The sequence below is a fragment of the Mesorhizobium sp. M0244 genome, from assembly GCF_040321795.1.
Classification (GTDB): domain Bacteria; phylum Pseudomonadota; class Alphaproteobacteria; order Rhizobiales; family Rhizobiaceae; genus Mesorhizobium.
The window spans coordinates 1-47,712 of the sequence record NZ_JAMYSE010000051.1; the positions used below are offsets into that span (position 1 = coordinate 1).

43 protein-coding genes and 1 pseudogene are annotated in these 47,712 nt (G+C 63.9%); 8 read left to right on the forward strand and 36 right to left on the reverse strand.

Annotated elements, in window-relative coordinates:
- Positions 1-139: 139 nt before the first annotated feature.
- From NKJ08_RS24955 to NKJ08_RS24965, 3 genes are all read right to left on the reverse strand, one after another.
- Positions 140-1,153, reverse strand: a complete 1,014-nt coding sequence (locus NKJ08_RS24955; protein ID WP_352783824.1) for a substrate-binding domain-containing protein — start codon at positions 1,151-1,153, stop codon at positions 140-142.
- A gap of 103 nt (positions 1,154-1,256) precedes the next feature.
- A complete protein-coding gene (locus tag NKJ08_RS24960; RefSeq protein ID WP_352783882.1) occupies positions 1,257-2,162 on the reverse strand; it encodes a sugar phosphate isomerase/epimerase family protein in 906 nt (301 codons plus the stop codon).
- Entirely contained in the window at positions 2,162-3,196 is a 1,035-nt protein-coding gene (locus NKJ08_RS24965) for a Gfo/Idh/MocA family protein (RefSeq protein ID WP_352783827.1), read from the reverse strand. The genes NKJ08_RS24960 and NKJ08_RS24965 overlap by 1 nt, the downstream gene beginning before the upstream one ends.
- A gap of 196 nt (positions 3,197-3,392) precedes the next feature.
- On the opposite strand from NKJ08_RS24965, the gene NKJ08_RS24970 reads away from it, so the two are divergent.
- A complete protein-coding gene (locus NKJ08_RS24970) occupies positions 3,393-4,418 on the forward strand; it encodes a LacI family DNA-binding transcriptional regulator (RefSeq protein WP_352783829.1) in 1,026 nt (341 codons plus the stop codon).
- 10 nt (positions 4,419-4,428) lie between these two features.
- Here NKJ08_RS24970 and NKJ08_RS24975 read toward each other — a convergent pair whose 3' ends face one another.
- Genes NKJ08_RS24975 through NKJ08_RS25000 form a run of 6 tightly spaced genes read right to left on the reverse strand, consistent with a single transcriptional unit; the run spans position 4,429 to position 10,889 of the window.
- A complete protein-coding gene (locus tag NKJ08_RS24975) occupies positions 4,429-5,346 on the reverse strand; it encodes a ribokinase (RefSeq protein ID WP_352783831.1) in 918 nt (305 codons plus the stop codon).
- Positions 5,343-6,218 (reverse strand): MurR/RpiR family transcriptional regulator, encoded by an 876-nt coding sequence (locus NKJ08_RS24980; RefSeq protein ID WP_023676730.1) that lies wholly within the window; start codon positions 6,216-6,218, stop codon positions 5,343-5,345. Before NKJ08_RS24980 ends, NKJ08_RS24975 begins: the two co-directional genes overlap by 4 nt.
- On the reverse strand, positions 6,215-7,192 hold the full coding sequence (locus tag NKJ08_RS24985; RefSeq protein ID WP_352783834.1) for an ABC transporter permease: 978 nt from the start codon (positions 7,190-7,192) through the stop codon (positions 6,215-6,217). The genes NKJ08_RS24980 and NKJ08_RS24985 overlap by 4 nt, the downstream gene beginning before the upstream one ends.
- 16 nt (positions 7,193-7,208) lie before the next feature.
- On the reverse strand, positions 7,209-8,741 hold the full coding sequence (locus NKJ08_RS24990; protein WP_352783836.1) for a sugar ABC transporter ATP-binding protein: 1,533 nt from the start codon (positions 8,739-8,741) through the stop codon (positions 7,209-7,211).
- 57 nt (positions 8,742-8,798) lie between these two features.
- Complete coding sequence (locus tag NKJ08_RS24995) at positions 8,799-9,860, reverse strand: sugar ABC transporter substrate-binding protein (protein ID WP_352783838.1); 1,062 nt, start codon at positions 9,858-9,860, stop codon at positions 8,799-8,801.
- A 39-nt stretch (positions 9,861-9,899) separates the two neighbouring features.
- Positions 9,900-10,889 (reverse strand): TIM barrel protein, encoded by a 990-nt coding sequence (locus NKJ08_RS25000; protein ID WP_352783840.1) that lies wholly within the window; start codon positions 10,887-10,889, stop codon positions 9,900-9,902.
- Between the two features lie 248 nt (positions 10,890-11,137).
- On the opposite strand from NKJ08_RS25000, the gene NKJ08_RS25005 reads away from it, so the two are divergent.
- A complete protein-coding gene (locus tag NKJ08_RS25005) occupies positions 11,138-12,616 on the forward strand; it encodes an esterase-like activity of phytase family protein (protein WP_352524321.1) in 1,479 nt (492 codons plus the stop codon).
- A 56-nt stretch (positions 12,617-12,672) separates the two neighbouring features.
- Here the strand turns inward: NKJ08_RS25005 and NKJ08_RS25010 are convergent, their stop codons facing one another.
- Positions 12,673-13,461: a L,D-transpeptidase gene (locus NKJ08_RS25010; RefSeq protein WP_352783842.1), complete on the reverse strand. Its 789-nt coding sequence runs from the start codon at positions 13,459-13,461 to the stop codon at positions 12,673-12,675.
- A gap of 199 nt (positions 13,462-13,660) precedes the next feature.
- On the opposite strand from NKJ08_RS25010, the gene NKJ08_RS25015 reads away from it, so the two are divergent.
- Positions 13,661-15,133, forward strand: coding sequence for an MATE family efflux transporter (locus tag NKJ08_RS25015; protein WP_352783844.1), 1,473 nt, complete (start codon positions 13,661-13,663; stop codon positions 15,131-15,133).
- 9 nt (positions 15,134-15,142) lie between these two features.
- Here NKJ08_RS25015 and NKJ08_RS25020 read toward each other — a convergent pair whose 3' ends face one another.
- A complete protein-coding gene (locus tag NKJ08_RS25020; protein ID WP_352783846.1) occupies positions 15,143-16,351 on the reverse strand; it encodes an MFS transporter in 1,209 nt (402 codons plus the stop codon).
- A gap of 157 nt (positions 16,352-16,508) precedes the next feature.
- On the opposite strand from NKJ08_RS25020, the gene NKJ08_RS25025 reads away from it, so the two are divergent.
- Positions 16,509-17,084: a TMEM175 family protein gene (locus NKJ08_RS25025; protein WP_352524315.1), complete on the forward strand. Its 576-nt coding sequence runs from the start codon at positions 16,509-16,511 to the stop codon at positions 17,082-17,084.
- 7 nt (positions 17,085-17,091) lie between these two features.
- Here the strand turns inward: NKJ08_RS25025 and NKJ08_RS25030 are convergent, their stop codons facing one another.
- Positions 17,092-17,373, reverse strand: coding sequence for a hypothetical protein (locus NKJ08_RS25030; RefSeq protein WP_352524313.1), 282 nt, complete (start codon positions 17,371-17,373; stop codon positions 17,092-17,094).
- A 130-nt stretch (positions 17,374-17,503) separates the two neighbouring features.
- Here NKJ08_RS25030 and NKJ08_RS25035 point away from each other — a divergent pair, with 130 nt between their 5' ends.
- Positions 17,504-18,376: an SDR family NAD(P)-dependent oxidoreductase gene (locus NKJ08_RS25035; protein WP_352783850.1), complete on the forward strand. Its 873-nt coding sequence runs from the start codon at positions 17,504-17,506 to the stop codon at positions 18,374-18,376.
- 69 nt (positions 18,377-18,445) lie between these two features.
- On the opposite strand, the gene NKJ08_RS25040 is transcribed toward NKJ08_RS25035, so the two are convergent.
- The 3 genes from NKJ08_RS25040 to NKJ08_RS25050 all read right to left on the reverse strand — a co-directional run bounded on the left by NKJ08_RS25040 (position 18,446) and on the right by NKJ08_RS25050 (position 20,304).
- Complete coding sequence (locus tag NKJ08_RS25040) at positions 18,446-18,877, reverse strand: low affinity iron permease family protein (RefSeq protein ID WP_352783852.1); 432 nt, start codon at positions 18,875-18,877, stop codon at positions 18,446-18,448.
- Positions 18,878-19,046: 169 nt separating this feature from the next.
- Entirely contained in the window at positions 19,047-19,688 is a 642-nt protein-coding gene (locus NKJ08_RS25045; RefSeq protein ID WP_352776579.1) for a DapH/DapD/GlmU-related protein, read from the reverse strand.
- A gap of 127 nt (positions 19,689-19,815) precedes the next feature.
- Complete coding sequence (locus tag NKJ08_RS25050; protein ID WP_352783855.1) at positions 19,816-20,304, reverse strand: CreA family protein; 489 nt, start codon at positions 20,302-20,304, stop codon at positions 19,816-19,818.
- A 206-nt stretch (positions 20,305-20,510) separates the two neighbouring features.
- Here NKJ08_RS25050 and NKJ08_RS25055 point away from each other — a divergent pair, with 206 nt between their 5' ends.
- Entirely contained in the window at positions 20,511-21,089 is a 579-nt protein-coding gene (locus tag NKJ08_RS25055) for an SCO family protein (RefSeq protein WP_352783858.1), read from the forward strand.
- 11 nt (positions 21,090-21,100) lie between these two features.
- On the forward strand, positions 21,101-21,973 hold the full coding sequence (locus tag NKJ08_RS25060; RefSeq protein WP_352524303.1) for a 50S ribosomal protein L11 methyltransferase: 873 nt from the start codon (positions 21,101-21,103) through the stop codon (positions 21,971-21,973).
- Positions 21,974-22,012: 39 nt separating this feature from the next.
- Here the strand turns inward: NKJ08_RS25060 and NKJ08_RS25065 are convergent, their stop codons facing one another.
- The gene (locus NKJ08_RS25065; protein ID WP_352783861.1) at positions 22,013-22,192 is read right to left on the reverse strand and encodes a hypothetical protein; all 180 of its coding nucleotides are present in this window, start codon (positions 22,190-22,192) and stop codon (positions 22,013-22,015) included.
- 200 nt (positions 22,193-22,392) lie between these two features.
- On the opposite strand from NKJ08_RS25065, the gene NKJ08_RS25070 reads away from it, so the two are divergent.
- Positions 22,393-24,237: an aminopeptidase P family protein gene (locus NKJ08_RS25070; protein WP_352783863.1), complete on the forward strand. Its 1,845-nt coding sequence runs from the start codon at positions 22,393-22,395 to the stop codon at positions 24,235-24,237.
- Here the strand turns inward: NKJ08_RS25070 and NKJ08_RS25075 are convergent.
- The 20 genes and pseudogenes from NKJ08_RS25075 to NKJ08_RS25170 all read right to left on the reverse strand — a co-directional run.
- Positions 24,227-25,117, reverse strand: a complete 891-nt coding sequence (locus NKJ08_RS25075; protein WP_352776575.1) for a LysR family transcriptional regulator — start codon at positions 25,115-25,117, stop codon at positions 24,227-24,229. The genes NKJ08_RS25070 and NKJ08_RS25075 overlap by 11 nt on opposite strands.
- 370 nt (positions 25,118-25,487) lie before the next feature.
- Positions 25,488-25,784 (reverse strand): AzlD family protein, encoded by a 297-nt coding sequence (locus tag NKJ08_RS25080; protein WP_352524294.1) that lies wholly within the window; start codon positions 25,782-25,784, stop codon positions 25,488-25,490.
- On the reverse strand, positions 25,781-26,509 hold the full coding sequence (locus tag NKJ08_RS25085; protein WP_352524292.1) for an AzlC family ABC transporter permease: 729 nt from the start codon (positions 26,507-26,509) through the stop codon (positions 25,781-25,783). Before NKJ08_RS25085 ends, NKJ08_RS25080 begins: the two co-directional genes overlap by 4 nt.
- A 122-nt stretch (positions 26,510-26,631) precedes the next feature.
- Positions 26,632-27,324: a DUF2461 domain-containing protein gene (locus NKJ08_RS25090; RefSeq protein ID WP_352524290.1), complete on the reverse strand. Its 693-nt coding sequence runs from the start codon at positions 27,322-27,324 to the stop codon at positions 26,632-26,634.
- Positions 27,324-29,531: an NAD-dependent DNA ligase LigA gene (gene ligA / locus NKJ08_RS25095; RefSeq protein ID WP_352783866.1), complete on the reverse strand. Its 2,208-nt coding sequence runs from the start codon at positions 29,529-29,531 to the stop codon at positions 27,324-27,326. Before ligA ends, NKJ08_RS25090 begins: the two co-directional genes overlap by 1 nt.
- Positions 29,532-29,670: 139 nt before the next feature.
- Positions 29,671-31,344 (reverse strand): DNA repair protein RecN, encoded by a 1,674-nt coding sequence (recN, locus tag NKJ08_RS25100; protein ID WP_352783868.1) that lies wholly within the window; start codon positions 31,342-31,344, stop codon positions 29,671-29,673.
- 13 nt (positions 31,345-31,357) lie between these two features.
- Positions 31,358-32,227, reverse strand: coding sequence for an outer membrane protein assembly factor BamD (locus NKJ08_RS25105; protein WP_352524287.1), 870 nt, complete (start codon positions 32,225-32,227; stop codon positions 31,358-31,360).
- 204 nt (positions 32,228-32,431) lie between these two features.
- Entirely contained in the window at positions 32,432-33,379 is a 948-nt protein-coding gene (gene lpxC, locus NKJ08_RS25110; RefSeq protein WP_352524286.1) for a UDP-3-O-acyl-N-acetylglucosamine deacetylase, read from the reverse strand.
- A 280-nt stretch (positions 33,380-33,659) separates the two neighbouring features.
- Positions 33,660-35,330, reverse strand: a complete 1,671-nt coding sequence (gene ftsZ / locus NKJ08_RS25115; protein WP_352524284.1) for a cell division protein FtsZ — start codon at positions 35,328-35,330, stop codon at positions 33,660-33,662.
- Between the two features lie 67 nt (positions 35,331-35,397).
- Positions 35,398-36,705 (reverse strand): cell division protein FtsA, encoded by a 1,308-nt coding sequence (gene ftsA, locus NKJ08_RS25120; protein ID WP_352783871.1) that lies wholly within the window; start codon positions 36,703-36,705, stop codon positions 35,398-35,400.
- Positions 36,702-37,643: a cell division protein FtsQ/DivIB gene (locus NKJ08_RS25125; protein WP_352524281.1), complete on the reverse strand. Its 942-nt coding sequence runs from the start codon at positions 37,641-37,643 to the stop codon at positions 36,702-36,704. Before NKJ08_RS25125 ends, ftsA begins: the two co-directional genes overlap by 4 nt.
- A complete protein-coding gene (locus NKJ08_RS25130; RefSeq protein ID WP_352783873.1) occupies positions 37,631-38,557 on the reverse strand; it encodes a D-alanine--D-alanine ligase in 927 nt (308 codons plus the stop codon). The genes NKJ08_RS25125 and NKJ08_RS25130 overlap by 13 nt, the downstream gene beginning before the upstream one ends.
- Positions 38,558-38,872: 315 nt before the next feature.
- A complete protein-coding gene (murB, locus tag NKJ08_RS25135; protein ID WP_352783875.1) occupies positions 38,873-39,838 on the reverse strand; it encodes a UDP-N-acetylmuramate dehydrogenase in 966 nt (321 codons plus the stop codon).
- A complete protein-coding gene (gene murC / locus NKJ08_RS25140; RefSeq protein WP_352524277.1) occupies positions 39,835-41,241 on the reverse strand; it encodes a UDP-N-acetylmuramate--L-alanine ligase in 1,407 nt (468 codons plus the stop codon). Before murC ends, murB begins: the two co-directional genes overlap by 4 nt.
- Positions 41,238-42,365, reverse strand: a complete 1,128-nt coding sequence (gene murG / locus NKJ08_RS25145; protein ID WP_352783879.1) for an undecaprenyldiphospho-muramoylpentapeptide beta-N-acetylglucosaminyltransferase — start codon at positions 42,363-42,365, stop codon at positions 41,238-41,240. Before murG ends, murC begins: the two co-directional genes overlap by 4 nt.
- Before the next feature lies 1 nt (position 42,366).
- Entirely contained in the window at positions 42,367-43,518 is a 1,152-nt protein-coding gene (gene ftsW, locus NKJ08_RS25150; protein WP_023676765.1) for a putative lipid II flippase FtsW, read from the reverse strand.
- A complete protein-coding gene (murD, locus tag NKJ08_RS25155) occupies positions 43,518-44,918 on the reverse strand; it encodes a UDP-N-acetylmuramoyl-L-alanine--D-glutamate ligase (RefSeq protein WP_352524274.1) in 1,401 nt (466 codons plus the stop codon). The genes ftsW and murD overlap by 1 nt, the downstream gene beginning before the upstream one ends.
- An 8-nt stretch (positions 44,919-44,926) precedes the next feature.
- Positions 44,927-46,009 carry a phospho-N-acetylmuramoyl-pentapeptide-transferase gene (gene mraY, locus NKJ08_RS25160; protein WP_352524273.1) on the reverse strand — a complete coding sequence of 361 codons (1,083 nt, stop codon included), beginning with the start codon at positions 46,007-46,009 and terminating at the stop codon, positions 44,927-44,929.
- 24 nt (positions 46,010-46,033) lie between these two features.
- On the reverse strand, positions 46,034-47,467 hold the full coding sequence (locus tag NKJ08_RS25165) for a UDP-N-acetylmuramoylalanyl-D-glutamyl-2,6-diaminopimelate--D-alanyl-D-alanine ligase (protein ID WP_352524271.1): 1,434 nt from the start codon (positions 47,465-47,467) through the stop codon (positions 46,034-46,036).
- Positions 47,464-47,712 (reverse strand): annotated as a pseudogene (locus tag NKJ08_RS25170) (hypothetical protein); the annotation flags it as partial. The gene NKJ08_RS25165 and the pseudogene NKJ08_RS25170, both read right to left, overlap by 4 nt.

Consider the following 47,712-nt stretch of genomic DNA (forward strand, 5'->3'; position numbering starts at 1 on the left):
ACCCCCCCCCCCCCCCCCCCCCCCTGCGCCTGTTGGCTGGGGGGCTCGGAGAGGTCTATACGACCCAGATGGGCGCGTGCCGGCTTTTGCGCCGGGGGGCCCGCCGGCGGGGCGCGACCCCGGCCGACGGCTTGGGAGGTCAGCGCAGCGCCTGCTTGGCGAGCTCGGCGACGATCTCGTAATTCTGTGGCGTGACGAAGCCGGCGCCGGTGTCGACATTCATCGGCGCAAGGCCGAGCACCACCTGCTGGCAGAGACTGAGGACCGGCAGATAGCCTTGCAGGAACGGCTGCTGGTCGGCCGTCAGCTGGACCCAGCCGCCCTTGAAGCCCTCGACGATCTGCGGGCTGGTGTCGAAGCCGAAGTTGAAGATATCGCCCGGCTTCCTGCCCGCCGCCTGCATGTAAGTGGCGACGTTGCCGAGCATCTGTCCACCGGGATAGCCAACCGCCTTGACGTCGGGATTGTTGAGCAGTGCCGCGGTGATCACCGGAATGGCGAGATTGGGGTCGGAAGCCCATTCGCCGCTTGGCGGCGAGGAGAGCTGTATGACCTCGACGCCCGCTTCCTTGAGGGCAGCGACAGTGCCGCGCTCGCGCGCGCCGCGGCTTTCGTTCTCGAACGGGCCGATCATGATCGTCTTGTCGCCGGCCTTGAGCCCGGCCAGCTTGACCGCCTCGGCGCCAAGCGCGCGGCCCTGCTGCTCTTGCTGGGCGCCGACATAGCCGCCGCCGAACGCCGCCGTGACCTTCGGCACCGGCACATTCTGGTACATCATCTTGATGCCGTCCTTGTGCGCCTGTTCGGCCAGCGGCATGATCGAAGCGTCGCCCGGGTGGCCCATCATGGCGATGCCGCCGGGCTTGACCGCGACAGCCTCGCGCAGCTGCTGCACCATCTTCTCGACATCCCACTGGGAAAAGATGTAGTCGACCTTGGGTCCGAGATCGGCTGCCGCCTGCTTGGCGCCATTGTAGACGATGGTGCCGAAGGCATCGCCCTCGGCGCCGCCGACGAAGAAGCGGATATGGACGTCCTTGCACCACTGGGCATCGAGCGCCTGCGCCGGCAAGGTCGAGAGTGCGGCGGCGAACGCCGTGACGGCCGCCGCGACGGTCGAGCGCAGAACTGTCCTTCTCATCGTAATGCTCATGCACGTTCCTCCCTTTGTTCCCTCGCTAGCCGAGGGGTTTCGACGATCGCTTCGGCAACGCGCCGCAATCTTTCGCTGGCCGGCACCTCCCGCCGGCCGATCCTCAAGCCGGGTTCGGCAGATAGGTCGCGCCTCCCCGGCATTGCTTGAGATAGTCCAGCGCCCGAGCCTGCCCTGTAATCTCGAGGTCGCCGCGATAGACCGGGTCGTGCCAGCCTTCGATATCGATGGCGCCCTTATAGCCGGCGAGCCGCAATTCGCTGATCACCCGCGTCCAGTCGCTGTCGCCGAAGCCCGGCGTGCGCATCTGCACGAACGGCAGGCGACCGAACACGCCATGTTCGCGGATCACGTCCCAGCGCACCGTCGCGTCCTTGCCATGGACGTGGAAGATGCGCGGCGCCCATTTGCGGATCTGCGGGATCGGGTCGATCAGGTAGACCAGCTGATGACAGGGCTCCCACTCCAGGCCGAGATTGTCGTCCGGCAACTCGTTGAACATCAGCTCCCAGGCGTCCGGATTATGGGCGATGTTCCAGTCGCCGCTCGCCCAGTTGCCGTCCATGGCGCAGTTCTCGAAAGCAATGCGCACGCCCTTGTCGGCGGCCCGCTTTGCCAGCTTCCCCCAGACCTCGCGGAAGCGCGGCAGGCTGTCGGGCAGTGGCTTGCCGCGGACGCGGCCGGTGAAGCCGCTGACCATGCTGGTGCCGAACAGATGCGCGTTGTCGATGATCGTTTCCCAGGCCTGAAGGACGCCGCGATCGACTTCGCCGCTCTCCAGCGGATTGCCGAACACGCCGATCGACGAAATGACGACATCGGCATCGCCGATCGCCTCGCGGATCTCGCCTGCCAGCCGTGGAATGTCCTTGCCGCCCAGCGTCTGCCAGAAGAACGGCTGGATGCTCTCGAAGCCGAGCGGCAGAATCTGCCTGATATAGGCGGCCGGGTCGTCGAGATTGGCCCTCACCATTGTGCCGATCCTGATGTCGAGCAGCGGGTTTGGCATCATGATCCTTCCTGTGCAGTGATAGCGACCCGGCGCCCGGTTTCGGCGCTCTCGATTGCAGCGAAAACCATGGCCAGGCTCTTGATATTATCGGCGCCGCGCGTCTCCGGCGCGGTGCCGGTTTCAATGGCGCGGACGAAATCCTGGATAATGCCGAGATGGCCGCCGACGCGATCGGCCGGGTCGAGCGGCGGCACGGCTATCGGTTCGGTGCGGTCGAACAGGCCTTCACGGACCGGCTGCACGACTTCCGCCTTCAGCCCGTCCTCGCCGTCCCAGACAATGCTGCCGCGCTCGGCGACGATCCGCCATGTACTGTCCCAACTGGTGCGGAAGCCGGCCGCGCACCAGCTGCCGGCATAGGTGAACAGCTTGCCGCCGCCGAGGTCGAAGCTTGCAGTTGCCGACGACCCTTGCCGATACCAGGAATTGGTCGGCTCCCACTCCTGGCAATAGACGCCGGCCGGTTCGCCGGCCACCATGTAGCGGGCCGCGTCGAATGTGTGGATCGCCATGTCGAGCAGCAGCACATGGCGCATCTCTTCGCGAAAACCGCCGAAATGCGGCGCGACGAAGAAATCGGCGTGGATGCTGGTTGGCGCACCAATTGCGCCGGAGTCGAGCAAGCGCCGGATGCGTCTGACATTGGCGACATAGCGGCGGTTCTGCACGACGGCATGGATACGCCCAGCGCTGCCGGCGGCCTCGACAATGGCACGCGCATTGTCCGGGCTGTCGGCGAGTGGCTTTTCGGTCAGCAGGTGGCAATGATGGGCAAAGGCGGAAAGCGCAACCTCGCGGCGGGCGGCGGGAACCACCACGTCGAACACCGCGTCTGGCGTGGTCTGGTCGAGCACGGCGTCGAGGTCGGTTCCGATGACGGCGCTCGAAAGCTCGTATTCGCGTGCCCTTGCCCGCGCCCTTTCGGCGTCGATATCGACCAGACCGACAATGGCGAGCCCGTCGATCTGCCTGGCCGCATCGAGCCAGGCCTTGCTCATCGCTCCGCAGCCGACCAGGACGACATTGATCATCCAGTGCTCCTCCCTCTCGGCCCCTCCAGACCGATCCTCACGGCGTTCACGGCAGGGCCGTGAAACGTTTTCCGTAAACGTTTACGAGAACACACCCGGTGGCGTAGAATGTCAATTGGCCGGCTGCGAAAAATCGTGGTGTCGGCTTGGCCCGGAGAGCAGCCGGTGCTAGCCAAGCAAGGGGGAGAACTGTCCTTTGGCGTCCAGCATTCACGACCTTGCGCGTCACCTGAACATTTCGATCGGCACGGTGTCGCGCGCGCTCAACGGCCGCGCCGACGTCAACGCCAATACACGCCAGCGCGTGCTCGATGCGGCCAAGAAGCTGAATTATTCGCCGAACCAGTCCGGCCGCAGCCTGCGGCGCGGCGCCACCCATTCGATCGCCTTCATGCTGCAGCCTCATCCGGGCGACCAGGAATATGGCGAGCCGTTCTTCATTCCGTTCCTGACCGGGTTGCAGGCCAAGCTCGCCGAAAGCGGCCTCGACCTGATCGTGGTGATGGGCGCGCCGGGCGACTATCAGCAGGAGCGCCTGCGCCGTGTCGTCGAGACGCGGCGGGCCGATGCGGTGGTGCTGGCCTGGACGCGGCGCGAGGACGAGCGCATCGACTATTTGACCCAGGCCGGTTTCCCGTTCGCGACGCTCGGCCGCAGCCGCTCCGGCGGCGATTCCTATCCCTCGCTCGACCTCGATTTCGAAAAAGCCGGGGCTGACGCGGTGGATCGTCTCGTCGCGCGCGGTCACCGCCGCATCGCCGCCATCCGCCCGTCGCTCGACCTCAATTTCGGCTATCTGTTCCTCGCCGGCTATCGCAAGGCGTTGCGGCGGCACGGCATCGAATTCGACCCCGAGTTGATCGCCGACGGCTTCATCAACGAGGCCGGCGGCTACGCGGTGACGCCGAAGGTCATGCGCTCCAAGGACCCGCCGACCGCCATCATCTTCAACAACGACGCGATGGCGCTTGGCGGCTGCAAGGCTTTGGCCGAGGCGGGCATCAAGCCCGGCCACGACATCGCGGTGATCGTCATCGTCGACACTCCGCTCTGCCGCTATTTTTCGCCGGCGCTGACCGGCTTCCGCCCGGCGCTTGAGCCGATGGGCGAGCGGTTGGCCGAAATGCTGCTGGCATCGATCCCGGCTTACGCCGGCGCCGAAGGCGCACGCATCATCCGTGAAGTCTGGCCGCTGGAACTGATCGCGCGCGACAGCGATTGAATCGCGGCGGTCACTGAGCAGGCTCAGATTGATCAAGACCCCCGCGCTCGCGCTCCGGCGTTGCGACCAGCGAGGCAGCGGCGGCATTGGCGGCGGCAAGTGCCGCCTCGACGGGCTCTCCACGCGCAAGCCACGCCGCAAAGGCGGCGACGAATTCATCACCGGCACCGTGGGTGCTGACCACCTCCACCGGCATCGCCGGCAAGGCGAATGCCTGGCCGTCGCGGTCGCAATAGGCAACGCCCTCGCCGCCGGCCGTGACGATTGCAGCCGGATAGAAACCGACGAGCATGCCGGCCGCCTTCGCAGCACCCTCGAGCGTGTCGACGACCGAAACGCCGGCCAGGAACTCCGCCTCGATGGCGTTGACGATGACGATGTCGGTCAGCGCGATCAGTTCGGCTGTCAGCTTTCGCGCCGGCGCCGCATTGAGAACGACGCGGCCGCCATGCGCCTTCACCGCTCGCGCCGCGGCAATGTTGGCGGCTTCCGGTACCTCGTTTTGCAGCAGCAGAACCGCCGTTTGCGCGATCAGCTCGGCCGCCTCAGTAATGTCCTTTTCGCCGAGAGTGAGATTGCTGCCCGAGACGATCACCGCGCCATAGTCGCCGCTGTCGTCGAAAATCGCTACGCTCATGCCCGAGCCGGCGCCCGAAGCCACTCCCACGAAGCGCTGGTCGACGCCCTTGCGATCGAGATTGTCGAGAAGCGCGCGGCCGAAATCGTCGTCGCCGACAGCTCCGATCATTGCCGCACGCACGCCGGCCCGCGCTGCCGACACCGCCTGGTTGCCGCCCTTGCCGCCGCATTTTGGATGCCAGGTATGGCCGGTCACCGTTTCGCCCTTGCGCGGGCGATCGGGGGCTTCGACCATGATGTCGTAATGCAGGCTGCCGAATACGGTCACCAGCGGCGGGGAAGCCGTCATGTGCCCTTATCTTTCCGTTTCGACGTCACCGCAGACATGGTGCGGCCGAGATTGCGCTCCGCCGCCTGGTAGTCGCGTTGCGCGACCGCCACGAACAGCGCGTCGAGAATGTTGAGCTGGGCAATGCGCGCCGCTGCGTTCTCACCCATCAACGGCGAGCCTTGGGCGGTCGAGCAAAGCACGATGTCGGCGACGGCTGCCAATGGCGAGTTGTCATAGTTGGTGATGGCCAGCGTGCGCGCGCCGCTTTTGCGCGCAAGTTGGATGGCGTCGATGACGGCGCTGGTGTTGCCGGAATGCGAGAAGCCGACGGCGATGTCGTCCGCGCCGAGCAGCGAGGCCGACATCAGCATCATGTGCGAATCGTCGTAAACGGAGGTGCGGATGCCGATGCGCAGGAATTTATGCGAGACGTCGCGTGCGATCTGCGCCGAGCCGCCGACGCCGTAGAAATCGCGATTCCTGGCGCGGTAAAGCAGATCGGCGGCACGGTCGAAATCGTCCATGTCGAGGATGGCGAGCGTCTCCTCCAGCGCCTGGATAGAGGTGCGGAACACCTTCTGCACGATCTCGGCCGAACTGTCGTCCACCGACAGCTCCTGATGCATCTCGGCGGTCGGCAGGCGGCTGTATTCATAGACCGCCGTGCGAAAGTCGCGATAGCCGGAAAAACCCAGCTTCTTGGCGATCTTGACCACCATCGCCTCCGAGACACCGGCCTCCTCGGCGATCTGCTTGAGCGGTATGGTCTCGTCGAAGCCGCGCCGTCCGAAGACGGTTTCAACCACCTTCGCCTCGAGCGGCGTCAGATGCGGCATCATCATGCGAATGCGCGGTCCTACTGCTTTCAGGTCCAGCCCGGTCAAGGTCATCCACGTCCCCTCGTCACGCGATCGATAAGCATCGCGGCGAGGATTATAAGGCCAGTTGCCAGCAGCTGATAGAAGGACTGGACATTCATCAGCGTCAGGCCGTTGCGCATAGCGCCGAGGATGACGGCACCCAGAATGGTGCCGACCACGCTGCCCTTGCCGCCCATCAGCGAGGCGCCGCCGATGGCCGCCGCGGCGATCGCGTCGAGCTCCCAGAGGTTGCCGAGAATCGGCTCTGCGGCACCCAGTCGGCCGATCAGGATCTGCGCGGCAAGAGCTGCCAGCAGGCCCGAGATCATATAGGCGGCGATCTTGGTGCGGGCGATCGGCACGCCGGCTATGTAGGCCGCCTCCTCATTGCCGCCGACGGCGAGCAGATATTCGCCGAACGGCGTCTTCTTGAGGATGATCCAGGCAACCAGCGCGACCACGGCCACGATGACGACCGCCAACGGCAATCCGAACAGCGAGCCATTGAAGATGGCGCGAAAGCCGGCAGGCAGGCCGAGCACCGGATTGCCGCCGGTATAGATCAGCGCCAGCGCCCGGTAGGTGCTGAGCGTTCCCAGCGTGACGATGAAGGGCTGCAGCCCGACATAGGCGACCAGCACGCCGTTGAGCAGGCCGCAGGCGAGGCCGATGGCGAAGCCGGCGGTGATGGCCAGCGGAAACGGCACGCCGGCAACCAGCATCGAGGCCGAGATGACGGCCGAAAGAGCTGCCGTCGGCCCGACGGACAGATCGATGCCGCCCGAGATGATTACCAGCGTCATGCCCAACGCCAGGCAGGCATTGATGCTCGATTGCTGCAGGATGTTGATCAGGTTGCGCTCGGCAAAGAAGCCCGGGACCAGCGCCCCGAAGACGGCGAGGATAACCACCAGTCCGATCAGCGTGCCGGCGTCGCGCAAGGAAAACCGGTGCAGGAAATCAAATCTTGGGCGCGCTGCTGTGTGTTCGGTTATGTCGGTCATCCGCTGGTCCTGTCCGTTATGCACCGGCCCGACGGCGTTGCGCCTTGCCGGCCTGAGTCTCCGTTTGGGGTATGGCGTGCGCGGCGATCGCCTGTTCGCTGAGACTTGCGCGGCCCAGTTCGGCGGCGACCGTGCCGTCGCGCATGACCAGCACGCGGTCGGCGAGCCGGATCACCTCGGGCAACTCGGACGAAACGACGACGACCGAATGGCCTTCGGCGGCGAGCTCCTCGATCAGGTGGTAGATCTCCGCCTTGGAGCCGACATCGATGCCGCGCGTCGGCTCGTCGAACAGAAGGATCCGCGTTCCCGCCGCCAGCCAGCGGCCGATGATCGCCTTCTGCTGGTTGCCGCCGCTGAATAGGCGGATCGGCCGGTCGAGCAGGAACGGTCTGAGATTGACGCGTTTCATCTTCTCGGCTGCCACGCGCTTCAGCCGGCGGTGGTCGATGAGGCCGCGCGGCGCGAACACGCTCATCGAGGCCAGCGCCATGTTGCTGTAGATTGACCGCAACGGCACGATGCCTTCGCGCTTGCGCTCCTCCGGCACCAGGCCGATGCCGGCCGCGATGGCGTCGCGCGGACTGGAAAGTTTTGTCGCCTTGCCGTCGATCTCTATTGTGCCTGATGAGACGCGGTCGGCACCGGCCAGCAGCCGCAGCAGTTCGGTGCGGCCCGAGCCGACCAGGCCGGCAATGCCCAGCACCTCGCCGCGATGCAGGTCGAACGAAACGTCGTGGACCTTGGTCGCCGAGGCGAGGCCACGCACGCGCAGCCTGATCTCGCCGGAAGCATGCGGGCGGTGCTGTTCCTGGGCAAGCTCGCGGCCGACCATCATCGAAACGACGGCCTTTTCCGACACCTGCGCGAGATCAACGGTTTCGACCACGACACCGTCGCGCATGATGGTGGCGCGCTGGCAGATGCCGAACACCTCGTCCAGCTTGTGCGAGACATAGACGACCGCGACACCGTCGCGCGCCAGACCGGCAATCACCTCGGCCAGCCGTTCGAACTCGCTTGGCGTCAGGCTGGATGTCGGCTCGTCCATCGCCACGATCCTGGCGCGGTCGAGCAGCGCCCGGGCGATCTCGACGATTTGCCGCTGCGCGACCTTCAGGCTGCCAAGCGGGGCTGCCGGATCGATGGTCGGGTCGATGGCGGCGAGAGCTTCCGCAGCGCGGCGTTCCTGCTCGCGCCGGTCGACGAAGACGCCGCCGCGCGTCAGCGGACGGCCGAGGAACATGTTCTGGGCGACGCTTAGGCGCGGCACCTGCTGCAATTCCTGATGGATCATGGCCACGCCCGCGGCGCGTGCCGCGACCGGGTTGTTCAGCGTCACCGGCTTGCCGTCGATCAGCACGCTTCCCGCTGTCGGCCGGTAGACGCCCGACAGGATGCGCAGCAGCGTCGACTTGCCGGCACCGTTCTCGCCAAGCAGGCCATGGATTTCGCCGGCGCCGACCGAAAAGGACACATCGCTCAGCGCCCGCACGGCCGGAAACACCTTGGAAATGCCCTCGAATTGCAGCCGCGGGATGACTGACATTGCTTCAGTTCTCCAGGCAAGGATGCCGACCCAAGGCCGGCACCCGCCGCCCCTGCTCTACTGGCCCGCTGCCGCGTCCTCGAGCAGCGCCTTGCGCACGGCATCGCCGCCGCCGGAGTAACGGTCGGCATTGTCCTTGGTGATCAGCGCCTGCGGCGTGGCAACGACGCGCGGCAGCTTCTGCCCGGCCACCAGTCGCAGCGCCGATTCCAGAGCCACCTCGCCGGTCAGCACCGGGAAGCTGTCGACGGTACCGGTCAGCTCGCCGGCGCGGATCGAAGCGTAGGCGTCGGAAATGCCGTCGGTGCCGAAGACGGCGACCTTGTCCTGCAGGCCGGCGGCCTTGACCGCTTCGACGATGCCGAGCGCCATGCCGTCGTTGTTGGCATAGAAGCCGATCAGGTCGGGGTGCTGCTGCAGGATGTTGGTGGCCGCGTCGTAGGAGGTCTGGCGATCCCAGTTGCCGGGGACGCTGGCAACAACCTCGAACTTGCCGGCTTCAGTGATCGTGGTCTTGAAGCCGTCGGTGCGCTGGACGGCGGCGTAGACGCCGGCCTGGCCTTCGACGATGGCGACCTTGCCCCCATCCGGCCGGTTCTTGATGAACCATTTGGCGACGCGCACGCCATTGTCGCGCTGGACGTTGCCGACATAGTACTCGGCCTGCGGGATGACTGCGTCATTGACGTTGACCACCGGCACGTTGGCGGCCTTGGCCTGTTCCATGATCGGCTGCAAGTTGGAGTCGGTCTGCGGCGAGACGAGAAGCACGTTGTAGCCTTGCGTGACCAGGCCTTCGGCGATGGTGAGCTGGCCGAGCTGGTCGCCCTCGCTCTGCGCCGCCTGGTAGACGATGGGCACACCGATACGGTCGCCGAACGACTTGTAGCCCTCACCCAGCGAGCGCCAGTATTCGTTGGTCAGCGTCTTGGAGACCGCACCCGCCTTGGTGCCCTCGGGCAGCTTGGGGAAAGCCCCGAACTTGGCCTCGAGCTGCGACCAGTCGATGCGATCCTTCTCGGTGTCGGAATTGAGTGGCGCGAGGTCCGCGGAAAAGGCCGAGCCGATGGACAGCGCCATCAGGCCAGCGGCGGTGGCGGTGGCAAGCAGAAATTTCATGGTCTTTCCTCCCTTGTTGAAACGGTAATGGCGCGAGCCTCAGCTGTCCGGCCCGAGCATGGCTTCCTGGATGATGGCCTGCGACGCGACCGCGTCCTGACGGTCGACGGCGGTGGAAAGGCGGTTGTCCTTTTCCAGCCGATCGACGACGCGCAACATGCGCTTGACGGTCGCGATGTTGACTTCGCATTCGTGGACCGGATCGAGCCCGGTCATGTCGGGGAACGTGTCGAAATAGATGGCGCCGGCGTAGCCGTCGCGGCGGATCTGCCTGAGCAGCTCGATCGTCTGAACCGTATGCACCGCGCCGACCATCAAGCCGTCGTCGCGCTTGGCGTAGCCATCGTTGAGGTGCACGCCGAGCAGGTTGCTGTGCCGTGCCACGAGTGCGGCGGCGAAAGCCGGCTGCTCGTCGGCATAGAGCACATGGGCGAAATCGAGCGTCACGCCGAGATTGGGCAGGCCGATCTCGCGGATCGCCAGCAATGTCGTGGCCGCATCGGGCATCAGGCTGTAGGAGCGCGGCTCGTTGGGTTTGTATTCAAGGCTGATCCGGCAGTCCGGATCATGCGTCGCAACTTCACGAATACCATCGATTTCGTGTTGCCAGAGCGCTGCGTAGTCAGCCTGGAAGGCATAGTCGAAGCCATCCTGCCCGAGCCACAAGGTCATCAGGCTGGCGCCGGCCTCCCGAACAGCGTCGATGCCGGCCTTGGTCAGGTCGATGGCCTCGCGGCGAACGGAAGGATCCGGGTTGGTGAAGGCGCCGAGCTTGAAGGCCGGATTAGAGTAGTAGCGCATGGCGAAACCATTGATGGAAAGCCCGAGATCGCCAAGTTTCCGCGCCATTTCCGCAGGCTTTTCATCGACATGGTCGGGAAAGTTGAGGTCGAGATCGGTCAACTCTGCAACCTTCGCTGCACGCGCCGCCATCTGCAGCATGGACGGTTTGCCGACAAGATCAGGCCACTCGGCCTGCGGCCGCGAGGCAAAGGAATTGAGGCGGGTGGCGAAACGATAGACTGTCATCGGTGACCTTTCATTGTCATAACTTCACATAAGAATGATTATTTGTAAAGTTGTTAATTGCCCTCTCGGCGGCGACGAGTTCGCCAGACCCAGGCCAGTTGCAACCGCATGGGGACAAGCAAGCGCGGCACTGTCACGCAAATATCATGTTCGCGTCCTAGATCGCTTCTCCGAAGGCTTTCGCGGCATCGTCGATGCGGCGCGGCGCTTTTTCAGGTCCGGCACCTTTGTTACCAAAGAGGATATCCATGAAAAACCCGCACCGAACCGCGTCCCTCGCCGTCGCGCTGGCGATGTTCACCGCCTCGACTCCGGCCTTGGCCGACAACTCCGCGACCGTCGGTGGCGTCAGCTTCGTCAACAAGGGGCTGGTCGGCGTCGGCCGTATCCCGGCCAGCCAGAAGGACAAGTTCGGCGAGACGTTTGGCTCCGGCTCCGGCATGGCGATCGACGCTGCCGGCTGGACGCATGGCGCGGACGGCTACAAGGGGTCGCTATGGCTGTTGCCGGATCGCGGCTACAATGTCGTCGGCACCACCGATTACCGGCCGCGCCTCAACACGATTGCCATCGAGTTCGCCCCGATCGCGCCGGGTGCAGTACCAGCCGCCGGCCAGGAACAGTCGGGCGTCAAGGCGACGCTTGCCGACACCATGCTTTTGACCGACGACAAGGGCGCCGATGCGACCGGCCTCGATCCGCTCAACGGCGTGCGTGCGGCGACCGACGACATGCCGATCCTGCCCGAAGCCAACGGCAAGCTCGCGCTCGACGACGAGGCGATCGTGCGGCTGTCCGACGGCACCATGTTCATCTCGGACGAATACGGCCCGAACATCTACCGCTTCTCCGCCGACGGCCATCTGATGTCGGCAACGCGGCCGCCGGCAGCCCTTGTCCCGATGCGTCATGGAACGCCGAATTTCGCGTCCGACAATCCTGGGCCTGGTGCGGCGGAGCCCGATCCGAAGGATCCCGAGACCGGGCGCCAGAACAACCAGGGCCTCGAAGGCATGGCGCTGACGCCGGATGGCAAGTTCCTGATCGCCGTGTTGCAATCGGCCCCGCGGCAGGATGGTGGCGATTCCGCCTCGACGCGCCAGAACACGCGCGCGCTGGTCTACGATGCCTCGGATCCCGCCCAGCTCAAGCTCGCGCATGAATATATCGTGCCGCTGCCGGTGTTCACCGATGCCAAGGGCAAGACCAAGATTGCCGCGCAGAGCGAGATCGTGGCGCTGTCGGACAAGACCTTTCTGATGCTGGCGCGCGACAGCGGCAACGGCCAGGGGCTGAAGGGCGACACTTCGCTCCATCGCGAGATCAGCATCGTCGATGTGTCGGCGGCAACCGACATCGCCGGCAGCGAGTTCGACAAAGACAAGCCAGTGGCGCCCAAGGGTGAGCTCGATCCATCGGTGACGCCGGCCAAGCTGACGCCGTTCATCGACATCAACGACAAGAGCGAACTCGGCCGCTTCGGACTGCACAATGGCGCGCCCAACGACCGCAACAACCTTTCAGAGAAGTGGGAGGCGATGTCGGTGGTGAGCGTCCTCGATCCGAAGCTGCCCGACGACTATTTCCTGTTCGTTGCCAATGACAACGACTTCCTCACCCAGGACGGCTTCCAGGTCGGCGCGCCCTACAAGGCCGAGGACGGCGCCGATGTCGACACCATGTTCCTGGTCTATCAGGTCACGATTCCCGGCTTGGCCGGGAAGTAGCGACACCCATGCAGGCGGACGCGCCGACCGCATCCGCCTAGAGATCGTGAAGGCACTTACCTCAACATCTCTGCGTCCTTTGGCACACCCGCATCGATCGGCTCGGCCGTCCTGTTCGACACGGCGGTGGTCTTCGCGGCGGCCGACAGGTTCGGGCGCACGAAGACCGGCGCGACGCCGTTGACGCGGCTGTAGAGGTCGATAATGTCCTGATTCATGAAGCGCACACAGCCGGACGAGGCGTTCTTCCCAATGGAATCCCACTCCGGCGTGCCGTGCAGCCGGTACATCGTGTCCTTGCCGTCGCGGAAGAGATACAGCGCGCGGGCGCCTAGCGGGCTCTGCGGGCCGGGCGGCATGCCGTCCTTGTATTTCGCCAGTTCCGGCCGGCGCTGGATCATTTCCGGCGGCGGCGTCCAGACCGGCCACTTCTTCCTCGCCTGAACCACGGCGCTGCCGGTCCATCCGAAGCCGGCCTTGCCGAGGCTGACGCCATAGCGAATTGCCTTGCCGCCGTCGCGCACCAGATAGAGGAAGTGCTCGGAGGTATCGACGACGATCGTGCCGGGTTTTTCTCCGGTCGGGTCGGACACGATCTGGCGCACGAACTTCGGATCGATCTTGGCTACCGGGATTGCCGGCAGTTGATAGCCCTCGTCGACGCGCGCGGCATACATGCTTGCGACATCGCCGAAAGCCGGTTCGCTTGGCGCCACTGTCAGTGGCGGCGTCACCACGTCCGTCGTGGTGCACGCCGAAAGAGCCACGGATGCCGCGCCCAAAGCGGATGCACCGAGAAACGCGCGCCGGTTCAGGCGCTCAAAAAACAACGGAATATCGGACATGCCCCCCCGCTTACCCATAGGATTTAGTAAGGAATGCGGCCCCCCGCATCCAGGATCAATATCCGATTCCGGAAGCTTTGAGAACATGATTAGATCAAGGCGCGCTAGACGGAATTTGCAACGCCGCATCGACCTGTCCCGTTAAATCGGCAATCATTGCGGACCGGAACCCAAATAAGCCGTCGCCGAGTTGCCTGCCATGGACGATAAGATGCCCGCGCGCCGGCGGACCGGCGATCTCACCAGTGGCCCCATCCCTCGCACGTTGCTGCTTTTCGCCCTGCCGGTGCTCGGCTCCAATGTGCTGCAATCGCTCAACGGCTCGATCAATGCCGTGTGGGTCGGCCGCTTCCTCGGCGAAGCGGCGCTGACCGCCACGTCCAACGCCAACCTCGTGCTGTTTCTCATCCTCGGCACGGTATTCGGCATCGGCATGGCGGCGACCATCCTGGTCGCGCAATCCGTCGGCGCCCGCGATCTGCCCGAAGCCCGCCGCATCGTCGGCACCAGCGCCACGTTCTTCTTTCTTGTCTCGGTGGTGTTCGCGGTCTGCGGCTGGATCTGGGTCGATGCGATCCTGAATGCGCTCGGCACGCCGGCCGATGCCTTGCCGCTGGCCCGCTCCTATCTGCGCATCATATTCATCGCCGTGCCGATGATGAACCTGCTCTCCTTCGTCATGACGGTGCTGCGCGGCGCCGGGGATTCGCGCACGCCCTTCTTTTTCATGGCGCTGGCCGTCGTGCTTGACGTCATTCTGAACCCACTGCTCATCCGCGGCATCGGCCCGTTCCCCGAACTTGGCATCGCCGGCTCGGCCACCTCGACGCTGATCGGCCAGGCGGTGAGCGTGATTGCCATTCTGATCGTGCTTTATGCGCGCAAGCATCCGCTGCGGCTGGCCGGCGCCAATCTCGCCCTGCTCCGGCCGGACCCAACGCTGCTGCGCATCGTCGTCGTCAAGGGCGTGCCGATGGGCCTGCAGATGATCGTCGTCTCGGCCGCGGCGCTGACCGTGATGGGCATGGTCAACGCCTACGGCTCGCAGGTCGCAGCCGCCTACGGCATAGCCGCACAGCTCTGGACCTACGTTCAGATGCCGGCGCTCGCCATCGGCGCCGCGGTCTCGTCCATGGCGGCGCAAAATGTCGGCGCCGGACGCTGGGATAGGATCGGCCGCATAGCGGCCTCCGGCGTCGGTTTCAACCTCGCCCTGACCGGCGCACTTGTCGCGCTGCTGTTCCTGTTTGACCGCGCGGTGCTCAGCCTATTCCTCAGCAGCGACAGTGCGGCCATCGACATCGCCGTGCACATCAACAACGTGGCGTCCTGGTCCTTCATCCTGTTCGGCATCACCATCGTGCTCTTCGCCACCGTGCGCGCCAGCGGCGCGGTGATGCCACCGCTGATCATCCTGGTGATTTCGGTGCTGCTGGTACGCACCAGTTTCGCTCATTTCTTCCGGAGCATGATCGGCGAGGAAGCGCTGTGGTGGAGCTTTCCGGCCGGCTCGATAACCTCGCTCGTGCTGGCCGCGGGCTATTATCGCTTCGGCCGCTGGCGTACCATGCACATGATCGAGAACCGGCCGGCTGCCGGCGAGCCGCCGGATACCGGCCTCGGCGTGCCGCGCCAGCGGGCGCATCTTTCGCCGGAGACGCCGAACGGCTGAAAGACTGGCTCAGCGCGCGTATTTCGCGCCAAACCCGAGCGCCACCAGGGAAAAGATGACGATCATGCCGGCAAAGGCCAGGCTTGCCATGGTCGCGCTTGCCATGGTCGACAGGACGCCGATGCCGATAACCGGCAGTGCGTTGCCGCAAAAACAGCAGATGAAGAAAGCGGAAACCACTTCGGCGCGCCGGTCGGCCGGCGCGATCTCGTTCACCACCTGCAAGCCGCCGCGATAGCCGAACGCCGCCGACACGCCGCACAAGGCGGTTGCGGCGATCATGATGGCCATCGAAGCCAAGACCTGCGCCGCAACGATCAGAGCAACGGTCGGGATCATCAGGGCAAGTGCCGCAAACATTGTGGCTCGGCTCGAAAGACGCGTCGTCCCCAGAATGGTGGCGGCAGCCACGATCGCCAGTTCGAAGAACAGAGCGCCAGCTTCGGCATGGTTGGTTACCTGCAGTTGCTGCGCCAGGATGCTCGGCGCCAGTGCTGCATAAAAGCCGACCAGCGACATTGCGCCAAAGCCGGTCACCGCCGGCGCGACGAAACCCGCGCGGATGTCATCAGGCAGCGAAAGCCGCGGCCGCATCGAGACATCAGCCAGTTTCCCCGGCCGCGAAACGGTTTCCTGCGTACGCCAGATCAGCATGGTGACAATCGCAAGCATTGCCAGGTAGACGACGAATGTCAGCCTGAGCGGCCAAGGCGCGTATTCGGCGAGCAAGCCGGCCCCAAGCGCACCAAGGCCGAGGCCGAGAAAGTTGGTGCTGGTGGCAATCGTCGCCGCCTGTGACTTGTCGTTGGTCGAGAGCAATTCGGCGAGCCAGGCGGTGCCGGTGCCGGCGCCGACCCCAATTGCCAATCCGCTCAGAATCCGGGCGATGTCGAGCCAGGCGACATTTTCGGCGAACAGGAAGAACGCGGCGCTGACGACGGCCACCGCCATCCCGGCCAATGCCATCGGACGGCGCCCGATGACGTCGGACATGCGCCCGAACACCAAAAGCGCCGCCAGATTGCCGACGACGTAGACGGCATAGACCAGCGTCAAAGTGATCTGCGAGAAGCCGAAGGCCTGCTTGTAGATGACGTAAAGCGGCGTCAGCGCCGTGCTGCCAGCGAAAAGGGCCGCGATCATGGCAGCGACGGCGGCCGCCGCAGCGTTGCCGCCGAGTTCGTGATCGCGCGTCATGACTTGAGCGTGAGCGGTCATTTTTCGATCTTTTGATATTCGGGATCTGACACTCTAACGCCTTTTTCGCGTAAGCCGTTCCCCCTCCCCCTCTTGCTCCTGACAAATTTGGCAGCTTTTGCCGATGGCGCTGAGTGATATCCTCTTTTAAGTTTTGAGGATTGTTAGGGAAGCAAGTATGGGAAAGGGACGGGTCGAAGCATTCACCGATGGCGTGGTCGCCATCATCATCACCATCATGGTGCTGGAATTGAAGGTGCCGCATGGCGAGGATTTTTCGGCGCTGGCACCGCTGTGGCCCGTCTTTCTCAGCTATGTGCTTTCCTTCATCAATGTCGGCATCTACTGGAACAATTTGCACAATATGTTCCATACCGTGCAGCGGGTCGACGGCCGCGTGCTGTGGGCGAACCTCAACCTCTTGTTCTGGCTATCGCTGATGCCGGCGACGACGGCCTTCATGGGCGAGAACCATTTCGCGCCGGTGCCGGTTGCCGTCTATGGCGTCGACCTGGCGCTCTGCGCCATCGGCTTCAACATCCTCACCATGGCCCTGCATCGACTGCACGGCAACGAGACCCTCTTCGCCAGGGCGTTGGGCAACGACCTCAAGGGAAAGATCTCGCTGGTCCTCTATCTTTCCGCCATCGCGCTGACCTTCGTCAATCACTGGATCGGTGTCTCGATCTATGTCCTGGTGGCGATGATCTGGTTGGTGCCGGACAGGCGGTTCGAGCGGCTGATCGAGAAATAGGCCCCGTTTAGCCTCGCATTGCTTTCAGTTTTTCCGCTACCGAAGCGGCAAGGTCGGCGTAGCGCTCCTCCAGCCGCTCGGCCGCCTTGATCACTGAAAAATCATGGCCGAATTTTTCCAGCGCCATGCGCAGCTTTTCGACGAATTCGGCCTGTTTTTCGAGCGCCGAAAACAGCGTCGTCACTTGCGCTTCGCTGATGTCGGGATTGGCGAGCATCTGCGGCACCTCGCGGCTCATCTGGTCGCCGGTGGCGGTCTGTTCTTTCAGGATCTCGATCCAGTCGGTCAATCGTCAGGTCTCCTTTTCCGATATCAGCATGCGCAGCGCCCGCCGACGCGGTCAACCCGAAGATGCCGACACCTGCTTGCGCGAGCTTCTTCCCGCGCTAAGTTCGCCGCGGCCAGAACAGGAGAAAATCATGACCACCGACGCCGAGATCCAGACCGCTTTGCCCGCACTCGCTTCCGGCAATGTCGCCGTCATCACCGGCGCGGCCAGCGGCATCGGCCATGGCGCGGCCAAACGGCAGGGGGCGTTGGGCCTGAACCTCGTGCTGGCCGATATCGGCGGCGAACGCCTCGATAAGGCCCGACACGCCGTCGCCGCCATCGCCGGCGACAGCGCCGTACTTGCCGTCGCCACCGACGTCTCGAAAGCCGACGAGCTCGACCGGCTGGCCGAAAAGGCATTCGGCACCTTCGGCGACGTGTCGCTGCTGATGAACAATGCCGGCGTCGGCACCAACCCCGGCAAGCCATGGGAAAGCCGCGACGCCTGGAAGCGACTGCTGGACATCAATTTCTGGGGTGTCGTGCATGGCGTCGAGGCCTTTGCGCCGCGCATGCTGGCGGCGGGAAAGCCGGGCCTGATCGTCAACACCGGCTCCAAGCAAGGCATCACCACGCCGCCCGGCAACCTCGCCTACAATGTCTCCAAGGCGGGCGTGAAGACCTATACCGAAGGCCTGGCGCACGCGCTGCGCAACGAGCCTGATACCAAAATCGCGGCGCATTTGCTCATTCCGGGGTTTACTTTTACCGGCCTGACCGAAGGCGCCACCGAAAAGCCGGCCGGAGCCTGGACCGGCGAGCAGGTCATCGACTTCATGCTGGCCTCGCTGCTGCGTGGCGACTTCTACATCCTGTGTCCTGACAACGAGGCGACCCGGTCCATGGACGAAAAGCGCATGGCCTGGGCGATTGGCGACATCATCGAGAACCGTCCTGCTCTGTCGCGCTGGCACCCGGACTACAAGGATGCTTTCGCGGCATTCATGACGCGCAGCTCATGATCCCGAGCCGAAGCTCAACGTAGCAAAGAACCGGGTCCGATCTTCGCAGGTATGCGCCGGACCTTTATATCACGCCGCCGCGTGCTTCTTCGTGTTCCGTTTCTTCGCCATGGCTTTCTCGGCTGCCAACTCGGCAACCTTCTGATCATGCCGCTTCGCTGCCTGTTCGCATTTCTTGCGGATCTCTTCGACCTCGGTCTCGGTCAGGTGTTCGATACCGATGAAGGTGTTCTGGGCTGTGCTGACCCGGATCAATTCGTCGAGCTTCGCCTGGATCGCGGCGCCATCGCGGTTCTGGGTGTTCTGGATGAGAAACACCATCAGGAAGGTGACGATCGTCGTGCCGGTGTTGATGACGAGCTGCCAGGTGTCCGAAAAGCCGAACATCGGCCCGCTTGCCGCCCAGACGACGATGATCAGGAAACAGACGGCAAACGTCGGCGGCAGGCCGGCAAAATGGGCGACGTTGTTGGCGATCCTGGTGAAAAGCTTCTCAATCATTCAAACTCCCTCAACGGCCGGGCGACGAACCCGGACGGAAGCCGAGTTCATTGTGTCAGCAGAAACAGTTGGCAGCCGCTCCTGGTTCCCTCGTGGCGGAAGGTCGCGGGTACATTGTTGGAGGAGCAGATCGCGCAGGCCGTCGGACCGCTTGCAGATAGGCCCGAAGTCAGGCGGCGCCGTTTTCCCAGCGGTCGAGGAAAGCCTCGATGGGCAAGGCCTGCATGTCGGGAACTGCCGTGGCCAGCTTCTCGACCGGCCAGTCCCACCAGGCGAGACGTTCGATCCGGGCGGCAGTTTCCGCGCTGAAGCGCAGGCGCAGTTGCCTGGCCGGAACGCCGGCGACAATGGCATAGGCCGGCACGTCGCGGGTCACCACCGAATTGGCACCGACGATCGCGCCATTGCCGATCACTACGCCCGGCATGATCACGGCGCCATGGCCGATCCAGACATCATGGCCAATGCTGACGGCTTTCGCCCGCCGCCGGTCCCGGAACGCCTGATCGACACCCAGCCAGCGGAAGTACTCGTTAGGCCGGTAGCTGATCTTGTGCTGGGTCAGCCGCTCGACCGGATGCTCCAGCGCGTTGATGCGGCTGTTTGCGGCGATCGAGCAGAATTTGCCAATCGTCGTGTAGATCGCCTCGGCGTGACGCTCGAAGTAGGAGAAGTCGCCGACCGTCACCTCGCGCAGGATGACCCGCTCGCCGATCGACGCGTAGCGTCCAAGCTTGCACGCCTTCAGCTCCGCCGTCGGATGTATGCGCGGCTCGGGATCTTTCAGGACAAGGTGTTCGGGACGATCCATGCGCGCGCTTTACGCCGGCATGCATAGTCTCGCAAGCCGACTACAGCGCCGCGCGTCCGTTTGGACGCGCAAAGAACGCTGCAGCACTTTCAATTTCTACTTCGGCTAATTTCTATTTCGGCCAATTCTATTTCGGCTTGCCGTTGGTCCACACCACGTTCTGGCCATAGAGCGGCACGGTGGTGAGCGACATTTTTGCCGAGCCGTCCTGCACCTGGCGTGAATGCGACAGGTAGATCAGCGTCTCGTTGGCCTTGTCGTAGATGCGGTTTACCACCTGCTTCTTCCAGATCAGGCTGATGCCTTGCTTGAAGACCTCCTCGCCGGCCTCGCTCATGTCGATGTCGCCAATGGTGATCGGCCCGGTCTGGCGGCAGGAGATCGAAGAATCGGACGGGTCCTCGAACCAATTGCCCTTCTGCAGGCGGTCGATCACGCCGCGGTCGAAATAGGAGACGTGGCAGGTCACGCCTTCGACCTTCGGATCCTTGATCGCCTCGACGATGATGTCGTTGCCGAGCCAGTCGACGCCGACCTTGCCGACTTCCTCGGCGGCGGCAGCGCCGGCGCCAATGACAAGGCACACGGCCAACGCGCCGCCAATCAGTTTTCGCAAAGAGACCTCCTGCGGTTCGAATTTTGCCGACCTCAGGTGGGACGAACGGCAGCGCTTTGCAAGCAGATCGCCTTCCCACAGGATTGCCCGGTTGCGGCAACGCGACATCTTTGCGTCCGCGCGACCGAACCGCTAAGAGTGTTCGCCAAGCCAAGGCCTTCACGGCGCGAATTCGGCGGCCGATGAAATCACGACGGACTTCTCTGATGATGCGTTCAATTCTGGTCGGCATTCTCGTCCTGATGGCCGCAGGCATCGGCTGGCTTACCTTCGACTGGTACCGCGGACATTATGGCGGCGAGCCGTTCGGAGCACCGTTCACGCTGGTCGACCAGAAGGGCGGGCCGGTCACCGAAGCCGCCTTTCGAGGCCACCCCAGCGTCGTCTTCTTCGGCTTCACGCATTGTCCGGAAGTCTGCCCGACCACGCTTTTCGAGTTGGCCGGCTGGCTGAAGACGATGGGCGACGACGGCAAGAACCTGCGCGCCTATTTCGTTACGGTCGACCCTGAGCGCGACACGCCCGAAATCATGAACGCCTATGTCAGCAATTTCTCCGATCGCATCCTCGGCATTACCGGCGATCCGGACAAGGTCCACGTCATGGCCAAATCCTTCGGCATCTACTGGAAGAAAGTCGACACGAACGACGGCGACTACACGATGGACCACACCGCTTCTGTGCTGCTGCTCGATGCCAAGGGCGATTTCGCCGGCACCATTGCCTACGGCGAAAGCCCGGACACCGCCATCGCCAAGCTCAAACGGCTGGCGGCGGAAGGTTGACGTATCCAGTAATGACGCAGACGCGTTTGTATTTCACCGCGGGCAAGATCGAGGCTGACCGCATCTTCGCGGCGCTCGGCGCGGCGTTCGACGACGAAGGCCTGCCGGTTGCGTTACTTGAGGTCGACGAGGACCGCGATATTCATGAAGTATCGCTCTATGCCGACGACGACGTCGATGCGATCGAGGCGCGGCTGCGGGACGTCCTTGCCGGACTGTCGCTGTCGAAGCCGATAGCGCGCGAAACGCTGCCCGACGTCGACTGGGTGGCGCGCTCGCTGGAGGGATTGAAGCCGGTGCGGGCCGGGCGCTTCTTCGTCCATGGCGCGCATGACCGCAGGAAGCGCCACAGCGGCGAACTCGCCATCGAGATCGAGGCCGGCCTTGCCTTCGGCACCGGCCACCACGGCACCACCGCCGGCTGCCTCGAAATGCTGGAGCAGGTCGTGCGGCGCGAGCATCCGCGCAACGCGCTCGACCTTGGCACCGGCAGCGCGGTGCTCGCCATCGCAGTGGCCAGGCTTGCGCATATTTCGGTGCTGGCGACCGACATTGATCCGATCGCCGTCAAGGTGGCCGCCGCCAATGCGCGGCTGAACCACGTCAAGGCGCTCATCGAAACGGTGGCTGCACCCGGTTTCCACCATCCGATCTTTGCCGCGCGCGCGCCTTTCGACCTGATCGTCGCCAACATATTGGCGCGGCCGCTGATGCGCCTGGCGCCGCAAATGGCTGGGCATATCGCGCTCGGTGGCTCGATCGTCCTGTCGGGCATCCTCGACCGCCAGCGCGATGCGGTGATCGCGGCCTATGTCGGCCAGAAATTCCGGCACGTCCGCACCTTGCACCGCGAGGGCTGGGTGACGATCCATCTCAAGCGCTGAGGCGGAGCGCTTTCAACGCAAGCCGGAATTCGCTCGGATCTAGCGCGAGATTGCCGCTTTCTTCAGTTCTTCGCGATCGTAGCCGTGAGCCTTCAGCGTTTCATCGTCAAAGCCAAGCAGAACGCCGCTCACATATCGGCTCGCTTCGCGCTGGCGAGCTTCGATCAAAGCGCTCATGGCGCTTCTGAAAAATCCGCGTCTGGCTGAAATCGTGGACATGATGGTCTCCTTTGCAGGCAATAAGACGCTTTCCTCCACGTTAAGAAGGTAAGCCTTGCTGACGCTTTTTGAAATCGCCGATTCTGCATGGCCTCTATGCGCAAAAAGTCACTGTAGCGGCCAGCCATGATCGGTCCGAAAATCGATTCCGATTTTCGAAGTCATGCGCTACGGTCGCGCCAGCATTCGAGGAGAGCCATATGTTCCAAACCTTCGATTCCGCCGGCGACCCGGCCGTTGGCAAGCCGCGCGTGGCAATGCTGCGCCAATGGCTGGCGGCGAACGGGCTGGATGGTTTCATCGTGCCCCGCGCCGATGAGCACCAGGGCGAGTATGTCGCCGACCGCTCGGCACGGCTGAAATGGCTGACCGGCTTCAGCGGCTCGGCCGGCGTCGCCATTGTGCTTGGCGAGCGCGCCGTCATGTTTGTCGACGGGCGCTACACGCTGCAGGTGCGCCACGAGGTCGATCTCGGCATCTTTTCGATCGAGAGCCTCGTCGACAATCCGCCCGCCAACTGGATCAAGGACAATCTCGGCAAGGGCGTGCGGCTGGGCTTCGATCCGTGGCTGCAGACGATCAGTGACGTCAAGGCGCTGAAAGCCTCGGCCGAGAAGTCCGGCGCGACCTTGGTGCCGCTCGAACAAAATCCTATCGACGCAATCTGGCAAGATCAACCCGGGCCGCCATTGGCACCGGTAGAGATCCACCCGATCGGCTTTGCCGGCGAACTGGCTAAGGACAAGCTGGCGCGGCTGGCGGCGGCTATCGAGAAGGACGGCGCCACCCATGCCGTGCTGACTGACCCCTCCTCCATCGCCTGGGCCTTCGACATTCGTGGCGGCGACGTGCCACACACACCGCTGGCGCTCGGCTTTGCCGTGCTCGCCGCCGACAGGTCGCATCTGCTTTTCATGGACCAGCGGAAGTTCTCACGCACCGTCGCAGCCTATTTGACGCAGCTCGCCGAATTGCACGAACCCGGTGAATTCGAAACGGCGATCGTCACCCTGGCCAAGGGCGGCGCAAAAGTCGCGCTGGACCCGGCTCTGGCGGCGGAGAAGCTCAGTATGCTGGTCGAGGACAATGGCGGCACCGTCATTGCCGCGCCGGATCCGGCCCGCATTCCACGCGCAACGAAAAACCAGGCCGAGATCGCCGGCGCCCGCGCCGCGCATCGCCGCGACGGCGCCGCGGTCGCCAAGCTGCTGTGCTGGCTCGACCGTCAGGAGCCCGGCACGCTCGACGAAATCACCGTTGTCACCAGGCTTGAGGAGACGCGCCGGCAAACCGGCGAAGAAACACAGATGCCGCTGCGCGACGTCTCGTTCGACACCATCTCCGGCGCCGGCCCCAACGGCGCCATCATGCACTACCGCGTCTCCCGCGCCACCAACCGCAAACTGGAGAATGGCGAACTGTTCCTGCTCGATTCCGGCGGGCAGTACCAGGACGGCACCACCGACATCACCCGCACAGTGCCGATCGGCACGCCGACCGAGGAGATGCGCGAGCGCTTCACGCTGGTGCTGAAGGGCATGATCGGCATCTCCATGCTGCGCTTTCCACCCGGCACGCGCGGCTCCGAAATCGATGCGGTGGCGCGCCTGGCGCTGTGGAGACACGGCTGCGATTTCGCCCATGGCACCGGCCATGGCGTCGGCTCCTATCTGGCCGTGCATGAGGGCCCGCAGCGTATTGCCAAGACCGGTACCGAAAAGCTGCTGGCCGGCATGATCGTCTCCAACGAGCCCGGCTACTACAAGGAAGGCTCCTACGGCATCCGCATCGAGAACCTCGTCCTAGTGACGCCGGCCGAGATGGTCGACGGCGGCGACATCGCCATGCACGGCTTCGAAACGCTGACGCTGGCGCCTATCGACAAGCGGCTGATCCGGTCGGACCTGCTGACCCGCGATGAGCTGCATTGGCTCGATCAATACCACGCGCGGGTGCTGGCTGAGATCGGGCCGATGCTCGACGGCGAGGCGTTGGCCTGGCTGGAAAAGGCAACCGAACCGCTGCCGCACGACTTCAAGCAATAGCCGCGGCGGCAACGCCGGTTGACAGGCTTTGCTCCGCAAGCAGTCCCTGCAGAGCCGTGACGTTGGGAGAACCGGCTCCCTTGCGCCAGAACAACACCGTGACGGCATTGTCTTCGTCAGAGGGCAGTTCGTGCAGCTTTAGCCAGCGGCTCTCCGGGAAACCCGAAAGCACACTTTTCGGCATCAGCGCTATGCCCATGCCAGCCACCACGCAACCAAGGATGGCATGGTATGAACCGAGCTCAATGGTTTTTTCGGCCATGAACCCTCTGCGCGCATACCATTGTTCCAGCCGCTTGCGGTGCGGGCAGCCGTGCTCAAAGGCTATCATGGTTTTGGGCATGTCCCGGTGGTCCTCGACCGAAATGCGCGATGCCGCAGAGACAATGACCAACTGCTCGTGAAATGCTGACTGCTTTTCGAACGGAGCATCGGCGATCGGCTCGGCTGCGAACGCTGCATCGAGTTCGCCGGCAAGCATGGCGGTCGCGAGAACCTGCGGATTTCCGGTGCGCAACTGGATCTCTACTTCGGGATAGCGTGCGTGATATTCGGCGAGCAGGCCCGGAAGCCGTGCCGCGGCGGTGCTCTCCATCGCACCTAGGCGAAGCGTGCCGCGCGGGCGTGGATCGAGCATCGCCGTTCGCGCCTCCTCTGCAAGCGCCAGCAGCCGGTCTGCGTAGCCGATCAACCTGTGGCCGGCAGGCGATACGTGCAGTCGCTTACCCTCCCGGATAAACAGCTGCACACCGAGATCCTCTTCGAGCTGCCGGATGCGTGTGGTCACGTTCGACTGCACGCGAAACAGTTTTTCCGCCGCTCTGGTGATTCCGCCTTCGCGCACCACCGTGCGGAAGATGCGCAGATCAGCTAAATCCATCAATCTCTCCAACAGAATGAAATGATCCTAATTAGTCATTTTATGTGATGAAGCGTCTCCGGTAAATCGCCTGTTGTCAGCCTCAATCAGGACGGACCACAAGGGAGATGGAAATGTCGCCTGAGCCCTTCGGCCTCCAGCCCATCGATCTAAGCGCATTGACGCCAAAGCAGCGAGAGGCAATTTATACCGGCGCCGTGCGACGCGCCCATCGGGAGAGATCAGCGGCGATCCGGCTGAGCCTGTCGTGGGTCGCGTCGATATTCAAGAACCGTGCGTCCTGGACAGGCGCTATCGTGTCGTTCGTTACGCTTGCGAGCGTTATCGCGAAACGCACGCGTCGAACTCACCGTCAGACGAACGTCGACGATTACCCCATGACCTGCCGTGCAACGATCAGCACGGCCGCACCGGCCAGGAACATCGCCATCAGCCCGCCGCGCAGCGAGACCAGGCCGGCGACGATCAAGGCCAACCATTCCGCCGGTCCGGCGCTCAGGGCCGCCGGCGCCACCAGCGTGGTCAGCACCGCCGCCGGCACGGCGTTCAGCCCAGCCTCGACCCGAGGATGGATGTTTTCGAAGCGCGAGATCACCAGATGACCGCCGATGCGTGTCAGATAGGTCGCGATCGAAGCGGCGACGATGATCCACAAGGTCGTGCTCATGGCCGCGCCTCCACGCCGCTGTGGCGGGGCGGCAGGATGACGGCGAGCAGCACGCCGGCTAGCGCGCCGATGGAGACATGCCAGGGCGAGCCGACCGTCTTGTAGGCGATGATGGAGGCGGCAGCGCTGGCGACGACCACCGGCAGCCACAGCGGCCTCTTGCGGAAGCTCATGACCAGGCCGAGAAAATAGATCGGCAGCAGGAAGTCGATGCCCAGCGCGTGGGTGTCGGGGATAAGCTTGCCGAACATCGCGCCGAGCGCACTTTCGATGACCCAGAACAGATAGACCGGCAGCCCAAGCCCCATATACCAGGCGAAGCCGACGGTCTCACCGGCTTCCGCCTTGCGCTCGGCCACCGCGAACTGCGGATCGGTGAGCACGAAATAGCCTATCGCCTGCTGCACCAGCGGCCAATGCGCGATTCGCCGGCCGATACCGGCCGAATAGAGCACATGGCGAAAATTCACGGCGAAGATCGACAGCACGATCAGCCACGGCGCGACATGCTGGCCGAACAGCTCGATGCCGACCATCTGGCTGGCGCCGCCGAAGACCGTTGCGCTCATCAAGAACGCCTCAAGCACGGAAAACCCGTTGTCGACTGCGAGCGCCCCGAACAGCAATGCAAACGGCGCCGACGCCACCACGACGGGCATGCTGAGCCGCACGCCGTCCCAGAAATCGTTTTTCACACCGTTTTCTGAGATTGCTTCCGCCGACATCAAGCGCTCCTTGGGAAGGGTCGTATGTAGGGAGGGCCGCCCGGCTTGTCACACCAATTCGCTTGAGGCAAACGATCAGCGGAAATGATGGCTGAAGCGTCGCGGCAAGCTCGCTTCCGTGCCTAGCGCGGCGAAGCCTTGCCTTCGATTGCCCTGCCCCAGTCGAGCAGCGGTTTTGCCCGCATGGCAAAGTCGACAAGCTCGTCGACCAATCCAGCTCCGTAGATACCCGCCGGCTCGATCGCGTGCAGGACGGCAAAATGCCGGTTGCGGATCGCAGCAGCGAGATCGGGCTCGGCGATATGCTCGAAGCCGCGCGGCGTACGCTTCATGCAGCCGTCCGGGTCGAGCTCGAGGCCGTTCTTCTTCAGCGTCGCGACCAGAGCGCGGAACTCGGCCGGCCGCGCTGCAATTGCATTGCGCAGCGCCAGCAACAGCTCCGGTCCGGGCTGCCACCAGGCAACGCCGGCAAAGCAGCGCTCGAGTCCGATATGGACGAAGAACACGCCCTGTTCCATCTTGGTACCGTCAGGCGAAAGGATCGCCGACAAATGCCGATTGTAGGGCCGCTTGTCCTTGGCGAAACGTACGTCGCGATTAATCCGGAACAGCGACTTCTTGCGGTCGCCGCGCAGGCCGAGCCTCAATGCCGCGAAGCGCTCGGAGAGCGTTTCGACCAGATCGCCGAAGGGGTCGCGCAGTTCGCATTCGAAAAGGTCGCGGTTTTCCAAAAACCACTCCCGGCTCTGATGAAAATCGAGCGCCTTGAGGAAGGGAATGGCTTTCTGACCAAAACCATTGAATTCAGTCGGCATCACGCGCCCTTGCCGATCTGCTCGAGCCAGGCATCCTCGTCGATGACTTCGATACCGTGTTCGGCAGCCAGCTTGAGCTTGGAGCCAGCACCGGGCCCGGCGACGACGAGGTCGGTCTTCGCGGAAACTGAGCCTGCAACCTTCGCGCCAAGACGTTCAGCCATCGCCTTGGCCTCGGGGCGCGTCAACTTTTCCAGCGTGCCTGTAAACACGATTGTCTTGCCGGCGACCGCACTATCGGCTGAGACGTTCACAATGTAGGGCTTCGGGTGGACCTGTGTGAGCAGCGCTTCAAGCACGTCGTCATTGCGTTCATTGCCGAAGAAATCGCGAAGCGCGCCTATCACCGTATCGCCGATGCCGTTGATCGAAGGAAAAACGGTGTGTGGATCGGCTGCCGCTGCTGTCTCCTTGCCAATGCGGATCAACTCCTCGATCGTCGAGAAGGTTCGGGCAAGCACAGCGGCCGTCGTTTCGCCGATATGGCGGATGCCCAGTGCAAAGATGAAGCGATCGAGTTCCGGTTCGCGGCGGGCATCGATGGCGGCGAAGAGCTTGTCGAGGCCCTCGTAGTTGCGTTCCTCGACACTGCGTACGTTCTTGCGCGTCTTGCCCGATGCGGCCTCGCGCTGCCTGGCCTGCTCCTCCCGCCGCTCCGCCAGCGCCTTGGTGACGGCGGGACGGCGGTCCCTGAGAGTGAAGATATCGGCGGCTGTCTTGATCAACCCGGCATTGAAGAACAGATCTATGTTTTCAGCGCCCAGGCCTTCGATATCCATGGCGCCGCGTGACACGAAGTGGCGCAATCCTTCCACGGCCTGCGCGGGGCAGATCAGTTCGCCGGTGCAACGTCGGCGGGAATCTTCCTTGCCAGTCTTCTCGTTGATCTCGCGCGTTGCGGGTGAGCCGCAGATCGGACATTTGTGCGGGAATTCGTAAGGCACGGCATCGGGCGGACGCTTGTCGGCCACGACGCTGACGATCTGCGGAATGACGTCCCCTGCCCGCTGGATGACCACCGTGTCGCCGATACGTACGTCATTGCCGTCGCGGATCGGCTGGCCGTTGCTGTCCAGACCTTTGATGTAATCTTCGTTGTGAAGCGTGACGTTTTCGACCACGACGCCGCCGACCGTGACGGGTGCAAGCCGGGCAACGGGCGCCAGCGTACCCGTACGGCCGACCTGGATGTCGATCCTGAGCACGGTTGTCATCGCCTGTTCGGCCGGAAATTTGTGGGCCACGGCCCAGCGTGGTTCGCCGGTGACGAACCCCCATCTGCGCTGCAACTCCAACTGGTCGACTTTGTAGACGACGCCGTCGATGTCGTAGCCAAGTGATGAGCGCTGGGTTTCGATAAGGTGATAATGCGCGACCAGTTCCTCGACCGACTTTGCCCGTACCATCAGCGGACTGATCTTGAACCCCCACTCCGCGAATTTTTGCACGGAATCGTACTGGGTCGGAGCGGGATCCATTGAGGTATAGCCCCAGGCATAGGCAAAGAACTTGAGGTTGCGGCTGGCGGTAACGGACGGGTCCTTCTGGCGGAGCGACCCGGCCGCCGTATTGCGCGGATTGACGTAATCCTGGCCGCCGATCGCCGCCGAGCGTTTCTTCAACGCCTCGAATTCCGCGTAGGTCATATAGACCTCACCGCGTATTTCGATGACCTCCGGCCAGCCCGATCCCTTCAAGGTCTTGGGGATGTCGGCGATGGTCCTGAGATTGGCCGTGATGTCCTCGCCAACCGCACCGTCGCCGCGCGTTGCGCCCTGCACGAACACGCCGCCTTCATAACGCAGCGAAGCCGATAGCCCGTCGATCTTCGGCTCAGCCGTGAAGGCGATGTCCAGATCCTTGTCGCGGTCAAAGAATCGCCGGCCCCGTTCGATGAAGTCAGCGACGTCCTGGTCGGTATAGGCTTTGGCGAGGCTGAGCATCGGCAGCGCGTGGCGCACCTTGGCAAAGCCTTCCGCTGGCGGCGCGCCGACCCTGCGCGAAGGCGAATCCTCGCGCACCAAAGTGGGGAAGCGCTGTTCGATGGCGAGGTTGCGCTGCGTCAGCGCATCATATTCCGCGTCCGTGATTATCGGCGCGTCCTCGCCGTGGTAGCGCCGGTCGTGCTCGGCGATCTTCTCCGCCAACCGCTTCAACTCGCTTGCCGCCTCGCTTTCGCTGAGCGAATCGACTGGTTTTTCGTCCATGCACTGCTCCCTCCACGGTGGCGCGACACAATAGAACAGTATTCTCTCATGAGGGAGAGACCAGACACGGAAAATCATTCCTGAACAGCAGGATGGAGCCATACCCTGACTCGGGTCACGAGCGCCGGAGACGACTCGTCTAGGCTGCCGCGGTGTTCTCCCGCAGCAGCCGCTCGGCCGCCGCGCGTGCTTCATCGGTGATGGTGGCGCCGGCGAGCATGCGTGCGATCTCCTCCTGCCGTGCCGCCCGGTCCATCTCGGCGATGCCGGTCGAGACCCGGTCGGCACCGCCTGATTTGGAGATCAGGAAATGCGTCGCCGCGCGCGCCGCCACTTGCGGCGCATGCGTGACCGAAAGCACCTGCACGCGTTTTGCCAGCCGCGCCAGCCGCTGGCCGATGGCATCGGCAACCGCGCCGCCGACGCCGGTGTCGATTTCGTCGAAGACCAAAGTCGGCGCCGACCCGCGATCAGCCAGCGCGACCTTGAGCGCCAGCAGGAAGCGCGAAAGCTCGCCGCCGGAAGCGACTTTCATCATCGGGCCGGGCCTGGTGCCGGGATTGGTGCGCACCCAGAACTCGACCTGGTCGATGCCTTCTTCCATGCGGCTCTCGGCATCGCTTGCGATCTCGACGATGAACTCGGCCCGTTCGAGCTTCAGCGCCGGCAGTTCGGCCATCACCGCCTTGGTCAGCCCGACGGCCGCCGCATGGCGAAGCGACGACAGCTGGGCCGCCGTAATGTCATAGGCCTGGCGCGCCGCTGCGGCCTGTTTCTCCAGCGCGTGCCGGCGCTCCTCGCCGGCGTCGAGATCGGCAAGGTCGGCAGCCATGGTGTCACGCAATTGAGCCAGATCGTCGACGGCGACGCTGTGCTTGCGCGAGGCGGCACGCAGCGAAAACAGCCGCTCCTCGGCTTTCTCCAGCCGCTGCGGATCATATTCGGTGGCGCGTAGCGCGGCTTCGACGCCCGACTGCGCCGCGTCGAGCGACAGCATCGCCTCGTCAAGCGATTTGACGACCTCTTCAAGCAGGCCGGGCGCTTCCGTCACCTTGCGCTGCAGCCGCCTGAGCAGGCTGGCCAGTTGCGGCAGCGGCGATGACGGGCCCGAAAGCACATCCTGCGCATCGTGGATTTCCGATGCGATCTTTTCGGCCCGCATCATCGAGGCGCGCAATTCGGCAAGCTCGGTCTCCTCGCCCGGTTGCGGATCGAGCCTGGTCAATTCGGCGACCGCTGCACGCAGATAATCGGCCTCGCGCGCCGCCGCCTCGACTTTGGCCCGGTGCCGTGAAAATTCCTGCTCGCAGGCGCGCCAATGCCGCCACGCCTCGCCGGTTGCCCGAGCAGCGCCGAGGTGGCCGCCGAAACTGTCGAGCAACTCGCGATGCGCGCCGGGATCGACCAAAGCGCGCTCGTCGTGCTGGCCATGGATCTCGACTAGTGCATGGCCGACGTCGCGCATCAGCGTCACGCTGGACGGCTGGTCGTTGACGAAAACGCGCGTGCGGCCGTCCGCCGTCTGGACGCGGCGCAGGATGACGTCGCCGTCGTCCTCGATGGCGTTTTCGGCAAGCAGCATGCGGGCCGGGTGGTTGCGCGGCACGTCGAACACAGCGATGACCTGGCCTTGTGCCGCGCCATGCCGCACCAGCGAGGCGTCGCCGCGGGCGCCAAGCGCCAGCGACAAAGCGTCGAGCAGGATGGACTTTCCGGCGCCGGTTTCGCCGGTCAGCACCGAAAGGCCGGACGAGAAGTCGATATCCAGCTTCTCGATCAGAACGATATCACGGATCGACAGCCTGGAGAGCATGGTGACGCGCCGCTCAGGCGCCGGTGATCAGCTTCCCGGCCTTGGAGATCCACGATCCGGCATTCTCGCGCGGCTCGAGCCCACCACTTTGCAGGAGCTTGTAGGAATCCTTGTACCACTGGCTGTCTGGATAGTTGGTGCCGAGCACGGCCGCAGCGGTCTGCGCTTCCGACGTCAGCCCCATCGCATAGTAGCTCTCGGTAAGACGCGCCAGCGCCTCCTCGACATGGCGTGTGTTGGAATAGTTCTCCACCACGTTGCGGAACCTTTTGACGGCGGCGATGTATTCGCGGCGCTCGAGATAGTAGCGGCCGATCTGCATCTCCTTGCCGGCGAGCTGATCGTTGGCGAAGCGGATCTTTTCCTTGGCGTCGTCGGCATATTCGGAAGTGGGCCAGCGCGTCACCAGGTCCTGCATCGTCTGCACGGTAAGACGCGCTTCCTTCTGGTCCTGGGTGACGTCCTTGATCTGGCGGTAGTAGCTCAGCCCGATAATATATTGGGCATAGGCTGCATCGTCGGTCGATGGGTAAAGGGTCAGGTAGCGCTTGGCCGAACCGATCGCCTCGTCGTAATTGCCCTGACGATAGTCGGCAAAGGCACCCATCACCATCGATTTGCGGGCGAATTCCGAATACGGATGCTGGCGGTCGACGGCATCGAATTTGCGGCTTGCCTCCTGCAGGCGCCCGGCATTCAGATTGGCGAGCCCCTGGTTGTATAGAACGTCCGCCGGCTCGGTCTGATCGACATAGGTCGAAAGATCGACGTCTTTCTCCGAAGACATGCAAGCCGACAGAAACAGCGATGGAACGACCACCGAAAGTGCCAGGAAAACAGCCCGCCGCGGCGCCTTCGATTGATCAACTCGCTTGAAAAACATGATTGGATTCCGCCCTTTCGGCGTCATTTCAGTCGACGGCAGCAGCCATAAACCATAACCGCCTTGCCCGGCAACGCTATCCCCGGCCAATCGCACATTTTTGTGGCGGTTTGGCGCCACCCCGAAAGCTGTGCGATTTGGCCAACCAGTGATGCATCCATGCAACACAGCTGATCGCAAGAAGAGCCGCAAAAACGTTAAGAATCAGATCATCCAGGGCGCATAGAGGGCCGCGTTGACGGCGCTCATCTCCGCCGTACGGCCGCGCTCACGGCGCGTCGTCTCGACGATCTCGAAGGCCGAGCGGTCGGACAAGAGGCGGCGCAACGCCGCGGCGTTCAGCCTGTGGCCGCCACGATAGGAGCGGAAACAGCCGATGAACCGGGCGCCGGCGAGCGCCAGGTCGCCCATCGCGTCCATCGTCTTATGGCGCGCGAACTCGTTGGGATAGCGTAGGCCTCCCATGTTGATCACGCGGTTGTCGTCGCCGATCACCAGGGAATTCTCCAGCGAGGAGCCGAGCGCGTAGCCGGCCGCCCATAACCGCTCGACGTCCTTCATGAACCCGAAGGTGCGGGCCCGCGCGACGTCGCGGCGGAAAATGTCGGCATTCATGTCGGATGCAAAAAGCTGGCGGCCGATCGCCGGGCTCTCGAAATCGATCTCGATCTCGAAGCGCGTGCCGTCATAAGGCCTGAACTCCGCCCAGCAGGCGCCGTTCTCGATGCGAACCGGCTTGACCACCCTTATGTAGCGACGCTTGACCGGCAGCGTTTCGATGCCCGCTTGGTCCACGGCCTCGACGAACATCACCGCGCTGCCGTCGAGGATAGGCACCTCACGGCCGTCGATTTCGATGACCAGATTGTCGATTCCAAGCCCGAAAAGCGTCGCCATCAGATGCTCGACCGTGGCAATGTGCTCGCCTTGCGGATCGCCAAGCATGGTGCAGAGGTCGGTAGCGCCGACCTCGGAAACCAGCGCGCGAAATTCGTGGCTTCCGCTTGCATTCGAAAGCTGGAAGACGACACCCGTATCGGCATCTGCCGGCAGGAAATGGACGGTGACCGGGTTGCCGCTGTGGACGCCAATGCCGGTCAGCGTCGCACGCGATTTAAGTGTCGTCTGATAGTCGTGCAAAACAATCCCCATAGCCCATAACTGCCTAGGTCCGCTTCATCTGCCCTGAGGGCGCGGCTCTTGATTAATCGGCAGGCAGGGCCACTTCCCCGAGACTCCCAGCAAACCGACTTTGGTCGGTGGCGAAGATAATAGTCCCGCAGGGAGACTCCAAATCACGGTTTCTTACTCTCTGTAACCGCTATCCAGCGCGGGAGCGCCTCGTAAGTCCTTGTTTTAAAAGCACTTTTAATGTTAACAGGCGAACAGTCTCCTGCTCGCCTGTTAACAACTGTTACGAACCGTTAACAGATCAATTGGCCTGTCGGCGCAGAAAGGCGGGAATCTCCAACTGATCGTCTTCCTGGACAGCCCGGCTCTGCGGCGTCAGGCGGCCCTGCTCGTCCAGCTGGCCGCGGCGCGGCGCGTAAAGTTGCGGATCCTGGCTGGCCAGGCGGCGCACTTCGGCCGGCGCCTGGCGCAGTTTCGGTTCGCGCGGCTGCGCCGGCTGCAGCCGTGCAGGCTCCTCCTCGCGGCGGGTCAGGCCGTTGGTCAGGCGCTTGAGCAGCCCCATCGGACCGCTGTTTTCGTGGTCGGCCGGACGGGCCTTGGCTTCCACTTCGGCCTTCACCTGCGGCGGGAAGTCCTCGACCCGCGGCATGCGCTGGGGTGCTGCGGCAATCGGCTGCGGCATTTCACGCTGCGGAGCGGGCTGCATCGCTTGCTGAACCATGGGCTGCGCTATCGGCTGCTGCTGAGCCGGAGGCGCCTGGAAGATCTTGCTCTGCGGACGGAAGTCTTCCGCATGGGCGACCGGTACCGGGCGGGCCTGCGCCATCGCTGCCGCATTCGCCTCGGCGAGCTGAATGGCCTCGGCGACCGGATCGGCAGCACGTGATTCATAGATCGGTTGCTGGACAGGCGCCGGGCGCATTTCCGTGACCTGAGCCGCCGGGCGGCTGACCGGCTTCGGCGGAGCCGTGCGGATGGAGATCGGCGCGGCAGCGATTTCGGCCGCCGATTTGTCGATGCCGGTGGCGACAACCGACACGCGGATAACGCCTTCGAGTTCCTCGTCGAAGGTGGCGCCCAGAATGATGTTGGCGTCCTGGTCGACCTCTTCGCGAATGCGCGTTGCGGCCTCGTCGACTTCGAACAGGGTCAGGTCGCGGCCGCCGGTGATCGAGATCAGCAGGCCCTTGGCGCCCTTCATCGAGGTCTCGTCGAGCAGCGGATTGGCGATGGCGGCTTCCGCCGCGGCCATTGCGCGGCCCTCGCCCGAAGCCTCGCCGGTTCCCATCATCGCCTTGCCCATTTCGCGCATGACCGAGCGGACGTCGGCGAAGTCGAGATTGATCAGGCCTTCCTTGACCATCAGGTCGGTGATGCAGGCAACGCCCGAATAGAGCACCTGGTCGGCCATGGCGAAGGCATCGGCGAAGGTGGTCTTGTCATTGGCCAGCCGGAACAGGTTCTGGTTGGGAATGACGATCAGGGTATCGACGCATTTCTGCAGTTCCTCGATACCCAAGTCGGCCGTCTTCATACGGCGCTGGCCTTCGAAATGGAACGGCTTGGTGACGACGCCGACGGTGAGGATGCCTTTTTCGCGAGCAGCGCGTGCAACGACGGGAGCCGCCCCGGTGCCGGTGCCGCCGCCCATGCCGGCAGTGACGAAGCACATATGCGTGTTGGAGAGATGATCGATGATCTCGTCGATGCACTCTTCCGCAGCCGCGCGCCCGACTTCAGGCTGCGATCCGGCGCCGAGACCCTCGGTGACATGCGCACCGAGCTGGATCAGCCGCTCGGCCTTCGACATTGTCAGTGCCTGCGCGTCGGTGTTGGCCACCACGAACTCGACGCCGCGCAAGCCGGCGGTGATCATGTTGTTGACGGCATTGCCGCCGCCGCCGCCGACACCGAACACGGTGATGCGCGGCTTGAGCTCGGTGATGTCCGGCTTTTGCAGATTGATGGTCATTGTCTTCGTCCTTTGCCTTTCCCGCCGCTTCGCCGCCGCGGCCGCCTATGGGGCTGTCCCCGTCAAATTAAAAACTGTCTCTCAACCACTGACTCATTCGATGCAGTTTTCCGCCTGTTCCGGTCATCCGGAGACCGGAAATTCCCTTCGCCGGACGGCTCTCGAAGCTCGCCATCTGCGGGTAGATCAGAAGTCCGACCGGCGTCGAAAAGGCCGGCCCCTTGGCCGCCTCCGGCAGGCCTGCCACGCCGAGCGGGCGGCCGATACGCACATTGCGGCCAAGAATGCGGCGCGCCGCTTCAGGCAGGCCTGCAAGCTGGCTGGCGCCGCCGGTCAGCACCACACGCTTGCCGACGGCATTGCCGTAGCCGGATTTGTTCAGCCGGTCGCGCAGCAGTTCCAGCGTCTCGTCGATGCGGGCGCGGATGATGCGTGTCATCACCGAACGTGGGATCTGCAACGGCACCTCGCCGTCCTCGCCGATCGGATGGATCGAGACCAGGTCGCGGTCGTCGGCACTGCCGGGCAGCGCCGAGCCATGCATCACCTTCAGCCTTTCGGCGGCATCGAGCGAGGTCGACAGGCCCTTGGCCATGTCCAGCGTGACGTGGTTGCCGCCGATCGCGATGGCGTCGCCATGGACGAACTTGCCCTCGGAAAACACCGAGATCGTCGTGGTGCCGCCGCCCATGTCGATACAGGCCGCGCCCATTTCGAGCTCGTCATCGACCAGCGCGGCAAGCCCGCTGGCATAGGGCGTCGCCACCATGCGCTCGACCGACAGATGCGAACGGTTGATGCAGAGCTCCAGATTGCGCAACGGCGCCGCGTCGCCCGTCAGCACATGCATGTCGACGCCAAGCTGGTCGCCGACCATGCCGCGCGGATCGCGCACGCCGCGCTCGGCATCCAGCGAAAACGCGACGGGAAGCGAATGGATGACCTCGCGCTCGGCCCGCAGCGCCTGCTTGGCGCCGGCGGCAAGCACACGCTTGATATCGGCCTGGTCGGCCTCATGGCCGCCGAGATTGATGGTGGCCGAGAAGGCCTCGCTCTTCAGCCGGCCGGCAGTCATGTTGACGATCAGCGAATCGACCGTCAGTCCCGCCATGCGTTCGGCGGCGTCGACGGCAAGACGGATGGCGTGCTCGGCGCGGTCGAGATCGATGACGACGCCCGATTTCACGCCTTGCGATTTCTGGTGGCCGATGCCGATCACCTGAATGCGATGCGAGCGTCCGCGCAGCAGCTTGCCATCGTCGCGCGGCTTGAGCTTGGCCACCACGCAGCAGACCTTGCTGGAGCCGACATCCAGCACCGTCAGTATGCCGGACCGGCGCGCCGAGGCATCGCTGTTGCCGCCAAGCCAGTTCATATCTTCGTCTCCGGCTTGCGCTTCAGCATCTTGGGCTTTTCGTTGAGCGCGGCCTGGCGCTGTGTCGCCGCTTCCGGCGTCAACTGGACGACCAGACGATCGGAAAGGCGCATGTCGACGGCGGCGATGTCGCGCGTCAAAAGCCCGTTCTCGTGGTCCATCCTGACCAGGTCGGCAATTGCCTGGTCCTCGCCGTCTTCGGGAAGCTTGACCGTGATGCCATTCTCAAGCTTGAGGTCCCAGCGCCGTTCGCCGATGCGGATATAGCCTTTGATCCGCGCGGCAAGCTCCGGATATTTCTTGATCTTGGCAAGGAAATCCGGCGCCTTGGCCGGTGCGCCGGTGCCGATGATCAGCGGCAGCAATATCTGCTTGCCGCCGGAGAACGGCGCAATGACGGTGCCGGATTTCTCGATGACCGAAAGCGCGCTGCCTTGCTGCCACAGCGCGAACGGCTCGCGCTCCTCGACGCGCACTTCCAGCGTATGCGGGTAGACTTTGCGCACTGCCGCGGCATCGACCCAGGGCAGCGTGGTGATGCGTTCGCGCGCAGCTTCGGCATCAAAGCCGATCAGCGAGGTCCAGCCGTCGAGCTCCAGCCTGTCAAGGATATCGATCTCGGAGGTTTCGCGGTTGCCGACGACCTTGACCTGGTCGACGGCAAAGCCGGTGCGGGCGGTAACGCTCTGGACGATGGCGTCGGCGTGTCCGCCGAGATAGGCGCCATAGGCGCTAGCCGATATGAGCAACGCCGCCGACAGGATGGCAGCGGAATAGGGCGGCGCTTCGAAGTCGCCCTCGCCGAGGCGCGCCAGCACGCGCACCGGCCGGCGAAGCAGGCGCGGCAGCACGAAATGGTCGAACGACAACGGCATGCCGAACAGCGTCGGCCCGGCCGCGCCCTTCCCCTTGCCCTGTCCCCACTTCAACGCAGACACGAAGCGTCCTCCACCATCCAACTCAACAAATCGCCGAACGAGTGTCCCGCTTGCGCGGCGATTTCCGGCACCAAAGACGTCGGCGTCATACCCGGCTGGGTGTTGACCTCGAGCCAGACAATTTCGCCGTTCTCGGAGTGACGATCGTCATAACGGAAGTCCGACCGGGAAACGCCCCGACAGCCGATAGCTTGGTGAGCCTTGAGTGCCAGTGTCTGTATTTTTTGGTAAATATTCGATGAAAGTTTTGCCGGGCATTCGTGTTTTGATCCGCCCGCGACGTATTTTGAATCATAGTCGTAGAAGGAATGGCCGGTCGGGATGATCTCGCAGACACCGAGCGCCACATCGCCCATCACCGCGCAGGTCAATTCCCGCCCGTGCACATAACGCTCGACCATGACCGTATCGCCATATCTCCACTCGGACGAGCCAATGATCTGCGGCGGATGCGACTGGCCTTCGTGCACGATGACGACGCCGAAGCTCGATCCTTCGTTGACCGGCTTGACCACATAGGGCGGCTTCATCGGGTGCTTGTTCTGGATGGCGAAGCGATTGGCCACCTTCGATTCCGCCACCGGAATACCGGCCGCCTTGGCGACCTTCTTGGCCTGCTCCTTGTTCATCGCGAGCGCCGAGGCAAGCACACCGGAATGGGTATAGGGAATGGCGAGGTATTCAAGGATGCCCTGGATGGTGCCATCCTCACCGAAGGGGCCGTGCAGCGCATTGAAGACGAGGGCAGGCTTGAGCTCGGTGAGCACCGAGCCGATGTCGCGCGAGACGTCGACGCGGGTGACCTGGTAGCCCTCCCCCTCGAGCGTATCGGCGCAGGCTTTGCCCGACGACAGGGACACGGGCCGCTCGGACGAGAATCCACCCAGAAGGACGGCCACGTGCTTGCTTGTCATTCCCCGTCATTCCCTCTCACAGCAGGCCTGCACCATCGTGCATGACCCGAAAAGCATCGCGCGCACTCAAATACGCCGAGCAGCTTTGCTCCCGTGTTTCCGCAACATTGAGTCCGAGTCTCCCGGCAGGTTGCCCCCCAGACGGAAACGCGAGTAACGCGTCGAAACGACTCAAATCAGGAAACGCTTCAGGGCAGAGAATCAGAGAGTTGATTCGCTGGCAAGTGCTTACGATTCCGATGGATTCACTTTCCGCAAAAACGGCAGCAAAATGTGAATTCATGAGGTCCGAAAGGCAACGGTCTTCGAGTTGCGCTAAAGCAGCTGCCCGAGAAATTCCTGAACGGCATGGCCCGGCCGAAAATTGCCGATGCGCTTGATCTCCCACTGCAGCCGGATGCCCGATCTTTCGAGCACGCGCGCACGCACCGTCTCACCGAGATATTCAAGCTCGTAGCCTGTGGCGGTTCCGGTGTTGATCATGAAGTTGCAATGCATCGGCGACATCTGCGCCCCGCCGACCATCAGGCCGCGGCAGCCGGCCTTGTCGATTTCCTTCCAGGCCGAGGTGCCCTCGGGATTCTTGAAGGTCGAGCCGCCGGTCTTTTCGCGGATCGGCTGTACGGTCTCGCGATGGTTCTGGACAGCATCCATCGCAGCCTTGATCGCCGCCTTGTCCTCGGGAACGCCTTCGAACAGCGCCGATGTGAAAATCAGCCCGGACGGCGCCGCTGAATGGCGATAGGCATAGCCCATGTCGGCATTGCTCAGCGTATGCACATTGCCCTTGCGGTCGAGCGCCCGCACCTCGACGACACGCTCGCGCGTCTCGACGCCATTGGCGCCGGCGTTCATCCTCAGCGCTCCGCCTATGGCGCCGGGAATGCCGTGGTAGAAATGAAAGCCGCCGATGCCGGCCTCGTAGGCAACGGCCGCAACGCGCTTGTCGGGCGTCGCGGCGCCCGCCTTGATCGTGGTCGGCGCAATCACTTCGGTCTCGCCAAAGCCTTTGGCCGAAAGCCGGATGACGAAGCCCGGAATGCCGCCGTCACGGACAAGCAGGTTCGAGCCGACGCCGACGATGGTCAGCGGTATTTCCTCGGGCACCGCCTTCAGGAACGCGGCAAGATCGTCCTCGTCGGCCGGCTGGAACAATGCGTCCGCGAGCCCGCCGGCTCGGAACCAGGTGATCTTGTCCATCTCGGCATTGGGCGTGATGCGGCCGCGCAGTCCGGCAAGCCGGTCGCCAAGCTTCTCGATCAACGCCTGGCCGCGCATCATGAGATGGTCCCGCCGAGTTCCTTGGGCAGCGCATAGGCCCATTGGGTGATGTTGCCGGCGCCGAGGAAGACGACGAAATCGCCCGGCTTCGCCACCTCGCGCACGATCGGCGCAATCGCCGCCGGACCTTCGATGTAGCGTGCGTCGCGATGGCCGCCGGCGCGGATGCGCGACACCAGTGCGTCGGACGTTACCCCCTCGATCGGTTCCTCGCCGGCCGCATAGACGGGCGCCACCATTACCGTATCGGCGTCGTTGAAGCAGACGGAAAACTCGTCGAACAGATCGCGCAGCCGGGTGAAGCGGTGCGGTTGGGTAACGGCGATGATGCGGCCCTTGGTAGCGCTGCGCGCGGCCTTCAGTACCGCCGTGATCTCGACCGGATGATGGCCGTAATCGTCGAACACATCGACGCCGTTCCACGAACCGGTATGGGTGAAGCGCCGCTTGACGCCGGCGAAGGACGACAGGCCCTTCTTGATCGCCTCGGCCGAAAGGCCGAGCTCATGCGCGACGGCAATCGCCGCCGTCGCGTTGGAAACGTTGTGGCGTCCGGGCATCGGCAGCCGCAGGCCGGCAATCGTTATCTGACCGTGCGTCTTGCGGTCGCGGATCACCACGTCGAATTCCGAGGTCGGGCCGTCCATGCGGTGATTGGTGAAGCGCACGTCGGCCTGCGCATTTTCGCCATAGGTGATGACGCGCCGGTCCTCGATGCGGCCGACCAGCGCCTGTACCTCGGGATGGTCGGTGCACATCACGCCGAAGCCGTAGAACGGCACGTTCTCGACGAACTGGCGAAACGCCTCGCGCACTTTGTCGAAGGACCCGTAATGATCGAGATGCTCGGGGTCGATATTGGTGACGACGGCAATCTCGGCCGGCAGCCTGAGGAAGGTGCCGTCGCTCTCGTCGGCCTCGACCACCATCCATTCGCCGTCGCCCATGCGGGCATTGGTGCCATAGGCATTGATGATGCCGCCATTGATCACCGTCGGGTCGAGCCCGCCGGCTTCGAGTAGCGTCGCCACCATCGAAGTCGTCGTCGTCTTGCCATGCGTGCCGCCGATCGCCACCGCTTGCCGGAAACGCATCAGCTCGGCCAGCATCTCGGCCCGCCGCACGATCGGCAGCAACTTCTCACGCGCCGCCTTCAGTTCCGGATTGGATTTCTTGATTGCGGTGGAGACGACGACCACCTCGGCCTCGCGGAGGTTTTCGGCCTGGTGGCCGACGAAGCATTCGATGCCCTTGTCGCGCAGCCGCTGCACATTGGCGCTGTCGGCCTGGTCGGACCCTTGCACCTTGTAGCCGAGATTGTGCAGCACCTCGGCGATGCCGCTCATGCCGATGCCGCCAATGCCGATGAAATGCACGAGGCCGATCGTCTGTGGCATCTTCATGCGTGCGTCTCCTTCCTGAATCCCGAAACGGTTTTCCTGGACGCAATAGCCTCTGTCAGATCGGCGAGCAACCGCGCGGCATCCGGTTTTCCGGACGATTTCGCCGCCGCGGCCATTGTCGCCGCCCTGCCTGGATCATTCATCAGCCCGCCGACAAGCGCGGCGATCCGTTCCGCCGAAAGCGTGGATTGCGGATGCACCTCGGCACCGCCCGCTGCCGCAAGGGCCGCCGCATTCGCCGCCTGGTCGTGGTCGAGCGCGTGCGGATAAGGCACCAGCAACGCCGGCCGGCCGATCACCGCGATTTCCGATACGGTCGATGCGCCGGAGCGCGACATCACCAGATGCGCCGTCGCCAGCCGCGCCGCCATGTCGGTGAAGAAGGGCGACACCTCGGCCTCAATGCCAAGCGCGGCATAGGCGGCTTTCACCCGCGCTCCATCGTCGGCGCGCGCCTGCTGCGTGATCGCCAGACGCCTGCGCTGTGTATCTGAGAGTTGAGCGATCGCCGCCGGCACCGCGTCGGAAAAGAACTGCGCGCCTTGGCTGCCGCCAAACACCAGAAACCGGAACGGCTCTTCGCCGCCCGATGCGGCGTAAGGCGTCTTGGCTGCTTCCAGTACTTGCGGCCTGACCGGATTGCCGGTGGTCACCGTCTTGGCGCCAGCGGCACTTGTGTCTTCCGGCAGGAACCCACCGGCAATGGCGTCGACGCGGTCGGCGAGCGCCCGGTTGGCGCGGCCCATCACCGCGTTCTGCTCGTGGATCAGCGTCGGCACCTTGCGCCGGGTGGCGGCATAGAGCGGCGGCAGTGTCGGATAGCCGCCGAAGCCGACCACGATGGCGGGCTTGATGCTGGCGATGACGGCCGATGCCTGCCGCACCCCGCGCCAGATTTTCCAAAACGCGGCGAGCACGGCAAAAGGATTTTTCGACCCCATCGTCGCCGACTGGATCGGATGGATGGCGGCTGCCGGGAACTGCCCGGCAAAGCGCTCGGCGCGGTCGTCCGTCGCCAGATGCACCGTCCAGCCGCGCCTGGTCAGTTCGTGCGCCAACGCCTCGGCCGGGAACAGATGTCCGCCCGTGCCGCCAGCCGCCAGAAGGATGACCCCCTTCGCCATCTCACTCCGCCGGCATCGCACGCGGCGACGGCATGAAGCCCAGCTGCTTGCGCTTTTCCGGGCGCTTGCGCGTCAGCGCCAGCACCATGCCCATCGAGATGGCGATCGCGATCTGCGAGGAGCCGCCGTAGGAGATGAACGGCAGCGTCATGCCCTTGGCGGGCATCAGCTGCAGATTGACGGCCATGTTGATGACTGACTGCAGGCCGAAGACCGTGACCAGGCCGCCAACCGCGTAGCGCGTGAAATCGTCCTGCTCCTTAAGCGCCGTGTTGAGGCCGCGCAGCACGATGAAGCCGAAGATGGACATGATGAAGAAACACATGATCAGCCCGAATTCCTCGCCGGCGACCGAGAAGACGAAGTCGGCATGGCTGTCGGGTATGACCCGCTTGACGGTGCCCTCGCCCGGCCCGACGCCGAACCAGCCGCCATTGATCAGCGCCTCGCGGCCCATGTCGACCTGGAACGTGTCGCCCTCGCCGGTCATAAAGCGGTCGATGCGGCCGGCAACGTGCGGGAACACCGCATAGGCGGCGAACACGCCGCCGACCCCGGCAGCACCCAGCGCGACGATCCACAGCCACGGCAACCCGGCCATGAAGAACATCACCCCCCAGGTGCCGAGCACCAGCATGGTCTGGCCGAGGTCAGGCTGCGCCACCAGCAGCGAGATGACCAGCGCAAGCAGCAACATAGCGAACAGATTGCCCGGAATGTCGGGCTGGCGCTTGTGCTCGGCGAACAGCCAGGCGCAGATGATGACGAAGGCCGGTTTCAGGAACTCGGACGGCTGGATCGACAGGCCGGCAAGCGACACCCAGCGCCGCGCGCCCTTCACCTCGACGCCGATATAGAGCACCGCCACCATCAAAAACAGCATGATGCACAGCATGACCAGCGCCATGCGCCTGATCTGCCTGGATTCAAGAAACGAGACGGCCAGCATCACCCCAAGCGCGGGAATGGTGAAGATGATCTGTCGTGTGGCGAAGTGGAAACTGTCGAGGCCGATGCGTTCGGCCACCGCCGGGCTTGCGGCGAAGGACAAAACGATGCCGAGCCCCATCAGCGACAGGAACGCCGCCAGGAACCAGCGATCGATCGTCCACCACCAGGTCGCAACCGGGCTTTTGTCGAGACGGCTTTGCATTATCGTGTCCCTCCGATGGGCTTCACGCCATCAATGGCGGTTGCGGCTTGCCTGAACGCCTCGCCGCGCACTTCGAAATTCTTGAACTGGTCGAAACTGGCGCAGGCCGGCGACAGCAGCACCACCGCCTCGCCGCTGTCATCCTTCGCTGCATCGCGGGCGGCGTGCTCGACCGCAGCGGCCAGCGTGCCTGAGATCTCGTAGGGCACCGCCTCGCCCAGCGTCGCGGAAAAGGCCGGTGCGGCTTCGCCGATCAGATAGGCCTTGGCGACGCGCGGGAAGAAGCCGCGCAAAGGCTCGATGCCGCCCTCTTTCGGCAGGCCGCCGGCGATCCAGTAGATACGCGCAAAGCTCGACAGCGCCGGTGCCGCCGCGTCGGCATTGGTCGCCTTGGAATCGTTGACGAACAGCACATGGCCCTTGCGTCCGACCTGCTCCATGCGGTGCGCCAATCCGGGAAAGCTCTCTAGTCCCGACTGGATCTCGCCGAGATCGAGCCCGACCTTGAGGCAGGCGGCGACGGCGGCCAGCGCATTCTGCGCATTGTGCTGGCCGCGCAGCGAACCGATGCCTTCGAGAAAGGCGATACGGCTGTAGCGGCCATGCACCGCCTCCATCAGATTGGTGCCGTCGGCGAAATAGCCGTCGGTCAGCGGCAGGCGCTTGGAAATGCGAATGACCTGCCGGCCCGCCCGCTCCAGCCGGTCGGCGATCTGGGCGCACCAGGAATCGTCGACGCCGATGATTGCCGTCTCGCTGCCGGCCACCAGCCGCTCCTTGATCGAGGCGTAGTGTTGCATCGTGCCGTGGCGGTCGAGATGGTCCGGCGTCAGATTGAGCAGGACGCCGGCCGTCGGATTGATCGAGGGGGCAAGATCGATCTGGTAGGACGAGCACTCAACCACATAGTGCCGCTCGGGCTGCGGCGGATCAAGCGTCATCACCGCGCGGCCGATATTGCCGCCCATCTGCGTGTCGCGCCCGGCCGATTTGAGGATGTGCGCCGTCAGTGCCGTGGTCGTCGACTTGCCGTTGGTGCCGGTGATCGCAATAAAAGGTGCTGCCGGCGCCCGCGCCGTCCGCTCGCGGCAGAAAAGCTCGACATCGCCGATGATCTCCACGCCTGAACCTCGCGCCAGCTCCACCGTCCAGTGCGGCTTCGGGTGCGTCAGCGGCACGCCGGGCGACAATACGAAGGCTGAGAACCTCGCCCAGTTGGCGCCGCGCAGGTCTGCGGTCGCAATACCGATCGCGCCGGCCTTGGCGACGCTGTCGGGATTGTCGTCCCAGGCAAGGACGTCAGCGCCGCCCTCGATCAGCGCGCGCGCCGTGGCAATCCCCGAGCCGCCGAGCCCGAAGAGCGAAACGCGCTTGCCTGAAAAGCATGCGGCGGGGATCAAGCGGCCTCCTATCTGAGCTTCAGGGTCGACAGGCCGACCAGCGCCAGGATGACGGCGATGATCCAGAAGCGGATCACCACCTGGCTTTCGGTCCAGCCGAGCTTTTCGAAATGATGGTGGATCGGCGCCATCAGGAAAACGCGCTTGCCGGTCATTTTGAAGTAGCCGACCTGGATGATGACCGAGAATATCTCGACGACGAACAGGCCGCCGACGATGACCAACACAATCTCGTGCTTGGTCGCCACCGCGACCGTGCCGATCAGCCCACCCAGCGCCAGCGAGCCGGTGTCGCCCATGAAGATTGCCGCCGGCGGCGCATTGAACCACAGGAAGCCGAGCCCGGCGCCGATCACCGCGCCGAGGACCACCGCAAGCTCACCGGTACCGGGTACGAAATGGATCTGCAGATATTCAGCGAATACCGCGTTGCCGGAAAGATAGGCAATGACGCCGAAGGACGCCGCCGCGATCATGATCGGCACGATCGCCAGTCCATCGAGGCCGTCGGTCAGGTTCACCGCATTGCCGGCGCCGACGATGACGAAGCACGAGAACGGGATGAAGAACCAGCCGAGATTGACGAGAAGCTCCTTGGCGAAAGGAAACGTCAGCGATGACGAGAACGGCGCCTGGCCGTTATGCATGATCACCCAGGCGGCGATGCCGGCAATGACGAATTCGAGCCCCAGCCGCGCTTTTCCGGAAAAGCCGAGATGCGATTGTTTCGTCACCTTTAGGTAGTCGTCATAAAAGCCGATCGAGCCGAACCCCAGCGTCACCAGCAGCACCACCCACACGTAGATGCTGGACAGGTTCGCCCACAGCAGCGACGAGCCGACGATGCCGGACAGGATCATCAGCCCGCCCATGGTCGGCGTTCCAGCCTTCTTGAAATGCGTCTGCGGCCCGTCGGCGCGGATCGGCTGGCCCTTGCCTTGCCGCAGCCTCAGCGAATTGATGATGGTCGGTCCGAAGATGAACACGATCAGTGCCGCTGTGATCAGCGCTCCGCCGGTGCGGAAAGTTATGTAGCGGAAGACGTTGAAGACCGAGATCTTGTCCGCAAAATCGACGAGCAGTGTTAACATGCGCTTGCGTCCCCCGGACCGATCCTAGGTCTGTCTGCTGGTTGTGGCTTCCGCCGGAAACTTGCCGAGCAATGCCTCGACCAGCTTTGAAAAGCCTATGCCTTTCGACGATTTGATCATGACCACGTCGCCGGGCTTCAATTCCGATAGAAGCACCGGCTTCAGATCTTCCGCGCCGGCGCGGTACTCCGTCTTGATCTCGCCGGGCAGCACGTCGGCCAGCGCCCGCATTTCCGGGCCGCCGAGAAAGACCGTGCGCGTGTCGGTGCCGACGATCAGGTCGGCAAGGGCGGCATGCAATTTCGCCGAATGGCTGCCGAGCTCGAGCATATCGCCAAGCACGGCAATTCGCCTGCCCTCGCCCGACACCGGTGTCGTGTTGAGCAGTGCCATTGCAGCGCTCATCGAGGCCGGATTGGCGTTGTAGCTCTCGTCGATCAGCGTGATCGGGCCCTTGGGATGGCGCAACACATAGCGCTTGCCGCGTCCGCGTTCGGGCGAAAGATCGGCCAGCGCCTGAGCAACCCTGGTGACGTCGGCGCCGACCAGATGCGCTGCACCCAGCACCGCCAGCACATTCTGCACCATGTGGCGGCCCGGCGCGCCGATCCTGGCGACGATCTCGTGCCCGCCAATCTTGGCGGTGATGACGGAGTGATCGGCATTGAGCTCGCATTTGATCAGTTTGAAGGTCGCCCGGGCATTCTCGCCGAACCCGTAAACATGCTCGACGCCGGCCTCTTTCGCCATCTTCTCCAGCAGCTTCCAACGCGGGTCGTCGCGGTTGAGAAGGGCGGCGCCACCGGGCTCCAGCCCTTCGAAAACCTCCGCCTTGGCCTTGGCGATCTCGTCCAGATTGCGGAAGAAGCCGAGATGAGCGGCCGCGATCAGCGTGACGATGGCGACATGCGGCCGGACCATCTTGACCAGCGGCCGGATCTCGTCCGGATGGTTCATGCCGATCTCGAAGACGGCATAGTCGCAATCCTGCGGCATGCGCGCCAGCGTCAGCGGCACGCCCCAATGGTTGTTGAACGACTGGGCCGATGCATGCACAGTGCCGACCGCGGACAGAGCGTGGCGCAGCGCTTCCTTGGTGGTGGTCTTGCCCGCCGAGCCGGTCACGGCAATGACCCTGGCCTTTGAGCGAGCGCGCGCCGCGACACCGAGCTTTTCCAGCGCGACAAGCACGTCCTCCACGACGATCATCGGTGCCGTCAGCCGCCCCAGCGACGGCAGCTTGCCCTCGGCGACGACAAGCACGCCGGCGCCCGCCTTAATGGCGGCGGTGACGAAATCGTGGCCGTCCATCGCCTCGCCCTTGATGGCGAAGAAGGCGTCTCCTGGCTGCAGGCTGCGGCTGTCGATGGAAATGCCGGCGATGCCTTCAGGCATCGGACCGAGCGGCCGGCCATCTATGGCCGCAACCAGCGCCTCGGAGGTCCACAGATAGTTCACGCCGCATGCTCCCTGAGCGCCGAGCGAACTTCCTCGTGATCGGAAAAATGCAGCGTCTCGGTGCCGATGGTCTGGCCTTCCTCATGGCCCTTGCCGGCCACGATCAGCGTGTCGCCGGCATGCAGCATGGCGACCGCCTCGTGAATGGCCTTGGGGGGGGGGGCGCGGCGGCGCCCGCCCGCCCCGGGCGGGGGGGGTGGGGGGGGGGGGGGGGGGGGGGGGTGGGGGGGGGGGGGGGGGGGGGG

Bases quoted from the DNA above. Each gene is read 5' to 3' on its own strand.
- NKJ08_RS24955 (WP_352783824.1), bottom strand. From the start codon at position 1,153: ATGAGCATTACGATGAGAAGGACAGTTCTGCGCTCGACCGTCGCGGCG.
- NKJ08_RS24960 (WP_352783882.1), bottom strand. From the start codon at position 2,162: ATGCCAAACCCGCTGCTCGACATCAGGATCGGCACAATGGTGAGGGCC.
- NKJ08_RS24965 (WP_352783827.1), bottom strand. From the start codon at position 3,196: ATGATCAATGTCGTCCTGGTCGGCTGCGGAGCGATGAGCAAGGCCTGG.
- NKJ08_RS24975 (WP_352783831.1), bottom strand. From the start codon at position 5,346: ATGACGGCTTCCCCGCCGCTGGTGACCGTATTCGGCAGCCTGCATTAC.
- NKJ08_RS24980 (WP_023676730.1), bottom strand. From the start codon at position 6,218: ATGACCTTGACCGGGCTGGACCTGAAAGCAGTAGGACCGCGCATTCGC.
- NKJ08_RS24985 (WP_352783834.1), bottom strand. From the start codon at position 7,192: ATGACCGACATAACCGAACACACAGCAGCGCGCCCAAGATTTGATTTC.
- NKJ08_RS24990 (WP_352783836.1), bottom strand. From the start codon at position 8,741: ATGTCAGTCATCCCGCGGCTGCAATTCGAGGGCATTTCCAAGGTGTTT.
- NKJ08_RS24995 (WP_352783838.1), bottom strand. From the start codon at position 9,860: ATGAAATTTCTGCTTGCCACCGCCACCGCCGCTGGCCTGATGGCGCTG.
- NKJ08_RS25000 (WP_352783840.1), bottom strand. From the start codon at position 10,889: ATGACAGTCTATCGTTTCGCCACCCGCCTCAATTCCTTTGCCTCGCGG.
- NKJ08_RS25005 (WP_352524321.1), top strand. From the start codon at position 11,138: ATGAAAAACCCGCACCGAACCGCGTCCCTCGCCGTCGCGCTGGCGATG.
- NKJ08_RS25010 (WP_352783842.1), bottom strand. From the start codon at position 13,461: ATGTCCGATATTCCGTTGTTTTTTGAGCGCCTGAACCGGCGCGCGTTT.
- NKJ08_RS25015 (WP_352783844.1), top strand. From the start codon at position 13,661: ATGGACGATAAGATGCCCGCGCGCCGGCGGACCGGCGATCTCACCAGT.
- NKJ08_RS25020 (WP_352783846.1), bottom strand. From the start codon at position 16,351: ATGACCGCTCACGCTCAAGTCATGACGCGCGATCACGAACTCGGCGGC.
- NKJ08_RS25025 (WP_352524315.1), top strand. From the start codon at position 16,509: ATGGGAAAGGGACGGGTCGAAGCATTCACCGATGGCGTGGTCGCCATC.
- NKJ08_RS25035 (WP_352783850.1), top strand. From the start codon at position 17,504: ATGACCACCGACGCCGAGATCCAGACCGCTTTGCCCGCACTCGCTTCC.
- NKJ08_RS25040 (WP_352783852.1), bottom strand. From the start codon at position 18,877: ATGATTGAGAAGCTTTTCACCAGGATCGCCAACAACGTCGCCCATTTT.
- NKJ08_RS25045 (WP_352776579.1), bottom strand. From the start codon at position 19,688: ATGGATCGTCCCGAACACCTTGTCCTGAAAGATCCCGAGCCGCGCATA.
- NKJ08_RS25055 (WP_352783858.1), top strand. From the start codon at position 20,511: ATGATGCGTTCAATTCTGGTCGGCATTCTCGTCCTGATGGCCGCAGGC.
- NKJ08_RS25060 (WP_352524303.1), top strand. From the start codon at position 21,101: ATGACGCAGACGCGTTTGTATTTCACCGCGGGCAAGATCGAGGCTGAC.
- NKJ08_RS25065 (WP_352783861.1), bottom strand. From the start codon at position 22,192: ATGTCCACGATTTCAGCCAGACGCGGATTTTTCAGAAGCGCCATGAGC.
- NKJ08_RS25070 (WP_352783863.1), top strand. From the start codon at position 22,393: ATGTTCCAAACCTTCGATTCCGCCGGCGACCCGGCCGTTGGCAAGCCG.
- NKJ08_RS25075 (WP_352776575.1), bottom strand. From the start codon at position 25,117: ATGGATTTAGCTGATCTGCGCATCTTCCGCACGGTGGTGCGCGAAGGC.
- NKJ08_RS25080 (WP_352524294.1), bottom strand. From the start codon at position 25,784: ATGAGCACGACCTTGTGGATCATCGTCGCCGCTTCGATCGCGACCTAT.
- NKJ08_RS25085 (WP_352524292.1), bottom strand. From the start codon at position 26,509: ATGTCGGCGGAAGCAATCTCAGAAAACGGTGTGAAAAACGATTTCTGG.
- NKJ08_RS25090 (WP_352524290.1), bottom strand. From the start codon at position 27,324: ATGCCGACTGAATTCAATGGTTTTGGTCAGAAAGCCATTCCCTTCCTC.
- ligA (WP_352783866.1), bottom strand. From the start codon at position 29,531: ATGGACGAAAAACCAGTCGATTCGCTCAGCGAAAGCGAGGCGGCAAGC.
- recN (WP_352783868.1), bottom strand. From the start codon at position 31,344: ATGCTCTCCAGGCTGTCGATCCGTGATATCGTTCTGATCGAGAAGCTG.
- NKJ08_RS25105 (WP_352524287.1), bottom strand. From the start codon at position 32,227: ATGTTTTTCAAGCGAGTTGATCAATCGAAGGCGCCGCGGCGGGCTGTT.
- lpxC (WP_352524286.1), bottom strand. From the start codon at position 33,379: ATGGGGATTGTTTTGCACGACTATCAGACGACACTTAAATCGCGTGCG.
- ftsZ (WP_352524284.1), bottom strand. From the start codon at position 35,330: ATGACCATCAATCTGCAAAAGCCGGACATCACCGAGCTCAAGCCGCGC.
- ftsA (WP_352783871.1), bottom strand. From the start codon at position 36,705: ATGAACTGGCTTGGCGGCAACAGCGATGCCTCGGCGCGCCGGTCCGGC.
- NKJ08_RS25130 (WP_352783873.1), bottom strand. From the start codon at position 38,557: ATGACAAGCAAGCACGTGGCCGTCCTTCTGGGTGGATTCTCGTCCGAG.
- murB (WP_352783875.1), bottom strand. From the start codon at position 39,838: ATGATGCGCGGCCAGGCGTTGATCGAGAAGCTTGGCGACCGGCTTGCC.
- murC (WP_352524277.1), bottom strand. From the start codon at position 41,241: ATGAAGATGCCACAGACGATCGGCCTCGTGCATTTCATCGGCATTGGC.
- murG (WP_352783879.1), bottom strand. From the start codon at position 42,365: ATGGCGAAGGGGGTCATCCTTCTGGCGGCTGGCGGCACGGGCGGACAT.
- ftsW (WP_023676765.1), bottom strand. From the start codon at position 43,518: ATGCAAAGCCGTCTCGACAAAAGCCCGGTTGCGACCTGGTGGTGGACG.
- mraY (WP_352524273.1), bottom strand. From the start codon at position 46,009: ATGTTAACACTGCTCGTCGATTTTGCGGACAAGATCTCGGTCTTCAAC.